42 protein-coding genes and 1 pseudogene (1 of these 43 running past the window's edge) are annotated in these 57671 nt (G+C 73.8%); 36 read left to right on the top strand and 7 right to left on the bottom strand.

The features are described from left to right. The 3 genes from OHT52_RS12795 to OHT52_RS12785 form a co-directional block, all read right to left on the bottom strand. A protein-coding gene (locus OHT52_RS12795; RefSeq protein ID WP_328720274.1) for a phytanoyl-CoA dioxygenase family protein crosses the window boundary here: on the bottom strand, positions 1-2 show a 2-nt sliver of it. The gene continues 814 nt to the left of window position 1, outside the view; a 2-nt sliver of its 816-nt coding sequence is all that appears in the window; its start codon straddles the left edge of the window (only 2 of its three bases are visible, at positions 1-2); its stop codon lies beyond the left edge, outside the window. Between the two features lie 349 nt (positions 3-351). Further along, a complete protein-coding gene (locus tag OHT52_RS12790; protein WP_328720273.1) occupies positions 352-1152 on the bottom strand; it encodes a hypothetical protein in 801 nt (266 codons plus the stop codon). Further along, positions 1142-2383, bottom strand: coding sequence for a hypothetical protein (locus tag OHT52_RS12785; RefSeq protein WP_328720271.1), 1242 nt, complete (start codon positions 2381-2383; stop codon positions 1142-1144). The genes OHT52_RS12790 and OHT52_RS12785 overlap by 11 nt, the downstream gene beginning before the upstream one ends. Before the next feature lie 486 nt (positions 2384-2869). On the opposite strand from OHT52_RS12785, the gene OHT52_RS12780 reads away from it, so the two are divergent. The 13 genes from OHT52_RS12780 to OHT52_RS12715 all read left to right on the top strand — a co-directional run bounded on the left by OHT52_RS12780 (position 2870) and on the right by OHT52_RS12715 (position 16502). Then, complete coding sequence (locus tag OHT52_RS12780; RefSeq protein ID WP_328720270.1) at positions 2870-3475, top strand: GTP cyclohydrolase II; 606 nt, start codon at positions 2870-2872, stop codon at positions 3473-3475. After that, the gene (locus OHT52_RS12775; RefSeq protein WP_328720269.1) at positions 3465-4568 is read left to right on the top strand and encodes a glycosyltransferase family 9 protein; all 1104 of its coding nucleotides are present in this window, start codon (positions 3465-3467) and stop codon (positions 4566-4568) included. Before OHT52_RS12780 ends, OHT52_RS12775 begins: the two co-directional genes overlap by 11 nt. Next, positions 4568-5431: a sugar phosphate isomerase/epimerase family protein gene (locus tag OHT52_RS12770; protein ID WP_328720268.1), complete on the top strand. Its 864-nt coding sequence runs from the start codon at positions 4568-4570 to the stop codon at positions 5429-5431. Before OHT52_RS12775 ends, OHT52_RS12770 begins: the two co-directional genes overlap by 1 nt. Then, positions 5428-6273, top strand: a complete 846-nt coding sequence (locus OHT52_RS12765; protein WP_328720267.1) for a hypothetical protein — start codon at positions 5428-5430, stop codon at positions 6271-6273. Before OHT52_RS12770 ends, OHT52_RS12765 begins: the two co-directional genes overlap by 4 nt. Before the next feature lie 72 nt (positions 6274-6345). Further along, complete coding sequence (locus OHT52_RS12760; protein ID WP_328720266.1) at positions 6346-7350, top strand: hypothetical protein; 1005 nt, start codon at positions 6346-6348, stop codon at positions 7348-7350. Continuing rightward, positions 7347-7832, top strand: coding sequence for a flavin reductase family protein (locus tag OHT52_RS12755; protein WP_328720265.1), 486 nt, complete (start codon positions 7347-7349; stop codon positions 7830-7832). Before OHT52_RS12760 ends, OHT52_RS12755 begins: the two co-directional genes overlap by 4 nt. A gap of 172 nt (positions 7833-8004) precedes the next feature. Further along, positions 8005-10044 (top strand): D-glycero-beta-D-manno-heptose 1-phosphate adenylyltransferase, encoded by a 2040-nt coding sequence (gene rfaE2 / locus OHT52_RS12745; protein WP_443046564.1) that lies wholly within the window; start codon positions 8005-8007, stop codon positions 10042-10044. A 97-nt stretch (positions 10045-10141) separates the two neighbouring features. Continuing rightward, entirely contained in the window at positions 10142-11368 is a 1227-nt protein-coding gene (locus OHT52_RS12740; protein ID WP_328720264.1) for a DegT/DnrJ/EryC1/StrS family aminotransferase, read from the top strand. Continuing rightward, positions 11365-12363: an NAD-dependent epimerase/dehydratase family protein gene (locus OHT52_RS12735; RefSeq protein WP_328720263.1), complete on the top strand. Its 999-nt coding sequence runs from the start codon at positions 11365-11367 to the stop codon at positions 12361-12363. Before OHT52_RS12740 ends, OHT52_RS12735 begins: the two co-directional genes overlap by 4 nt. Then, entirely contained in the window at positions 12360-13520 is a 1161-nt protein-coding gene (locus OHT52_RS12730) for a zinc-dependent alcohol dehydrogenase (RefSeq protein ID WP_328720262.1), read from the top strand. Before OHT52_RS12735 ends, OHT52_RS12730 begins: the two co-directional genes overlap by 4 nt. Before the next feature lie 79 nt (positions 13521-13599). Further along, positions 13600-14196 carry a hypothetical protein gene (locus tag OHT52_RS12725; protein WP_328720261.1) on the top strand — a complete coding sequence of 199 codons (597 nt, stop codon included), beginning with the start codon at positions 13600-13602 and terminating at the stop codon, positions 14194-14196. Positions 14197-14334: 138 nt separating this feature from the next. Further along, positions 14335-15363 carry a zinc-dependent alcohol dehydrogenase gene (locus OHT52_RS12720; protein ID WP_328720260.1) on the top strand — a complete coding sequence of 343 codons (1029 nt, stop codon included), beginning with the start codon at positions 14335-14337 and terminating at the stop codon, positions 15361-15363. A gap of 107 nt (positions 15364-15470) precedes the next feature. Continuing rightward, entirely contained in the window at positions 15471-16502 is a 1032-nt protein-coding gene (locus tag OHT52_RS12715; protein WP_328720259.1) for a helix-turn-helix transcriptional regulator, read from the top strand. A gap of 143 nt (positions 16503-16645) precedes the next feature. Here the strand turns inward: OHT52_RS12715 and OHT52_RS12710 are convergent, their stop codons facing one another. Beyond that, on the bottom strand, positions 16646-18367 hold the full coding sequence (locus tag OHT52_RS12710) for a helix-turn-helix transcriptional regulator (RefSeq protein ID WP_328720258.1): 1722 nt from the start codon (positions 18365-18367) through the stop codon (positions 16646-16648). A 327-nt stretch (positions 18368-18694) separates the two neighbouring features. On the opposite strand from OHT52_RS12710, the gene lanKC reads away from it, so the two are divergent. The 16 genes from lanKC to OHT52_RS12630 all read left to right on the top strand — a co-directional run bounded on the left by lanKC (position 18695) and on the right by OHT52_RS12630 (position 42513). Beyond that, the gene (gene lanKC / locus OHT52_RS12705; RefSeq protein ID WP_328720257.1) at positions 18695-21286 is read left to right on the top strand and encodes a class III lanthionine synthetase LanKC; all 2592 of its coding nucleotides are present in this window, start codon (positions 18695-18697) and stop codon (positions 21284-21286) included. Positions 21287-21343: 57 nt separating this feature from the next. After that, positions 21344-21478 carry a hypothetical protein gene (locus OHT52_RS12700; RefSeq protein ID WP_266707230.1) on the top strand — a complete coding sequence of 45 codons (135 nt, stop codon included), beginning with the start codon at positions 21344-21346 and terminating at the stop codon, positions 21476-21478. Positions 21479-21861: 383 nt separating this feature from the next. Continuing rightward, entirely contained in the window at positions 21862-24939 is a 3078-nt protein-coding gene (locus OHT52_RS12695) for a type 2 lanthipeptide synthetase LanM family protein (RefSeq protein WP_328720256.1), read from the top strand. Next, positions 24936-25115 carry a hypothetical protein gene (locus OHT52_RS12690; RefSeq protein WP_328720255.1) on the top strand — a complete coding sequence of 60 codons (180 nt, stop codon included), beginning with the start codon at positions 24936-24938 and terminating at the stop codon, positions 25113-25115. Before OHT52_RS12695 ends, OHT52_RS12690 begins: the two co-directional genes overlap by 4 nt. Positions 25116-25170: 55 nt before the next feature. After that, the gene (locus OHT52_RS12685; RefSeq protein ID WP_328720254.1) at positions 25171-28176 is read left to right on the top strand and encodes a helix-turn-helix transcriptional regulator; all 3006 of its coding nucleotides are present in this window, start codon (positions 25171-25173) and stop codon (positions 28174-28176) included. 279 nt (positions 28177-28455) lie between these two features. After that, entirely contained in the window at positions 28456-28593 is a 138-nt protein-coding gene (locus OHT52_RS12680) for a hypothetical protein (RefSeq protein WP_328720253.1), read from the top strand. 156 nt (positions 28594-28749) lie between these two features. Further along, the gene (locus OHT52_RS12675; RefSeq protein ID WP_328720252.1) at positions 28750-28887 is read left to right on the top strand and encodes a hypothetical protein; all 138 of its coding nucleotides are present in this window, start codon (positions 28750-28752) and stop codon (positions 28885-28887) included. A 186-nt stretch (positions 28888-29073) separates the two neighbouring features. Continuing rightward, positions 29074-31767, top strand: a complete 2694-nt coding sequence (locus OHT52_RS12670) for a class III lanthionine synthetase LanKC N-terminal domain-containing protein (RefSeq protein WP_328720251.1) — start codon at positions 29074-29076, stop codon at positions 31765-31767. Between the two features lie 129 nt (positions 31768-31896). Next, entirely contained in the window at positions 31897-33216 is a 1320-nt protein-coding gene (locus tag OHT52_RS12665) for an MFS transporter (protein WP_328720250.1), read from the top strand. A 327-nt stretch (positions 33217-33543) separates the two neighbouring features. Continuing rightward, on the top strand, positions 33544-35655 hold the full coding sequence (locus OHT52_RS12660) for an AfsR/SARP family transcriptional regulator (RefSeq protein ID WP_328720249.1): 2112 nt from the start codon (positions 33544-33546) through the stop codon (positions 35653-35655). Further along, entirely contained in the window at positions 35637-36722 is a 1086-nt protein-coding gene (locus OHT52_RS12655) for a radical SAM protein (RefSeq protein ID WP_328720248.1), read from the top strand. Before OHT52_RS12660 ends, OHT52_RS12655 begins: the two co-directional genes overlap by 19 nt. 71 nt (positions 36723-36793) lie before the next feature. Then, complete coding sequence (locus OHT52_RS12650; protein ID WP_443046787.1) at positions 36794-37447, top strand: iron-containing redox enzyme family protein; 654 nt, start codon at positions 36794-36796, stop codon at positions 37445-37447. Continuing rightward, a complete protein-coding gene (locus OHT52_RS12645; protein ID WP_328720246.1) occupies positions 37444-37644 on the top strand; it encodes an aroma-sacti cluster domain-containing protein in 201 nt (66 codons plus the stop codon). The genes OHT52_RS12650 and OHT52_RS12645 overlap by 4 nt, the downstream gene beginning before the upstream one ends. A gap of 74 nt (positions 37645-37718) precedes the next feature. Then, complete coding sequence (locus OHT52_RS12640; protein WP_328720245.1) at positions 37719-41078, top strand: adenylate/guanylate cyclase domain-containing protein; 3360 nt, start codon at positions 37719-37721, stop codon at positions 41076-41078. Continuing rightward, positions 41075-41932 (top strand): S8 family peptidase, encoded by an 858-nt coding sequence (locus OHT52_RS12635; RefSeq protein WP_328720244.1) that lies wholly within the window; start codon positions 41075-41077, stop codon positions 41930-41932. The genes OHT52_RS12640 and OHT52_RS12635 overlap by 4 nt, the downstream gene beginning before the upstream one ends. Further along, positions 41932-42513: a GAF domain-containing protein gene (locus tag OHT52_RS12630; RefSeq protein WP_328720243.1), complete on the top strand. Its 582-nt coding sequence runs from the start codon at positions 41932-41934 to the stop codon at positions 42511-42513. The genes OHT52_RS12635 and OHT52_RS12630 overlap by 1 nt, the downstream gene beginning before the upstream one ends. A gap of 67 nt (positions 42514-42580) precedes the next feature. Here OHT52_RS12630 and OHT52_RS12625 read toward each other — a convergent pair whose 3' ends face one another. Continuing rightward, positions 42581-45364 (bottom strand): helix-turn-helix transcriptional regulator, encoded by a 2784-nt coding sequence (locus OHT52_RS12625; protein WP_328720242.1) that lies wholly within the window; start codon positions 45362-45364, stop codon positions 42581-42583. A 215-nt stretch (positions 45365-45579) separates the two neighbouring features. Between OHT52_RS12625 and OHT52_RS12620 the strand changes: the two genes are divergently transcribed. The 3 genes from OHT52_RS12620 (at position 45580) to OHT52_RS12610 (ending at position 49185) form a co-directional block, all read left to right on the top strand. Then, a complete protein-coding gene (locus OHT52_RS12620; RefSeq protein WP_328720241.1) occupies positions 45580-46248 on the top strand; it encodes a helix-turn-helix transcriptional regulator in 669 nt (222 codons plus the stop codon). Positions 46249-46432: 184 nt separating this feature from the next. After that, entirely contained in the window at positions 46433-47128 is a 696-nt protein-coding gene (locus tag OHT52_RS12615; RefSeq protein WP_328723713.1) for a DUF4255 domain-containing protein, read from the top strand. After that, on the top strand, positions 47125-49185 hold the full coding sequence (locus OHT52_RS12610; RefSeq protein ID WP_328720240.1) for an ATP-binding protein: 2061 nt from the start codon (positions 47125-47127) through the stop codon (positions 49183-49185). Before OHT52_RS12615 ends, OHT52_RS12610 begins: the two co-directional genes overlap by 4 nt. A gap of 81 nt (positions 49186-49266) precedes the next feature. Here OHT52_RS12610 and OHT52_RS12605 read toward each other — a convergent pair. Both OHT52_RS12605 and OHT52_RS12600 read right to left on the bottom strand, forming a co-directional pair. Then, positions 49267-50711, bottom strand: a pseudogene (locus OHT52_RS12605) (COG1470 family protein). 191 nt (positions 50712-50902) lie between these two features. Further along, positions 50903-52462 (bottom strand): LamG domain-containing protein, encoded by a 1560-nt coding sequence (locus OHT52_RS12600; protein WP_328720239.1) that lies wholly within the window; start codon positions 52460-52462, stop codon positions 50903-50905. Positions 52463-52922: 460 nt separating this feature from the next. Between OHT52_RS12600 and OHT52_RS12595 the strand changes: the two genes are divergently transcribed. The 4 genes from OHT52_RS12595 (at position 52923) to OHT52_RS12580 (ending at position 55736) form a co-directional block, all read left to right on the top strand. Further along, positions 52923-54515: a phage tail sheath subtilisin-like domain-containing protein gene (locus OHT52_RS12595; RefSeq protein WP_328720238.1), complete on the top strand. Its 1593-nt coding sequence runs from the start codon at positions 52923-52925 to the stop codon at positions 54513-54515. A 113-nt stretch (positions 54516-54628) separates the two neighbouring features. Beyond that, positions 54629-55072 (top strand): phage tail protein, encoded by a 444-nt coding sequence (locus OHT52_RS12590; protein WP_266707264.1) that lies wholly within the window; start codon positions 54629-54631, stop codon positions 55070-55072. Beyond that, on the top strand, positions 55072-55581 hold the full coding sequence (locus OHT52_RS12585) for a hypothetical protein (RefSeq protein ID WP_328720237.1): 510 nt from the start codon (positions 55072-55074) through the stop codon (positions 55579-55581). Before OHT52_RS12590 ends, OHT52_RS12585 begins: the two co-directional genes overlap by 1 nt. Continuing rightward, complete coding sequence (locus tag OHT52_RS12580; RefSeq protein WP_328720236.1) at positions 55578-55736, top strand: DUF6760 family protein; 159 nt, start codon at positions 55578-55580, stop codon at positions 55734-55736. The genes OHT52_RS12585 and OHT52_RS12580 overlap by 4 nt, the downstream gene beginning before the upstream one ends. The last annotated feature ends 1935 nt before the right edge of the window (positions 55737-57671 follow it).

Here is a 57671-nt window from a genome sequence, read left to right as displayed (position 1 = left end):
ACGGTGATCCTGGTGCCTTCCCGTTGGAGGAGCCCTGTTCTGCGGCATTCGGTGACATGAGGAATGGTGAGGCCGCGGAGGGCGGCATGGGGATGCCGGAAAACAGGACGAGATAATTTCGCATCTGCTTCGGGGGTCGCCATCATCGGGCTGACATGCGGCCCAGCGCAGTGCGCCCGCAGTGCGCGGGCATATTGAGGCGGCTGGTGAATATCGTGCTAAGTCGACTTTCCAGAGTTCCACGGGAAATGCTCTTCGCCGGAGGTGGAACTGTCCATAGCCGGGGAACGTCACCATACTGCACGGCCACAAAGTGATGGCGGGACGGAACGACTGAAAGCGGGCCGCCCGTCAGGGCAGGGGAATATGCCCGTCGGCCGGCCCCGGAGGGTGCGTCAGCAGGGCGTACCGCTCCGGAAACGGCACCCGCGGACCGGGCGGAAGGCCTGCGTTCAGTTCCCGCAGCCGCCCCCACAGCGCCGCCGACCGCAGCTCCTCATAGCGCCGGTCCACCGCTTCGGGAAGCCTGTGCGGCGAGTGCGGCGACAGGAAGCCGGAAGCGTTCAGCTCCTCGACGTACCGCAGGAGGACCTCGGCTCCGTCCCCGCCGCCCGCCGACGGACCGACCGGCCCGGCGAACGTCTCGAACTGCGCGGGCAGGGTGACGGGAGCACCGGTGGGGAGAGGGCGGGCGCCGGTGTCGAGGAAGACGTCGAACCACCGCTCGGACGCGTCGAGTGCGCACAGCAGTTCCCCGGGCGCGGTGACGCCGTCGCGCGCCAGCAGACGGGCCGCGGCCGATCTGCTGCGCAGGACGGGCGGGGCCGCCGCACGCTCCCGCAGGTGGGCGAGGGCGATCAGTACGGAGAGCGGAAGGCGCTCGCAGGCCAGGCATTCCACGACGACGACGTCCTGCGCGGCGGTCGGCCACTCCCGCGGCGGACCGACGCTGATCCGGCCGAAGGGCTGGGCCCTCGCCTGGGCGAGCGCCTCGGCGGTTCCCGCGCCGCAGCCGGAACACGGGTGGGGCCGCAGGACGACCGGCGGGGGAGAGGCACGCGTGGTGAGTGCCAGGAAGCGCGCCTCGCGCACGGCCAGTCCCTCCAGGGACTCCTCGGCCGTCGGCGGGAGCGGTGCGGGATCAGCGGACACCGAGTGGCTCCCGCTCTGCCGCGTGGCCGACGCTCCGGCGGTGCGCCTGTCCGGCGGCGACGGCGGCCAGGCCGAGTTCGACGAGCAGGCCACGGATCTCCTCACGGTGGGAGGGCGGTACGGGGTTCAGGAATCCGGCGTCCGCCCAGCTGTCGATGGCACGTCGTCGTGCACGGCGTGCGACCTGGGCCGGTACGGCAGGACCGCCGGCGCCGCCCGGCGGGGCACAGGCGTCGGCACCGAGCAGGAATCCGGCGGCCCACATCTCCACCAGCGGCTCCGGCCCCAGGCCGGCCTCGGCGCCGCGCCGGGCGAGGTCCGCGCCGGAGGGGTCGCCGGACCGCAGGTGGCCGCTCAGTCCCTCCAGTACGGTCCGTGCGGCGACACCCACGGCGCCGCACGCCTGCCGCCAGGGAGCGCAGGGCTGCCGGAGCGGATGGTCGACGCTGGCGTGGATGAAGCGGATGACGCAGTGCGCGGCCCGTACGGAGACCGCGTAGCCCGGTTCGGCGGACCCGGCCGACCGCATGGGCCACGAGCGGGACGTGCCCGACACGGCCGTGCTCCACATGCCGGGAGCGGGTTCCCAGCGGGACACGAACACCGCCGAGCGGCGGACGCCATGACCGTCGTTTCCCGCCACGCTGCGACCGGCGCCGTGTTCGACCAGGTTGGGCACGGTGGCCACGACGGGGCGGTCGTGCAGCCGGCAGAAGAGGTCCACGTAGGCGTCGTCGTCGCGGAGTTCGTCCGGCAGCGTGTCGAGGAAGGCGGCGAGCGCCCGTGCCAGGCGGGCGGGCATGACCAGCCCGAGGGTGGGCACGAACTCGCCCGGTATCAGGGCGGCCCAGGGTGCCCCCGTGGCGGCGGCGTGCCGCACCGCGTACGAGTTGCTGGGTGAATCGGCGTTGACGTACAGGGCGATGACCGCGTCCGGCCGTGCCCCGACCGCCGCCCTCAGGTGCTCCCCGAAGCGGTCGCACAGCCGCACGTCGTCCTGGAGGACCAGGTGGTGGGTGGCTCCGGGGGCGATGGAGCGCCAGGCGCGTTTCGCGGTACGCAGAGGGCTGCGCACACCCCCGGGCTCCGGGTCGGCGACCACCCTCGCGGACGGGTCGCCCAGCGCGTCGATCACCCCGCGGGCCCCCGCGGCCCGGGAGGGATGGTGCATCACCACCGTACTGAGGCGTATCCCGTCGTCGGCTTCGGCATTCGGCTGGAGCTGAGCCATGGGACTCCGAATCGGTGCGTACGGCGAGGGGCGGACTTCTCGGGCTTCCCGGGCGCGCGTTCCAGCCTGCCGAGACGATTGAGCCCGCAGGCGTGGGCGACGGGGTCGTTTTCCATTGACCGTGACAAAACGCGCCTGAGCGGGCTGATGATATTGGCCGAAGCGGGCGACATGTCAAGGGTATTCGCCCACGGTCTCGGCCCGAGGACGGGGCCGGCATCGCTGCGCACATTGCTCACTTTTGTCTTGAGGTCATGTTGCGGCAGTGCAGCTTCGTGACGCTCTCGCGCTGTGGACAGAGTTGCCGTACCGGGCCAAGGATTGAATTGCAGCCAGGATGCGACCGACTAAAGAATTTCCCGGCACGCTTGCTCGGCTTGTCGGGCCAATAGCCAAGTGGCTGTTCCGGCCGTTGTGTGCACTTAGCCACCGACCGCGACGGAGACAGCGCCCCGCCGTCTGGTAGGCGCGGAGAGATGGATAAACGTGATCATTGCGGCAACGGTTCTCGAAACCGCTCACGGGAAGTTCCGAGTCTCCACCCATGGAGTCGAGGGCAGTCCCGAGCGATGTCTGACGATGTCCCAGGGCGATCTGAGTGAGCCCGGCACGGTCATCCGCCTGCACTCCTCGTGCATATTCGGCGAGGCCTTGCTGGCCTGCGACTGTGACTGCGGTCCGCAGTTGGCCACCGCCATGCAGGAGGTCAACCGCCGTGGCAGCGGGGCCATCGTGTACCTCTACCAGGAAGGGCGCGGGGCGGGCCTGGACCTGAAGATCGAGGGGATGGAGCGTCAGCGGCTCCGGGGGATCAACTCCTACCAGGCGTACGACTCCCTCGGGCTGCCCCGGGATCTGCGTGACTACAGTCTCGCGGGCGAGGCGCTCAACGATCTCGGCGTCGCCAAGGCCGTCACGGTGATGTCGAACAACCCCACGAAGCTCAAGGCGCTCGAAGAGCTCGGGTACACGATCCAGTCGCAGTTCGCGCTGAGCTACGAGGTGAGTCAGCGCGCGTACGACTATCTGCTCATGAAGCAGGTGGAAGGAGACCACAGCCTCGATTTCGGCAAGATCAACTTTGTCGGCTGACGGGGCGGGCACGCGGCGCATCCACTTCGTCGACTTCACGGGCCTGGGCAGCGCCGCTCTCGCGGTACCTGTGCTCCGGGCCATGGAGACGGCGGACCCCTCGGTCCGCTACACCTACCCGGCCAATCCTCTGCTGTCGGATCCGAGGATCCGGCGGGCGAGCGGGCTCCGGGGCCTGGTGGAGCTGACCGAGCCGGTGTGGCGGCGGTTCGACCGGAGCGACTGGGCCGCCCTCGCCGAGCACCTGGAGAGCCACCGCGTCACCGACGTGGTGAACTTCCGCAACCCCGACCTGACGGAGGACGGCAGGTACACCGACTTCCGGGCCTGGTTCGAGCAGTCGTTCCGTCCACTGCGGTGGCACGACCTCTACGGCATGGCCGACCTGGCATCACGCCACGTCCAGAGCAGGATGACGGGCCTGCTGACCGGGGCCGGCATCGGGTACGGGCCGCTGCGGCCGCAGTGGCTCGCGGTGGCCCGGGACTGGGCGGCTCCCGGGCCTCCCCGCCGGGCCGACGTGCCGAGGATCGGCTTGTTCTGCAGCGCCAGCGTGCCGTCCAAGCGCTGGCCGCACGGCTACTGGCGCACGTTGACCACCCTGCTCGCACAGCGGAGTGACGCGGAGTTCGAGGTCTTCTGCGGCACCAGCCGGGACGAGCGGGACGCGGCGCAGGCCTTCCTCGAAAACCTGCCCGAGGTGATCGGCGACCCCGGCCGCGTACGGCTGGTACGGCCCGGAACCGTCGGGGAACTGGCCGGCCGGCTCGCCGGGCTCTCGGTCCTCGTCGCCAACGACACGGGCGTGGCCCACCTCGCGGCGGCCTGCGCGGTTCCCACCGTCTCGCTCTTCCTGTCCACGGACGCGAAGGTCTGGGGGCCGGTCTCGCCGTCGGCGGTCACGCTGCAGAGCGGGACGGGTGTCCGTTGTCCGGCGCAACGCCCCTCCCAGGGCAACTGTTCGCGCCACTACGGCGACTGTGACGCGCCCTGCCAGTGGGATCTCAAGCCGGCCGATGTGGCGCGGTCGACGCTGGCCGCACTCGGCGAGGTGAGGCCGTGGGTACCGGCCCGAGCTAAGGAGTTGATGTGATGTCCGTGCCTCTGACGGTGGCAGGGCCGGAGCTGTTCGGTACCGGGCCGCTGCTGGGCAACCTGCGGCGGCTCGACACACTGCGCGAACTGGGCTTCGAGTCCCTGGAGCTGTGGTGCCCCTGGCAGATCGACGAGGGGAACGTCGACGAGGTGCACGCCGCTCTGAGCGCGGTCGGCATGTCGGTGACCTGCGTGTCGTCGCCGAGTTATCTGCACGGCGAACCCACGGGCGAGGGGCGCCGGCTGGTCGAGGCGAGCATCAGGATCGCCCGGCGGCTGGGTGCGACGCGCGTGAACACCTACTTCGGCCACGGGGGTGACGGCGTGGACAGGACCGCGGCGGCGACGTACGCCGGACTGGTGGCTCCGCTGCTGGAACAGGCCGAGGCGGCGGGCGTGACGATCGTCATGGAGAACGAGTTCGACGCCTTCGGCCACGATCCCGAACACTTCGACATATCGCGCCGTGCCGCTTCCCTCCAGTACCTGGCCACCCTCATCGACCACCCGCGGTTCCGCCTCAACTTCGACGCGGCCAACTTCGCCTGCGCGGGCGAGGACGTGACGAAGGCGGCAGCCCTGCTCGCACCGTACGTGGGGTACGTACACGTCAAGGACGTCGTCACGGTCCCGCCGGGGCACGACGGCGGAGCGGTCGGCTGGAACACCTACACCGATGGCGAGCTCAGCTATCGGACGGTGCCCCTCGGTACCGGCGAGGTTCCCTGGACCGAGGTCCTCAAGCTGCTCGGCGAGGCGCGTTACGAAGGCCCCTTCACCCTGGAGCCGCATTGCGCCGCCGACTCCCTTCCCGGGCAACTGGCCCATGCGCAGGCCTTCCTGTCCCGGATCACGTCATGAGCCCCCTCCCGCTCGACAGCACACCGGCGGCCGCGTACTTCCGCCTCCACGAGGACCTCACGCGGCACCGGGTCGACCGGCTCGACGTGCCGAGGCCGGCCGGGCCGGAGTTCTGGTCCTGGTACGCCGACAGGCTGCGTGGTCCGGGGACGGTGAAGATCCGGGTCACCGAAGGCCCGGCGGGCGGCTTTCCCGAACCCACCGGGCGACTGGCCATGTGGTCCTCCACGGGTATGGGGTCCACGCACACCCTGCGCCTGATCAGCCACCTCTCGCCCGACGTGCTGCGTTACGAGGACTTCGCCGCCGAGGTCGAACCCGTGCGCGCGGGCGCCCCCCTTCCGTTCGTGCTGGCCGTCCTCGGCGCCCATCTCGGCTACTCCTTCAGCTACCTGGGGGCGGTCCGCACCCGCGCGTGCGGGGCCCCGGACCGCTCCGGCGGCGAGGGGAACGAGGACGGGCCCGCGGGATTCGCCGAGGGCTGGAACGCGCACCACGACGACCACCGGCTGCGGCTGCCGACCGTGGACCTCACGAGGGACCGGCTGCTCGCCGCCCTCCCCGACGGCGCGGAGGCGCACCTTTCGAGCTGCGACCTGCTGCCCGGCGGCTGGTGCGGTGACTGCGCCACGTGCTTCGCGTGCTTCTACACGGCGAAGGCGGTAGGGCGGCCGCTGGGATTCACCCTCTCGGACCGGATCTTCGACGAGATCTATCTCCGCCGCTACCGGCCCTACCTGGAAGGGGAGTTCGCCTCCGACCCGAGCAACTCCCTGCAGTACCTGGTGTACCTGCAGATGACGTACGGCGTCACCTTCGACCGGGACGCCGACGTCGGCTGACCTCGGACGACGAGGTCTCCCGTCGTCCCCTCCCGACGAGCCCCACCACTTCGACGATGCGGAAGCGAACAGATGGACCGAACGTACCGAGCCGAAATGGCGATGCTGGAGGAGACCTTCGCCGCGTGGGAGCGGTGGCGGCGGGAGGCGCACTTCGACGTCCTCCGGGAGCGGATCGCCGGTCCTGTCGCGTTCGTCGCCTCCGGCGGCTCGCTGGCCGTCGCCCACCTGGGCGCCGCTCTCCACCAGCGGAGGTACGGCCACGCGGCGCTGGTCCTGACTCCGCTGGAACTCGCCTGCAACCCGCTCGCCCTCGGCGCCGTCTTCGTGATCTCCGACAGCGCGAGCCATCCGGACGCCCTGCTCGCGGTGGACGCGGCACGCCGGTCGGGCAGCGGCACGGTGGTGATCGTCTCGAACCGTCCCGAGGAGGACCTGCGCGAACGGTTCGGCACGGGGGCGGAGTACGTGTCCTGTCCACGGCCCGGCAACGACGGCTGGATCGCCACCAACTCGGTGCTCAGTCTCAGCCTCGGCATGCTGACGGTGTACGGCGCCGACTCCGGCGCGCCGTCGTTCGACGTCTGGCACGAGCGCTGGCTGAACCGGGACGGCACTCTGGCGGCAGGGCACGACAGTGACCGCGACTCGGTGCTGTGCCTGCACACACCGGGGCTGCGCAACGTCGCCGTGGACCTCGAAACCCGCACCGCCGAGGCCGGGCTGGGCAGCGTCACCGCCACGGACCTGCGCAATCTGGGGCACGGCCGTCACGTGGGCCTTCTCCGCAACCAGGCGACCACCGCGCTGGTGATCCTGGCGGAGCCGTCGTGGATGCCCCTGGTGCACCACTACGTCCCCGCCCTGCCGCCGGAGGCCGAGGTACGGATCTGGACCGGGGCGTCGGACGACTGGTCCCCGGTCGAACTCCTCCTGCCCAGCGCCGGGTTCCTGGCTTCCCGGGCCGCGGCGGCCGGTGCGGACCCGGGCAATCCCGAGGTCTCGCCCGGTGGCCTCGGGCTGTTCCGGATGCGACTGGACGAGGTCGTGCCGGACCTCCTGGGGAGAGGACTTTGAGCCGCGCCCCCGCCGTCCGGCGCGCGGAGGACCTGCTGATGACGTCGTGCGTGGTGGTGACCGCCATGACGGACGACGGCCCGATCGGCTGCCTGGTGGCGTCGGTCATGCCGGTCGGCTACCGGACGGGCACGGTGGTCGTGGCCCTGACCGAGGGGTCGCGGACCGAGAGAGGGCTTCGGGAGACCCCGGTCCTCGGGCTGACCGTGCTCTCGGCCCACGACATCGCGACCGCGCGCACCTTCACGCAACCCTGCCCGAGGCCGGCGGACCGGTTCGACGGGATCGAATGGTCCCTCGGCACCCTGGGCGTACCCGTGTTGAGCAGCGGGATCGCGACGGTCGAAGCGCGGGTGACCGACCGGTACCGCGCCGCCGGCTGCGCCCTGCTGGTGGCCGCGGTGGCCGCGCGGCACGGCGATCCGGTCGGTGACGCCGACCCGATGACGATCTCCGACGCCCGTAGGGCCGGACTTGAGTAGCCGAGGGCCGGCAGCGCCCCGCTCCCTCCCCGGCACGGGCGGCGGCCTCGGTCCGCGGACCTTCCGGCGACCACCACGGCCCCGGGCCGAACGGTTTCCCCCGGGAGCCGGCTCCGGCCGCCGCTCCCGCGACTCAACGGCCTCCCCGACCGCCACACCCTAGGGACCTTCCATGACCGACTCACCGGACAACACGCCGCGGTCCACCCAGCCGCTCGCTCATGGCCTCGGCCATGTCGGACGGCTCCAGGAGGCACTCACCACACTGGACGTCGGCACGCTCCAGGACTGGGGCCGTGAACTGGCCGCCGTGTTCCAGAACGGCGGCCGCCTCCTGGCGGCGGGCAACGGGGGCTCGGCGGCCGAGGCGCAGCACCTCACCTCGGAGCTCGTCGGGCGGCTGCGCGACGACCGCCGCCCCTTCTCGGCGATCGCCCTGCACGCCGAGAGCTCGGCCGTCACCGCCATCGGTAACGACTACGGCTACGACGAGGTGTTCGCCCGCCAGGTCAGGGCGCACGGCAGGGCGGGGGACGTTCTCGTCCTGCTGTCCACGTCCGGCCACAGCGCGAACGTCCTGCGCGCGGCGGAGGCGGCGAAGGAAGCCGGGCTCTCGGTCTGGGCGCTGACCGGCGCCACCCCCAACCCGCTGGCGGAGATCGCGGACCGGACCGTCGGCATCGACGCCCCCACGGCGACGGTCCAGGAGTGCCATCTCGTCGCCGTGCACCTCGTCTGCGCGACGGTGGACGTCGCGCTCGGCGTGTGCCCGCCCGATCCCCTGGAGAGCGCGGACCCCGCGCGGGACCCCGAGGTCAGGAGGGACGAGTTCGTGATCGTCGGCGACGCCCTCCTGGACCGGGACCTGACGGGAGTCGTGGAGCGGGTCTCGCCGGAGGCTCCCGTGGTGGCCGTCGACCAGGTCGAGGTGCGGGCCCGGCCCGGTGGTGCCGCGCTCGCCGCGGTCCTCGCGGCGCGCGGCGCGCGTCCCGTCACGCTGGTGACGGCGCTGTCCGCCGACGCCGAGGGGCGGGAACTCGGCGCTCTGCTCCGCGAGGCCGGTGTCCGCGTCGTCGATCTCGGGCTGGCCGGGCCGACCCCCGTCAAGAGCCGGGTCCGCGCCGGCGACCGGACCGTCCTCATGTACAGCCGCGCTCCGCAGCGCCCTGCCGCTCTCCGGCGCACGCTGACCGAGGGTGAACACGCCGTGGTGACGGGAGCCAGAGTGGTCCTCGTCTCCGACTACGGGCGCGGAATCGTCGAGGACACCCGGATACGCGAGGCCCTGACCACCTCCTCGGTGGCGAGACAGGTCGTGTGGGACCCGCACCCGCGCGGTGGCGCACCGGTCCCCGGGGTGCGTGTGGTCACTCCCAACAGCAAGGAGGCGGCCCTGTTCGCGCCCGGGACACCGGGCGAGGGACTGCGGCAGGACGTCGACCGGGGCCGGACCCTCGTCGAGGAGTGGGCCTCGGCCGGTGTGGTCGTGACCAGGGGAGCCGACGGTGCGGTCCTGCTGGACCTCGACTCCTCGTCGCCGCTGGTCGTGCCGGGTTCCCGGGTGACGGCGACGGACACCTGCGGAGCCGGAGACGCCTTCGCCGTCGCCGTGGCGGGCCTGCTCGCGGACGGCGCTCTCCTTTCGCAGGCGGTCACCGGCGCGGTCCGGGCCGCCGGGGAGTTCGTGGCCGCCGGCGGCGCGACGGCGGTCCTGGTCCGTCCCCGGGGGCGGACCCGCGAGGACGGACCCGCCGATGTGCTGGAGACCGTGGCCAGGACGCGGGCCGCCGGGGGCACGGTGGTGGCCACGGGTGGTTGCTTCGACCTGCTCCACGCCGGCCATGTCGGGCTGCTCGCCAACGCCCGTCTGCTGGGCGACTGCCTCGTGGTCTGCCTCAACGACGACGCCTCCGTACGGCGGCTGAAGGGGCCGCAGCGCCCTGTCGTCGCGGCTGGCGACCGGGCCTCGGTGCTGGAGTCGCTCGCCTCCGTCGACGGGGTCGTCGTCTTCGGCGAGGACACTCCGGAGGCGGTGCTGCAACGGATCAAGCCGGACATCTACGTCAAGGGCGGCGATTACCGGGTGAGTGACGTGCCGGAAGCCGCGCTGGTGGAGAGCTGGGGCGGCCGGGCCGTGATCCTTCCCTACGTGGAGGGACTGTCCACCACTTCCATGATCGACAAGATCACGGAAAGCGGCGGCATCGGATGACCGGCGCGGCGCCCCGCTGCCCGGCACGTCCGTGAATCGACTGAGAACACCTACACACGCGCGCCGGAACGACGTTTCGTTCCGAAGGGAGAATTCCATGGCCGGGCCCGGCTGGTACCTGATGGACGGGGCTGAGGAAGCCGAGGTGCTCGACACGCTCAGGGAAGGACACCTGAGCCGTTACCGGTTCGGCGACGAGACAGCGCTCTCGCGGACCATGCTGTTCGAGCAGCACATGGCGGGGGTCCTGGGAGTCCGGCACACCCTCGCCCTCAACAGTTGCACCTCCGGTCTGCTGGCGGGCCTCACCGCCCTCGGCATAGGTCCCGGCGACGAGGTGATCGTGCCCGGCTACACCTTCATCGCCTCCATCGCCGCGGTCCTGTTCACCGGTGCCCGTCCCGTCCTGGCCGAGGTCGACGAGAGCCTGACACTCGCGCCGGACGACGTCGAGGCCAAGATGTCCTCCCGGACGAAGGCGATCATGCCGGTGCACATGATCGGAGCGCCGGCGGATCTCGACCGGCTGACCGCCACGGCGCGGGCCGCCGGTTGCGCCGTGATCGAGGACTGCGCCCAGGCGCTCGGCGGCAGTTACCGCGGGCGGCGGCTCGGTTCCATCGGTGACGTCGGTGCCTTCTCGCTCAATACGGGCAAGGTGATCACCGCCGGCGACGGCGGGCTGCTGACCACCGACTCCACCGCACTCCACCGTCAGGCGTTCGCCTTCCACGACCACGGCTTCGCCCCGGACCGGGCGGGGCTGGTCGACGAAGGCCCGCGCATCGGCCTCAATCTGCGGCTCCACGAACTCGCCGCGGCCGTGGGCCTGGCCCAGGCGCGCAAACTGGACCACATCCTGGAGCGCTGCCGTGCCAACCAGGCGGCCGTCCGCAAGGAGCTCGACGGGCTGCCCGGCGTGCGGGAGCGGGTGATCCACGACGAGGGCGAATGCGGCACGGCCCAGGTGCTGATCTTCGACAGCCCTGAGGTCGCGGGCGCCGTCGCGGCGGCCCTGGGCGGGAGCCCGCTCGCCGCGTCGACGAAGCACAACTACGCGCGGATGGGCCAGCTGCACGCCGAGTTCGGCCGCAGGGACGCCGACGGGCGGACCGCGGTGGCCTGCGGGAGGCCGGGTGACCTGCCGCGCACCGACGACCTGCTCGCCCGGTCGGTGGCGCTCAGCGTCGGTGTGGTGGACGGGTACCTGGGCACCCTCGGTGACGTGACGGTGCTCGACACTCCCGAAGAGGCCGGCCGCAAGGCGGCCAGGGTGCGCGAGACCGTCGAGACCGTCACCGCGTCCCTCGGGGAGCGCGCGTGAACGCCGCGGCGCCGGGAGCGGCGGCCCCCCTCGAAGCGCTGGTCACCGGCTCCGCCGGTTTCATCGGCGGTCACACGGTCAGGGCTCTGCTGGACGCCGGCTGGGCGGTGACCGCCCTCGACGTGGCCGAGTGTCCGCCCTGGATGGCTTCCGCCGTCGGCGTGGTGCGCGCCGAGGCCGACGACCCGCGGACGCTGAACGACGTACGCGACGGCCGGTACGCGGCAGTGATCCACCAGGGGGCGATCAGCTCGACCCTGGCCGACGACTGGGACCGGCTCAGCGAGGTGAACGTACGCCAGCCGCTGGCCCTGGCGGAGGCCGCGGCCGCCGGCCGGGCGCGCTTCGTCTACGCGTCCTCGCACAGCGTGTACGGCACCATCCGGCGTCGGGTCGCGGTGACCGAGGCCCAGGCCACGGACACGTCCGTATGCACGGGGCCGCTCAATCTCTACGCGCGGTCGAAGCTGGTGCTCGACCAGGAGATGGTGCGCAGGTACGCCAAGGCCCCCCGGTGGTTCGCGCTGCGCTACACCAACGTCTTCGGCCAGGGCGAGGAGCACAAGGGCGGGATGGCCTCGATCATCTCCCAACTGCTCCGGAGTGCGGCCGAGGGCCGTCAACTGCGGGTGTTCGCCGACACGCTCAACGCCTGCCGGGACTACATTCCCGTCGAGAACGTGGCCCGGACCGTGGTCCGGTTGGCCGGGCAGGAGACCGAAGGCGGGATCTACAACCTGGGATCCGCCAGCCCCGTCAGTTTCGCCACCCTCCTGCAGTGGTGCGCCGACTTCAGCACGGCGGACGCACTCGACGTGCGGTTGGTCCAGAACCCCATTCCCGACCGGTACCAGTACTGGACCTGTGCCGACCAGAGCCGCCTGGAAGCGGCGCTGCCCGGAGCGGGGCCGGTCTCCCTCGACGAGGTGAAGGCGGCGGCTGCCCGGCTGTTCACCCACTTCCGCGCGCGGACTCTCGAAGGGGTCCACGCGTGAGCCCGGCGACCGCTCCCGGCGGCTCCCGCCAGGTGGTGCGGACCACCGGGACACCGGGGGACGCGGGCCTGCGCATCCGGCGGGGACCGGCGCCGGAACCGCCCGGCCCCGACTGGTGCCTGGTCCGGGTGACGATGGCGGGCATCTGCGGCAGCGACCTGCCGGACCCGGCCGGTGACCCTCCGGCCGGCCCGGAGGACGACGCGGCCCCTTCGGACGAACCGCTGAGTCACGCCGTGGCGGTGGGACACGAGATCGTCGGCAGGGTCGAGCACCCCGGCGCGGACAGCGGCTGGGCCGTGGGCGACCGCGTCGTCGTCCATCCCCTGGTGGCATGCGAGGCCCGCGGGGAGCCGCCCTGCCGTTCGTGCCGGGAGGGCTGGTACGGCCAGTGCCGGTCCTTCTGGGAGGGCGGCACGAAGTGGGGGAAGTCCCTGGGCTTCAGCAGGGAACTAGGCGGTGGATGGGGCGACGTCGTGGCCGTCCACCGATCCATGCTGCGGGCCGTGCCGGACACGCTGCCGGATCGGACGGCGGTGCTGGCGGAACCCCTCTCGGTCGCGCTGTCCGGCATGCGGCACCTGGCGGGTACCTCCGAAGAGGGCCCGCTGGTGATCCTGGGCGGCGGCACGATCGGCCTCCTCACGGCGGTGGCCGCGGCGGCGATGTTCCCCGATCGGCGGCGATGGCTGATCGCCCGTCATCCCTTCCAGGCCGAGGCGGCGAGATCCCTGGGCCCCGGAGTGGTGGAGCCGCTGCTCAGCGGCCCCGGCGGTGGCGCGGACCGGCTGCCGGCGAGCCCCACCGCCGTCGTCGACGCGGTGGGCAGCGGGCAGTCGCTGTCCGAGGCCCTGGCGGTGGCCGGCACCGGGGGCACCGTGCTGACGCTCGGAAACCCGGAGCGGTGCGACGACCTGCGGGCCCTGTGGCTGAAGCGGCTCACGCTGATCGGCCATCTGGAACACGGGACGCTGACCGCCCGGGACGGCCGGCGCGTGGACTCGATGGCCGAGGCCGTGAGGCTGCTGACCGCCATGCCCCGTCTGGGGGACGTCCTGACCACCCATCGGTATCCGCTGGAGGAGCTGCGTACGGCGCTGGCGGTGGCACGTCACCGAGCGGAGCACCGGGCGGTCAAGGTCGCCCTCGTCCCGTAGTCCCCGAACCCCCAAGGAGAGCCGCCGCCGCGCGAGTGAGGATCCGCTCGCGCGGCGGCGGCCCTGAACGGAGCCACACGTGATCGTCGTGTTCGACCTGATGGACACCCTGTTGTCCGATCCCTACCTCGCGGCCCACGAGAAGGCCAGCGGCATGACCTTCGCGGAGTTCGAAACGCTCCGTCCACCGGGCACGTACCACCGTCTGGAACGTGGGGAGATCACCGAGGACGTCTACTGGGATGCTCTGCGCGCGGCGGGCATCCCCTTCGATCACGCCCTGTTCCATCGGACACGGCGCGAGGGGTACCGGTGGCTGACGGGCATGGAAGAACTCGTGGCGGAGTGCGGTGCGGTGCACCGGACGGTGATCGGCTCCAACTACCCGGACTGGATCGAGGAGATCGGCCGGGAGTACCTCGCCCATCTCGACCTGAGGATCTTCGCGTCCTACCAGCTCGGCGCCCGAAAGCCGGCCGAGCGGTTCTTCCGCTGGATCTGCGAGAGCACCGGGGCGCGCCCCGACGAACTGGTGCTCGTCGACGACAAGTCCGAGAACACCGACGCGGTGAACCGCTTCGGCGGCATCGGCATCACGCACGTCTCGGCGGAACGCACCCGTCAACAGCTGGGCGAGACAGGCGTCCTGCCGTCCCCGCGACAACGAGCACAGTGAGGACGCGCGGCCGTGACGCGCGGCCGTGACGCGCGGCCGTGACGCGCGGCCGTGACGCGCGGCCGTGACGCGCGCCGAGGCGGATTCCGTGCGGCGCACGACCGGTTCACCCGAGAAGCAGAGAGACAGGAAAGACTGATGACGACTGGGACCGCCCCGCACCGGGCCTTCGTTCTCACCTCGGAGGGTGAGATCTCCCTGACCCGCCCCGACATGCCGCAGGCAGGACGGTCGCACGTCCTGGTCCGGGTCACCGCGGCCGGAGTGTGCGGGACGGATCTGACCGACTACCGGCAGCGGCTGGCGGCTCCCGGCACCCTGCCCGCCGTCCCGCTCGGGCACGAGGTGGCCGGTACGGTCGCCGACGCCGGCGAGTCCGGCTGGGCGGTGGGGACACCGGTGGTCGTCGACCCCGCCTTCTTCTGCGGCGCCTGTCATCACTGCGAGGCCGGGCGGACCAGCTACTGCACCGAACTGAAGCTGCTCGGACACAATTACGGCTCCGGCGGGCTCACCGATCACCTCGCCGTACCGGCCGACGCCCTCGTGGAGATTCCCCCGGGCATCGATCCCGTGGCCGCCGCGCTCATCGAGCCGCTCAGCTGCGCCCACCACGCCGCGCGCAAAGCGGGCGACGAGTCGAGCGAGGCGGTGATCGTCGGAGCCGGCGCCATCGGTGTGGGCATCGCTCTGGTGCTCAGGGCCCAGGGCTTCGAACGGTTGGTGCTGCTGGACCCGGTGGCCGAGCGGCGGGCGGCGGCCACTGCCCTGGGACTGGACGCGCGCGCCGAGCCCCCCTCGGCGCCCGCGGCGCTCGTGTTCGAGGCATCCGGCGTCGAGGGCGGCTTCCAGGACGCGTGCCGGCTGGTGTCACGCGGCGGTCACCTCGTGGTGGCGGCTCAGCACGCGCACCCGCTCACGCTGGATTCCTGGCTCGCGTTCGGCAAGGAACTTCGGTTGAGCTGGTCGCTCGGGGCGCTCCGGGAGGACTTCCGCGCGGTGATCGCCCTCGTACGGACCGGTCGACTGCGGCCCGAGGGGATGGCGACCGGCATCCGGCCGGAGGATTTCTCCACGCACACACTCGAAGCCATGGCCGCGGGTAAGCACCCCAAAGCGGTACTGCGCATGGGGCCGGCGACTTCCGGTGGCCCGTCGCCCCGATGACGTTCCCGCGGCAGGAATCCGGACGGGAAAACTCTTTCACCGGGGACGCCCCACGACTACCATCGGCGTGATCATCTGATGGTGCGCGAGAGTCTGCGGGGAACTCGATGCTGGCAGAAGACGAACACATGCCATTCCTGACGTCCGATGCCTGCCGCCTATATGAGTGGATTCTCGAACAGGGCGGTCTCGATATCGAGGCCGCCGGGGGAGCACTCAGACTTCCGTCCGCCTCCGTGGCAGCCGCCGTCGATCTCCTGGCCTGCTACCGGCTCGTCAAGCGCGCACCGGCCCGCGGCCAGTTCGTCGCCAACCGGCCGGACGTGGCCGCGGCCGAGCTCGCCCGGCCGCTGGAACGAGAGGTCAGCAGCGCCCAGCGGGTCGCCGAAGGGGCGCGCAACGCCTTCGAGACGCTGATCTCCGCCTACCAGTCGAGCGAACACAGCGAGCGAAGCGGGGCGAGGTTGCCCCGGTTCGTGACGGATTCCGCCCACATCAACTCCCTGCTCGACGAGTTGTCCGACCGGTGCGCCCACGAGGTGCTCATGGCCCGGCCGTCGAGCCCGCCCCTGCCCTCGTGCCTGACGGAGATCCTGCAGAGGGACCTCGCCATGCTCTCCCGAGGCGTACGTGTCCGCGGGCTCTATCAGCACGCCGCGCGCTTCGACGTCGGAATCCGCAGCTACGTCGAGGCGGTCACCAAGGCCGGAGCCGAGGTCCGTTCGGTCCGTGAACTGAGCCATGCGGTGATCATCTTCGACCGGGCCACTGCCTTTGTCTCCGCCGAGGGGGAGGAAGGCTACGGGGTGCTGATTGTCAGGGAAAGGGCAGTCGTCTCATTTCTCTGCGCAATTCTCGAACGGACCTGGACGAACGGTCTGACATTCGTGGGTGAGATCAAGTCGCAGAACGAGGAACGCGCGCTCGCCAATTCCGTGCGGGCAAGCATACTTCGGCTTCTCATTCAAGGGGTGCGAGACGAGGCGATTGCCCGGCGCATGGGAATCTCGGTCAGGACCTGCCGTCGGCACATCGCCGAGATCATGAAGATCGCGGGTGCCGAGAGCCGGTTCCAGGCCGGCTACATGGTCGCCGGACGTCAGCTCCTCGACGCCAAGGACGGGGCGGGCCGGAACTGAGCGCCGAGGGACGGCCGCCGGGGCCTGTCCGGCGGCCCGACGGCGTGGAACCGGGACCCGCGCGGGACGACCCCTGAGGAACCGCCGGCGTGCCGCCCTCCGGGCCGCCCGCGCGGGTCCGCTCCGGGCGGTGGACGCGCCGTTCAGGCCGAGATCGTGGGGACCGCCGGACCGAGGCCGTCCTCGTGGACCCGGTGGGCCAGGTCGATCTTGGTGTAGGCGGGTCGTCCGGCCAGCCGGTACTTGGACTTGACCCGGTTGAGGTAGTCCTTGGCCGTGTTCTGGGAGATGCCGGCCCGCCGGGCCGCGGCCTTGAGGGTCATGCCGGACACGTAGTCCAGCAGGACCTGGAGTTCCTTGGGGGCGATGCGGGGCCCGGGTCGGGCCGGGGGCCGGGGGCCGTTGCCGTCGAGCCTGCCGAGCCACCAGGGGAGCGCGGCGGCGGAGAAGTCGTTGCTGTAGACCGCCGGGGGCCGGCCGCAGTGGAAGACGTCGTCGCGGATGGAGCCGTGGACGCGGAAGCCGAGGCTGTTCACCAGGCCCTGGTACTCGGGGTTGGCGGTGGAGACGACCAGCTGGCCGCCGGAGGCGCGCTGGAGGAGGTGGCGCAGGAGGATGGCCCGGACGGCCGGGTCGGGGCAGTGCGCGGCTCCCAGGAAGTGGCCGCCTCCGGCCACCGTCGCGCTGTGCTGCTGGAGCAGCGGCTCCATGCCCGTGGTCGTCCGGTCGTCGATCGGTATGAGGCCGGCGATGCCGACGGCCTTGTCGTCCCGGTCGTACACGAGGTGGAAGGCGGAGATGTCGTCCCCGGCCCAGCGTTCGGTGAGCCGGTCGCAGCGGCGGGGGTCGAAGCCGCTGTGGTCGGCCCACTGGCGCATCAGCACGCCGATGTCGGAGGCGTCCGCGGCGACGGCGGAGCGTACCCGCACCGCACGGGTGTCGGCCGGGAAGAGGGTGCGGCGGACCAGGGGGCCGGCGCTGAGGAAGAGGCTTTCTTCGGCGAGTGCGGTCTGTTCGGCCTGGTCGCGGGCGCCCGCGAGCAGGGCGAGGCGGTAGTCGCGGGCGCGGATCCGGGCGCTTTCGTGCGAATCGGGCCGCCGCCACCGGTAGGCCAGTTCGAACAGGGTGCGGTACGGCTCGGTGATCCGGAGACCCAGCCCGCTCCGTTCGACGATGCTGAGCGAGGCGAGTGCGGCGAAGTGGTCGGGGCCACCGGGCAGGAGTCTCTCGTCCCCGGACCACACGGTGGCGAGCAGCCGCAGGGCGTGGCGCCACTGCCTGCCGGGGAGTTCGCGGCCGAGCCGCTCCAGGATCTCCTCGGACACCTGGTCGGCGACGGCTCCGAGGGCGTTCGGCGGAATGCCGGTGTTCAGCGCGCGGCGGGCCGCATCCGCGATCAGGGGTATTCCGCCGGCGAGTTGGACGACGACGGCGCGGCCGTCCGGATCGGCCACGGCGGCGGCCTGCGCGGTGATCCGCTCCTCGGGGGCGGGGGCCACGGTGACGGTGGCCGCGCCCGAGTGCGTCCACCGGGGGTCGGCGAGGAGCGGTCGACGGCTGACCACGACCAGGTTCGGCCACCGGTGGCCGGGGTGTTCGAGTTCGGCGTACAGGGTGTCCCGGCGGGTCCGTCCGTCGACGCTGTCCACCACCAGCGTCGGATCGGCCGGTTCACAGAGCGCCCGGCGTAACGCGGCCGGTCCGTCGGGCTGGTCGAGGTCCACCCGGGCCGCGCCCCGGAGGCCGGCCGTGAGCGCGGATTTGCCGACTCCGAGCGGGCCGGTCAGGTTGACCAGTGGATGTGCGGCCGCGGCGGCGCGCAGTTCCCGCAGAACCGCCTGCCCCGCATCCCCCGAACCCCTCACGGACACCGTCCTTCCGGGCTGCCCCAACGCCGTTGCGACGATACCGACTACGGCGTGCGGTGCACATACCTCGTACGGCATCCGCACGGCTGCGGCTGGTTCCGTACGTCCCTGGGCGCTGCGGCGTCCTGCCGACAGTGGCCGGAAACCGTCTGTCCCGTGCGACTCCCGTTCATCGGTGCCCGCTTCCGCCTCCGTATCCGCTTCCGTCGCCGCCGCCGCAAGCCCCCCGAACGGGTGGCTGCGGGTGGGCGGGACATCTGGTTAGCGTCTGCTCCCGGCGCCGGGGCCGTGTCCCCGGGGATCGGGACCGGTGGAGGAGCGACGATGCAGGCCTTCTGGTTGACGCTGGCGGACAAGGAGTTCTACCTCCCGCTGGACCGGGTCTCGGACGTGGGCGAGACCTACGCTCCGAGCGGGATTCCCGACGGATGGTCGGGGACGGTCGACGGGACGTGGACCTACTGGCGGCCGGCCGACCCGGTGCTCGTGGACGAGGGCTGGAAGGTCCATGTGTCCACCAGGCCCGAACGGTTGAGGTTCACGCTCGACACGGTGGCGGCGGTCTGCTTCGACGAGGGACTGGTCTTCAAGCACCTCTCCGCGCGGCTGTTCTACGAGGTGTTCCACCACAAGCACGTCGACCGGGCGCAGGCCGGCAAGTTCATCGCGATCTATCCGCCCGAAGTGACCACCGCCCGGCGGCTGATGGAGCGACTGGCGGCCGAGTTGAAGGGCGAGACCGGTCCGTACGTCCTCACCGACCGCCGCTACGCCGACAGCGGTGTCGTGCAGTACCGGTACGGAGCCCACCGCAGCCGCTCCCGGCTCCAACCGGACGGCACCACGCTCCAGTTGGTGCGCGACGGACAGGGCAGGGACGTACCGGACGTGCGGTCCGCCCAGTTCGTCCTGCCGGCCGGTGTCGAGGACCCGTTCGCCACTCCCGAGCCGCCCCACACCGGACCGATCCTGCTGAACGGGCGGTACGAGGTCACCGGGGTGATCCGGCACAGCAACGGCGGCGGCACCTATCGGGCCACCGACACCCGCACCGGCCGCACGGTGTTCGTCAAGGAAGCCCGCGCGCACAACGGCTTCATGGGCGACGGAACCGACTCCCGCCGCCGGCTCCGCCACGAGTGGGAGATCCTGGAGCGGGTGCACTCCCTGGCACCCGGGCTCTGTCCCGAGCCGCTGGACCGCTTCACCGAGTGGGAACACGATTTCCTGGTGACCGAGTTCGTCGAGGGAGCCGGCTTCGTCCAGTGGGTCGCCGCCCACACGGTGATGGGGCGGTTCGACGTGGACGCCGCCCGGCACGCCGAGTACCTCGCCCGGGTGGACCGCGTGCTGGCGAGCCTGCGCGCCGCCATCGACCGGCTGCACGGGATCGGGCTGCGCTTCGGCGACCTGAGCCACGGCAATGTGGTCGTCCTCGACGACCTGGACGTGCGCCTGATCGACTTCGAGACCGCCAACCCGCTCGACGAGAAGCCGAGCGCGCTCGGCACCCCGGGCTACAAACCGACTCCCGCCCAGGTGGCGGCCGGTGTGGAGGACGACGAGTACGGATTCTCCGGGCTGGCGCAGTTCGCCCTCTTCCCGCTGACCCAGCAACTGGCACGCGACCCGGTGGGCCGTACCGAGCTCTACCGCCGGGACCTCGAACACGTCGTCCCCGTCCCCGCCGAACTGTGGCGCACCGTGACCCGCTTCCACCCCGGCACCGCCGCCGGGGCTCCGGCCCCCGTGCACGACCTGCCTTCGGCGACCGCTCTGGACGCGGACCCGGAGAGGGAACTGGAGCGGCTGCGGGCCGGACTCACCGCGGGTCTGCTGGCCATGGCGAGGCCGGACGGCCGGGACTGGGTGTTCCCGCCGCCGCCGCGTGGCTATGCCGTGAACACCCACTGCCTGGAGCACGGGACGGCCGGGGTGCTCCACGCCCTGCTGCGGTCCGGCGCCGGCGTTCCGGACGAGCTGGTGGCCAGATTCCGCCGGGACGCGCTGAAGAACGCCGCCGTGCTGGCACCCGGACTCCAGAACGGTACGGCGGGGATCGCCTGGGTGCTGGCCGAACTGGGCCTCGGCGACGAGGCGGGGGAGGTGCTCGACACCGCCCCGGGCCACCCGCTCAGCCTCGCCTCGGCCGGACTGGCCCACGGTGCGGCCGGCATCGGGCTCGCCCACGTCGCGCTCCACGAGCGCCTCGGCGGTGACCGCCGGCTGGCCTTCGCCGCCGGGATCGCGGACGCCTTCGTCGCCGAGGACCCCCGTCGGCTGCTGTCCGGCGCCGGGGCTCCCGGGCTCGCGTCCGGGCTCGCCGGGACGGCCTTGTTCCTGCGGACCATCGGTGCGTACACCGGCGAGCAGCGCTACCTGAGGGGTGCGGTCGCCCTCATGCACGCCGAGCTCGACCGGGGCGCCGACGGTGGTGCGGACGGGCTGGTGTTCCGGGACACCACGCAGAGCCGGATACTGCCCTACCTGGCGGAAGGCTCCGCGGGTGTGGCGCTGGCGCTCACCCGGCTGGCCGCCACGACCGGCGACGAGCGGTGCGTGCGGACCTTGCCGCAGGTCGTGGCCATGTGCCGGCTCACCTGCACCGTCGACCCCGGCCTGCACGCGGGCCTCGCCGGCCCGGTGTACGCGCTGGCCGAGTACGCCGAGTACGCGGAACGTGCGGAGCCGGCCGGGCACGTCGGCGGGCCCAGGGAGCGGGCGACGGCGCTGCGCGTCGCCACCGGGCTCGCCAAGTACGCGATCCGGCACCCCGACGGGCTGCGGGTGCTCGGCGCCGCGGAGGAACGGTTCCACGCCGACCTGGGATCCGGCAGCGCGGGTGTGCTGCTGGCCCTCGCCCGGGTGCTCGACGGGCCCGGTGCGCCGCTGCTCCCCGAGCCGGGCACCCCCTGAGACTTCCGGCGGCCGGAACAGCCGGCCGACCGGGAACACATAGGAGGAGGAAGCACCATGAACGCGATATTGGCCCTGCAGGGACTTGAGGAGACCGCGGTGGACACCGAGGCGCTCGGATACACGAACCGGGGCAGCTGGATCAGCGTCTTCGGCAGCTGCTTCACCATCGAGATCGAGACGACTCTCTGATCACGCCGGCCGGTCCGGCTGGTCCGGCTGGTCCGGCTGGTCCGGTCGGTCACGCCCGGCCGGGCGCTCCGGTGTGAACGGCCCGGGCGGCACGCGGAATCCGTGCGAAACGGTACCCCGCGTGCCGCCCGCGGCACCGGGAGAGGACATGGGGCGCCGGGGGAGGAAGTGGTGAGCCGCGTGGCTGGGACTGGTCGCGGAAGTGGCGCCGTCCGCCCGGAGGGCGGGTCCGGTGGTGTTTGGTGCGTGCGAACGCGCGACGGAGGGTCGCGCCGGCACCGGACGCGTCGGGACGATCCCGACGGCGCGGCGAGCGTGCGTGTGGGGCGTCGCCGGACAGGCGGGGCGGCAGCCCTCGGGCGCGCCGGAACGAGCGGGTGGGCATGAGGGGCCGGGGTGTCCCCGCTGCGACCGTCCACGCCGCGGCGGTGTTCCCCGACGGCTGGTGGCTGCGGGCCGTCGCCCCCGTCGACCGGACCGCCGGTGGGCGCCCGGAGTGGGCCCGCCACGTCGAAGAGGCCGTGGCACGGGACGAGCCGCTGGTACTGCCGGACGGTGAACTGCCGGGCCTCACCGGATTTGCCGCGCTGATGGGGACGTTCGCACGGCACGCGGCACGACTGCTGCCCGAGCACGAGCGGGTCGCCGCCTCCGTACGGGCACGGTGGACCGATGACCTGGCCGGCCGGCTGGCCGGGACGGCCGCCCGCACCCTCGTCCTGGAACTGCACGCGGCAGGCGCCGACGGGCGGGCCGAAGGAGACACGCCGGGGCTCCGCTTCCGGTCGTTCCTCCGGCGATCGTCCCCGCCGAGCGCGTGGGTGGGGCTGTTCGTGCGGTATCCGGTGCTGGGCAGGCTGGTCGGGCAGGTCTGCCTGTACGCCGCCGCGGCGTTCTCCGAGCTCCTGGAGCGGTTCGCCGCCGATCGTCCGCTGATCGTGGCGGGGCTGCTGCGCGGCGTCGATCCCGGTGAACTGGTCTCCGTACGCGGCTTCTTGGGCGACGGGCACCGGCAGGGCCGGGGCGTGGCGGTACTGCGCTTCGCGACGGGCCGCCAGGTGGTCCACAAGCCGAGGCCGCTCGCGGTGGACCGGCACTGCGCCGGCCTTCTGGGCTGGTTCAACGCCCGGTCGGGGCTGCCGGATCTGCGCGTCCCCACCGTCGTCGAGCGACCCGGCCACGGCTGGGCGGAGTTCGTCGCAGCGGAGGAGTGCCGTAACCCCGCGGACGTCGAGCGCTTCTACCTGCGGCTGGGCGGGTTGCTCGCCCTGGCGCACGCGGTGGGCGCCACCGACCTCCACCACGAGAACCTCGTCGCCCGCCGGGACGAGCCCGTCCTCGTGGACGTCGAAACGCTCTTCCACCCGCCGGAGCCGTCGGCCGGCCCGAGGGACCCGGCCGAAGCGGCCCTGGAGGCCTCGGTCCACCGCACCGGACTGCTGCCCCAGCTGTGGATCGGCGACGAGGACGTCCGGGACGTCTCGGGGGTGGGCGGCGACCCCGGCGGGCAGGCGCCGTCGGACGGCGTGGGGTGGGCCGGTTCGGGCACCGACACGATGCGGCTCGTCCGTGTGAGGAGACCGCTCGCCGGGGGCGAGAACCGGCCACGCCTGGGCGCGGCGGTCGCCGATCCGGCGGAGCACCTGGAGGCGCTGCTGGCCGGATTCCGCGCCGGATACCGGACCTTGGTGGCGCACCGCGACGAACTGCTGCTCCCGGGCGGGCCGTTGGCCCGTTGCGCGGAGGACGAGGTGCGGGTCGTGGCGCGGGCCACCCAGGTGTACGCGACGCTGCTGGACGAGTCGACCCATCCCGACCTGCTGCGCGGCTGGGAGGAACGCGACCGGGTGCTGGGTGCGCTGCGCGACGGCGAGGAGTGGCCGACGGCCCGGCCGGAACTCGTCGAGGACGAGATCGCGGACCTGTGGAACGGCGACGTACCGCTGTTCACCGCGCGTCCGGGCCGCGCCGACCTGTGGACGGCGAGCGGCCGGCACGTGCCGGGCGCCCTCGGCGGGCCGGGGCTCGACGCGGTCACGGACCGGATCCGGGCGATGGGCCCGCACGACCTCGCGCGGCAGGAGTGGATCGTCCGCGCGGCCATGGCGGGACGGTCGCGTGCGGAGGCGCACGGCGGCCGGGCCCGGCCGCCCCTGCCGCGCGGGGTCCGCCGGACCGCACCGGGGCGCTGCGGTCCGCCGCACCGGCCGGGCACCTGGTCCCGGCCGGACCCCGGGCGGCTTCTCGACGCGGCCCGGACCGTCGGGGACCGGCTCCTCGTGGACGCGTACCGGGGGGCCGGGGCCGTCAACTGGCTGGGCCTGGAGCTGCTGGGCGACCGGTACTGGCGCCTCCAGCCGCTCGGCGCGGACCTGGGGAGCGGCTGGACCGGGGTGGCGCTGTTCCTCGCCCGGCTCTCCGCCCTCACCGGGCAGGACCGGTACGCCGAGGGGGCCCGGGAGGCGCTCCGGCCGCTGCCCGGTCTGCTGGCCGCGCTGGCCGGCCGCCCGGACGAGCTGGGGCACGTGGGGTCCGGCGGGTTCGCCGGGCTCGGCGGCATCGCGTACGCGGTCGCCTCGGTGGCGGAGTGCCTGGACGACACGGAGATCCGCGGGCTGGTCGAGCCGGTGGTGGCCCTCGCCCGGTGCGCCGTGGAACGCGAGGAGGAGTACGGCGTGGTGGGCGGCACGGCCGGCGGGCTGGCCGCACTGCTGGCGGTGGACCGGATGACGGGTTCGGCCGCGGCACGACGGGCCGCGGCCCTCGCCGCCGAGCGGCTGCTCGACGCGCCGCCGCCCGGCCGCGCGGGCTTCGCCGACGGCCGGGCCGGGGTCGGCTGGGCGCTGCTGCGGTACGCGCGGGCCGGCGGGGAGGCGCGGTACGGGCGGGCCGGGGCGGCGGTGTTGCGGACGGCGGCGTCGCGTACCGCGGCGGACGGTCGTGCCGGTGGCCCGACGGGCTGGTGCCGGGGTGCGCCCGGGGTGGCCCTGGCGGTGGCCGACACCGGGGCGGCCACCGCCGACACGGTGCTCGCGGCGCGGCTCGCGAGCGCGGTACGGGCCGCGCACCGCCGTGGACCGCTGCCCGCGCACGGGCTGTGCCACGGCGAACCCGGCGCACTGGAGCTGCTGTTCCACCCCGCCGCCGCCCCCACAGCGCCATGGCGGCCGACCGGTGCGCACACGGCGGCCGGGGCCGGGGCCGGGGCGCGGCGGGCCGCGGCGGTCCTGGCGGCGGTCGAGCGCGGTGCGCTCCGGTACGGGACTCCGGGCGGAACGGTCGTCCCCGGGCTGCTCCACGGGCTCGCCGGGACGGGCTACACCCTGCTGCGGCTGGGCTTCGCCGCGCGGGTTCCCTCGGTCCTGCTGCTGCGGGCACCGGATGACGGACCACCGGCCGGGGCGGGCGTCCTGCCCGCCGCACGGGCCGGAACCTTCGAAGAGGAACGGAGTACGCGATGAACGCGACGGAGAGCGCCCGCGTCCGGGAGACCACGGCGGCACGGCGGGACAGCGGCGTGGGCCACCCCGCCGACCGTGTGCGGCTCGGCGGCGGTGGCGGGCTGAGCCGCCGGGCCGACCTTCTTTCGGGCGCGGGCCCACGCAACCCCACCACCCTCACGCAGACCTGTCGTTGAGGCCCCGGACCGTTCTTCCCGGACCGTGTGCCCCCACCCGACCGGAGGTTGCGCCATGCGTGTCACGTCCCCCGTCACCGTCGGGCGGTCCGGCGAGCTGACCGTCGTCGACGAGGCCCTCGCACGACTACGGGCGTCCCGGGGCGGCACCGTGTTCGTGCTGGGCGAGGCGGGCATCGGCAAGTCCCGGCTGGCCCGGGAGGGAGCCGACCGGGCGGCCGCACTCGGTGTGCGCGTACTGCGGGGGCGCGGCAGCGCGACGGGGCTCACCGGGCCGCTCCGCCCGCTCGCGGAGGCCCTCGCCTCGTACTCCCGGGTCGGCGGGCTGCCCGCCGACCCGGAGCTGGAGCCCTACCGCCCCGCGCTCGCACGGGTGGTCCCCGAGTGGCGGCGGGCGGAGGCGGCCTACCCGGAGACCATGGTCGAGTTCGCCGAGGCGCTGCTGCGCCTGCTGGCCGTTCTCGGCAGGGAGCACGGCTGCCTGTTGGTGCTGGAGGACCTCCACGAGGCGGACCACGAGACCCTGGCGGTCGTCGACTACCTGGTCGGCAACCTGGCCGCGCTGCCGGTGCTGATCGTCGCCACCTCGCGTCCCGGGTCGGGTGCGGCGCTCGACCTCGTCGGTGAGGCGGGGCGCGGCCGGACGGCGGACGTGCTGACGCTGCGCCCGCTGGACGCCCCGGGAGTACGGGCGGTCGCCGCGGGATGCCTGGGGGTCGAGGAGGACCGGGTGCCGGCCGCCGTGGTGGACCGGCTGACCGGGGACGGCGGCGGAAACCCGTACCTGGTCGAGGAGTTGCTCGCCGCGATGGTGGAGGCGGGTGCGGTGCGGGTGGCTCCGGACGGCGTGGTGGCGGCGGGCGACCTGGCGACCGGTGTGCCGGGATCGGTCGTGCAGAGCCACGCCCAGCGGCTGGGCCGTCTCGACCCGGTGGTGGGCCACCTCCTGCTGACCGCCGCGTGTCTGGGGCCGAGGTTCTCCGTCGCCACCCTGCGCATGGCCCTCGGGGTGAGCGAACAGCATCTGTTCGCCCGCCTGCGGGCAGCCGCCCGCGCCGGTTTCGTCGTACCGGTCGGCCAAGGGGCCGACGGTTACGCCTTCCGGCACCGGCTGACGGCCGAGGCGCTGCTCGCCGTGCCGACCCCGCCCGAACACGCTGCCCTGGCCCGACGTACGGCCACCGCCCTGGAGAACGCCGATCCGCTGCTGACGGAGGACAGGTGCGGACTGGTCGCGGAGCTGTGGACCGCGGCCGGGGAGCGCGGGCGTGCCTCCGCCGCCTACGCGGAGGCGGGCCGCCGGGCCGAGGCCGGCGGGGCCTGGGCGTCCGCCGTCGCCCTGTTCGAGCGGGCGGCCGAGCTCGCTCCGGCACCGGACCGGCCGCCCGTCGTCGAGCGCCTCGCGCAGGCCCTCGCCGGGGCCGGGGAGCTGGAGCGGGCCTTCGAGCTCGCCGAGACCCTGGGCATGGCCGGTCCGGGGGCGCTGGACGCCGGCCGCCGGGCCGATCTGCACCTCCGGCTCGCCTGGGACGCCGTACTGGCCGAGCGCGGCGCGGACGCGCGCCGCCAACTGGCGGCGGCGCGGGCGCTGATGCCGCGGGCCGGTGAGCCCGGTGAGCCCGGTGAGCCCGATGACGGGATGTCCGGGCAGGGCGCGGCTCTCGCCGTGGTCGAGGGGCACCTCGCTCTGCTGCCCGGGTCCCCGGGCCACGGGACGCCGGACCCCGCCACCCGTACCGAGGAGGCCGAGCGTACGACGCGCCGGGCCGCCGAGGTCGCTGAGCGGGCATCACTGCCGGTGGTGGCGTGCCAGGCCTGGCACCTGCTCGCGCTGCTGGGCCGCGAACGCGGCTTCGACCACGCCGACGCCTGCCTGGAACGGATGCTGGCCGTCGCCGAGCGGCACTCCCTGCCGCTGTGGCGGGTCGGGGCTCTCGTCCGTCTGGGCGTCAACGCGTTCATGCGTACCGGGAGTTCGGCCCGGCTGGAGGCGGCGCGGCGGACCGCGCGGGCGCTCGGGGCGATCGTGCTGACCCAGGACACCGAGGGGATGCTCGCCATGCACGCGGTGCTGCGGGGCGAGTACGAGGAGGCCCGGGAGGCGGTGGACCGCTCGCTCGGGGCGACCGCGCGGCTGCACAACCTCTCCACCCACCGCTATCTCCTGCTGACCTCGGCGACGCTCGCCGCCCACCGGGGGAACCGCGCCGCGATGGACCAGGAACTGGAACGGTTCCACCGGGCCGGCGGGGCGGACTCCTTCCTCACCCCGGTCGCCCTCGGCCTGTGCCGGGCCTTCTGCGCGCTGATGGAGGAGGACCGTCCTGCCGCGACGGCGGAACTGGCGGCCGTCGCGGCGTGGGAGGCGGCCCAGCCCCAGGTGTTCTACCTGTCGGGCAGCCACGGGCTGGGGCCGCTCCTCGACGTGCTCGCCGACCGGACCGACCGGACCGACCGAACCGACCGGACCGACAGGGCTGGTTGGGCGGCCCTCCGGGAGCACACCGGGGCGCCCGCGGCGGAACTCGCCTGGAACCAGCAGTTCCTGCTGCTGGCCGAGGCGGTGCTGCTGGGGCGCGACGGCCGGGCGGGCGAGGCCGCGGCCGTCCTCGCGACGGTCCGGGACACCTGTTCGGCGCTCTTCCCCGCCGCCCACCACCTCGGGATGCGGCTGGTGGCCGAAGCCGCGCTGGACGACGGCTGGGGCGATCCGGTGGTGTGGCTGCGGGCCGCCGAGGAGTACTTCCACACGGCGGGCGTCACCGCGGTGGCGGGGGCCTGCCGGGCCCTGCTGCGCAGGTCGGGCGCGGGGGTGCGGCAGCGGCGGGCAGGCCGCGACCGGATTCCGGCCGCCGTACGCGAACTCGGCGTGACCCCGAGGGAGTACGAGGTCCTGGCCCTGCTGGCGTCCGGGCGCCCGAGCAACCCGGAGATCGCGCGCCGTCTCTCCATATCGCCGCGCACGGTGGAGAAACACATCGCCGGGCTGGTCCGGAAGACGGGGCGCACCGACCGGTCCGCGCTCCGTGCGCTGGCCGGGCTGCTGATCCGGGAGCCGTAGAGCGTGTTGCGAACGTCCCGTCCGTCCGGCGACGCCCGGCACGCACGCGCGCCGCTCCGGACGGGCCGAGGCCCCCGCCGGCCGGGCGACCGCACCCGTGTGCTTTCCGGGACTGCGGTGACCAGCGGGGATACCGATCGGGCACCGCGTGTAGTCCGATCCCGGACCGGCCGCTCCTAGCGTTCTGTCCATCGGCGAAGGGCTCACGCTCGGGCCGGGGCCGCCCGCGAGGGCGAGCGCACCACTCCACCGTTCCGTACATCGATCAAGGAGACGATCATGGCTGACGACATCGAGCCCACCGGTACCGACGAGACCGTTCTCCCGCTGCAGGAGCTGGCCGGCGGCGAGGAGGAAGACGTCCTGGCGCACGCCAGCTCGGTGAGCCTCGCGGCCTGCGCGATCCAGGCCAACTGATCCTTCCGGCTTCGGCCGGTACCCGGGTCTCCCGCCGTGTCCGGCTTCGGCCGGGCACGGCGGAGGGCGTGGCGGCGGATGCCTTCCGGGGCGACCGCAAGAGCGGGCCCCAGCCGCCCCGGCACGCATCCGTGGCACCCCGACGAGGAGACGATCGTGGCTGACGACATCGAGCCCACCGGTACCGACGAGACCGTTCTCCCGCTGCAGGAGCTCGGCGGCGACGAGGAGGACGACGTGCTGGCGCACGGCAGCACCACGAGCGCCGTGAGCTGCGCGTACGAGCAGATCTGAGCCGTACCCGGGTCTCCCGCCGTGGCCGGCCCGGGTCGGCCACGGCGGGGACGTACCCGGGCGGGCGAGCCCGCCGCGGGGCCGCCGCCATCCGCCCACGGCGTTTTGGGCCGTGTCCGTACCGCGGAAGCGCCCCGCCCGTACCGGGCGGAGCCGCGGGAAGAGAAGGGTAGACAAGGGGAGAGCATGCATCAGCCGCTCGCGTTCGCCGTCGCCGATCCGGAGTTCTACGCGCCGCTGGAGTCGGCGGCCGACCGGGGCGAGGTCTACCGCCCCGATCCGGTCCCGTCGCACTGGCGGAGCGTCGAGTCGGCGGTGTGGACCATGTGGTTCCGCAAGAAGCTGGAAGGCGTCGAGGACGGCTGGAAGGTCCACGTCTCCGCGAAGCCGGACCGCCTCGGGGCGGTGCTCGACACCGTCGCCGCGATCTGCTTCGAGCAGGACGTTCCGTTCAAGCACCTGTCGTGCCGGCTCTTCTACCAGTGGGCGCACCACAAGCACGCCCCCCGGCCGCAGAGCGGCAAGTTCATCGCCGCGTACCCGTCCGACGCGGCCTCGGCACGGCGGCTGATGGAGGCCCTGCGCGAGGCGCTGGCCGACGAGGACGGGCCGTTCATACTCACCGACCGGCGCTACGGCGACTCCCGGACCGTCCACTACCGCTACGGCGCCTTCGTGTCGCGCTCGCGCGTGCGGGCCGACGGCACCCACGTGCTGCTCGCCAGGGACGGTGACGGCGCCCTGGTGGAGGACATGCGGGGGACCTCGTTCCGGCCGCCGGAGGGCGTCTCGGACCCGTTCCGGGCGCCGGCGAGGACTCCGGCCGCCCCACCCGCGCAGGCCACCGGGAAGTCCCCGGCCACGACGGCCGCGGCGAGCCCCGCGAAACCGGCCGAGGGCCGCGCGACGCAGGGCAAGGGCCCCGCGAAACCGGTGACGATGCGCGGCTTCGTCTTCGAGGCGGCGGTGCGGCACAGCAACGCCGGAGGCGCGTACCGGGGTTACGAAGCGGCCACCGGGCGCCCCGTGTTCATCAAGGAGGCCCGGGCGCACACGGCCGTCGAGGACGACGGCCGCGAGTCCCGGTCGCGGCTGCGCGCCGAGTGGGAGACCCTGCGGGCGCTCCACGGGCTGGCCCCCGGGCTGGCACCCGAACCGCTGGCCCACTTCACGGCGTGGGAACACGACTTCCTGGTCACGGAGTTCATCGAGGGCAGACCGATGAACAGCTGGACGGCCGTCACCAGCCCGCTGATCCGGGCCGACGCGACCGGACAGGACGTCACCGCTTACTTCGAGCGCTGCCGCACGCTGATCGAAGGGGTCGAGCGGACCCTCGACCGGCTGCACTCCTGCGGCTACCTCTTCGTCGACATCAGCCCCGGAAACGTCCTCGTCGACGACGACGACCGGGTCCGGCTGGTCGACTTCGAGGCCGCCCAACGACCGGGCGAGGACTTCACCTTCATGGGGACACCCGGCTACGCACCCCCGGCCGCCATGGTCGCGCAGGACCCGTCGGTCTGCGACGACTACGGCGTCTGCGCACTCGCACAGCTGCTCGTGGCGCCGTTCCACCACGTGGTGGCCCGCAACCCGGAGGCGCTGGACCACCTCAGGTACGGCATCGAGCGGACCGGCCCGGTGCCGGAGGACCTGTGGCGGCGCCTCACGAAGTACCGCACGCCGAAAGGCGAGGGGCCGCTGCCCGGACCCCGGGAAGTGGCGGCCGACCCGCCGGCGCACCTGGCCGCGCTGCGCGACTCGGTGGCCGACGCGCTGGTGGCGATGGCGGACCCGGAACATCCGGATCGGGTCTTCCCCACCATCGCGGACGGGTACCGGACCAACACCCTGTGCGTGGCGTACGGCACGGCGGGCGTCGTCCACGCCCTGCACCGGGCCGGCCGGCCGCTGCCCGCAGGGGTGCTGGAGCGGCTGCGGCGAGAAGCCCTGGAGACGGCCGGCGACCTCGCCCCCGGGCTGTACGCCGGGGTGGCCGGCATCGCCGCGGTACTGGCCGGCCAAGGGCTGGTGGACGAGGCGCGGGACATCCTCGCGGTCGCGGACCGCCACCCGCTGGCGGCGGAGAGCGCGACCGTGTTCGGCGGCTCCGCCGGTCTGGCCATGGGCCACCTGGCGCTCTACGGCCACACCCGCGACGAGCACCACGTGGAGCGGGCGCTCGCGCTGGCCCGCGCCCTGCCGGACGACGGGGCGCTCACGGCCCGGCTGGGCCGGGACGAGGCGAACGGCCTGGCCCACGGGCCGTCCGGAGTCGCCCTGATGCTGCAGCAGCTGGCCTCGGTCTGCGGTGACCGGACGCTCCTGAAGCGCGGGCTGCACCTGCTGCACCTGGAGCTGGACCGGGAGACCGCCCCGGAGGAGGCGGGCATGACCTTCCCCGTCTCCGCGGTGGACCGCCGTGCCATGCCGTACCTCTACTGCGGGTCGGCGGGGATGCTGCACGTGGCCTCCCGCTACCTGGCGGTGACCGAGGACGAGCGGCTGGCCGCGGCGATGCCCCGGCTCCTGCCGGTGATGGACGTCACCTACACCGTCATGCCGGGACTCTTCCAGGGCCTGTCGGGTCTGGGGTTCGCGCTCGCCGACCACGCGGCGGTCACCGGCTCGGCCGAGAGCCGGGCGACGGCGGTGCGGACGGCGCGGAAGCTGTTCGGCTACGCCGTGCCGCACGCCACCGGGACCCGCTTCCCCGGCGACCAACTGCTGCGCCTCAGCGCGGACCTGTGGAGCGGCTCCGCCGGTGTGCTGCTCTTCCTGACCGAGCTGCTGACGCCCCGCCCGGATGCCCTGTTCACCGTCGACTCCCTTTCCGAGGCGGCACCGCCCACGGGGCGGGGGCCCGCAGCCGGGTAGTGCCGCCGCCCTCCTCCGGGCGGGGCCCCTGTCCCGGTCCGCGTCCGACGGGGACGGCCGGACACGGCTGGGCGGCCCCGCCCGGAGGGAGTGCGAAGAGATCCCCTTCTCCCCTCCTTGGAGTGCCGAATGTCAGTGCGGCGTGACGTCAACCTCTACTGGTGCGGGCAGACCGCCACGGCGTTCGGGACGGTGTTCACCGCCATCGCCCTGCCGGTCGTGGCCCTGACGGATCTCGGGGCCACCGCCGGCCAGGTCGGCCTGATCAGCGCGGCGTCGACGGTGCCGGGCATCGTGCTCGGTCTGCTCGCCGGGGTGCTGGCGGACCGGATCGTCCACCCGCGCCGGGCGATGATGCTGCTGGACCTGCTGTCGGCCGCCGCGGTCGGTGGGGTGGCCCTGGGCCTGCGGCACGGGGTGGCGTCGATCGGCTGGCTGATGGCCCTCGGGCTCGTGCAGGGATTCCTCGCGGTCCTGCTCAGCTCCCTCTACTTCGTGCATCTGCGCCAACTGGTGGGCGCGGAGGCGATCGGGCCGGCCCGGGCCCGGCTCCAGGCCGGTCAGTTCGGCGCCGCTCTGGTCGGCCGGATCCTGGCCGGCCCGGTGATCGCCCTGTTCGGCAGTGCGGCGGCGCTCGGCACGGACGCCGCGAGTTACCTCCTGAGCGCGCTGGCCCTGGTGTCCATGCGGTCGTCGGACCGGACGGACGGACAGCCCGGGACGGGGAAGCGGGGAGAGGGCCTCCGGGGCGCCGCGGCCGGGCTGCGGTTCTTCGCCGGCCACCCGTTCCACCGCGCCCTGCTGCTGTTCCTGGTGGCCCCGGCTGCCGCGCTGGCCGGGGCGGCGACCCTGACCGGTCCGTTCCTGCTGCGCACGGTGCACGTCCCGGTCGGTGTGTACGGGCTGGCGTTCGTGCTGGCGGGTGTCATGGGGCTGACCGGGTCGGCCATCGCCGGGCGGCTGCTGGGCCCGGGGCGCGACGCCCGTACGACGGTACTGGCGGGCTTCGCCGGGGCGTTGCTGACGTCGGCGCTGCTGCCGGTGGCGGCGGGGCCGCTGCCGGTCGCCGTGTTCTGCGCCGCCCTGGGGATCGGCCTGCCCGTGCTCTTCGGCGCGGTGGCCAACGTGGCCCTGGTGTCGGTGCTGGCCACGGACGTCGAGGAGTCGATGATGGGCCGCGCGATGGCGGGCCTCCAGGTCATCACCTCGTCGACGGTGCTGGTCGGTGCGCTGGCCGGAGGGTTCCTGGGCGATCTGTTCGGAGTCCGTACGGCCCTGTGGGTGCTGACCGGCACGGCGCTGCTCGTCGTCGGCCTGGTCGGACCGGCGGCGGTGCGCGCCGCCCGCGACCTGCACGAGGCGGAGGCGGACGAGGCGGCCGAGGGTGAGGCGGACGGTGCCCGCGGTGGGGCGGGCGGGGCCCCGACCGGGCCCACGGCGGCCGTCTGAGGCGAGCCGTACGAGACCTGTCCGGATGACCCGGAGCCCGGTGCGCGGTCGGCGTACCGGGCTCACCTACGTGAGGTGGGCGGCGGCGCACAAAAATGGGGGCGGCACACCGATGCGTGCCGCCGGGGGCGCGACCACGATGGCCATGGCGACGAACCCGCCGCACCGCCCTCCACCGCACCGCCGGTACCGCCCGCACCGCACTGCCCGCACCGCGCCGCCCTCCACCGCACCGCGCCGGTACCGCCCCACCGCATCGCGTCGCCCCCCCGCCCGACATCGCCCCCACCGCCCGACGCGCGCCCCCGACGCCGAAGGAATGCCCGCATGTCCGTGCCCATGCCTGTGTCCGACGTCGACTCCCCCCGTCCCGTGCTGTTCTCGCTGCTCGGCCCGCTCACCGTCACGAGCGGAGAGCGGACCCTGGCGCTCGGCCCGCTGAAGCAACGGGCGGTCCTGGCCATGCTGCTGTGCCACGCCAACACCCCCGTCTCCGTGGACTGCCTGGCCGACACCGTCTGGCCCGCCGACGCCCCCCGGACCGCCCGCAAGAACCTCCAGAAGTACGTGTGGGCGCTCCGGCGCCTGCTGTGCGAGGCCGGTCTGCCCGGCCGGCTCGACCTGGCCCCCGGCGGCTATCTGCTGCGGGTGCGGGAGGAGGAGGTCGACACCCTGAGGTTCCGGGCGCTGACCGCCGCGGGGCGCGAGGCCGCCCGCGGCGGCCGGCCGGACACCGCGGTGGAGCTGCTGCGCCGGGCGCTCGACCTGTGGCAGGGAGCGCCCCTGACGGAGCTGTCGGACTCCGAGCCGCTGACCACCGAGGCCGACCGGCTGACCGACCGCTACCTCTCCGCGTACGAGACCTGGGCCGAACTCGCCTCGGCGCAGGGCCGCGACGCCGAGGTCGCCGAGGCGGTCGCCGACGTCGTCGAGGAGCACCCGCTCCGGGAACGGCTGCGGGCCGTGCAGATGATCGCGCTGCACCGGGCCGGGCGCCAGAGCGAGGCGCTCGCCGTCTACGGGTCGCTGCGGCAGCTGCTCGCCCGCGAGCTGGGACTCGCGCCCAGCGCGGTCATGGAGGAGGCGTACCGGGCGGTGCTGGCCAAAACCCCCGGCGACTCCGTCCGCTCCGCGCCGACCGCTCCCGGCCGGGCGCCCGCACGGACCCTGCTGCCACCCGACACGTCCGACTGGACCGGACGCCGGGAGCAGCTGGCTGAGCTGCGTGACGCGGTGCGGCAGAAGAACGGCCAGGTCAACGTACTCGTGGGGCCGGTAGGTACGGGCAAGAGCGCCCTGATGGTCCATCTGGCGCACTCGCTGCGCGAGGACTTCCCCGACGGCCGGCTCCTCGTCGACCTCCGCCGGGCCGACGGCGCGAACCGCCGACTCGCCGACGTCCTCGGCGAGCTGGCCCGAGCAGCCCGGCTCGACCGTGTCACGGCGCTGCTGCCGGACCATCCGGCGCAGGCGGCGGCGGTGTGGCGGGACTGGCTGGCGGAGCACCGGGTGCTGCTGCTGCTGGAGAACGCCCCCGACGAGGCGGCCGTACGGCCGCTGCTGCCGGGCACCGGCGACGGTGCGGCCGTGATCGCCTCGCGGTCGTGGCTCGCGGGTCTGGCCGGTGCCCACCGGATCGTCGTGGAGCCGCTGACCGTCGAGGAGGCGATGGAACTGCTCGGCCGCATCGCGGGCCCGTCGCGCGTCCACGCCGACCGCGCCTCCGCCCGGCGGATCGTGGAGGCTTGCGGGCTCTCGCCGCTCGCCGTGCGGATCGGCGGTCAGCGGCTCGCCGTCCTGCGTCATCTGCCGCTGTCCGAGTACGCGGCCCGGCTGTCCGAGCCCGAGGCGGTGATGGACGAACTGTCGGTCGGGGACCTCGCCCTGCGCGACCGGCTGGCGGACGGCTGGCGGACCCTGACGGACCTCGGTAGATCCGTGCTGCTCCGCCTCGGACGGCTGCCGTTGGCCCGTCCCTTCACCCTCGACGAGGCCGCTTCGGCGCTCGACTGTCCGGATTCGGCGGCGCTGCGCGTACTGGAACAGCTCATCGGCACCGGGGCGCTGGTCTCCCCGTCGACCGAGGTCACCGCGCACGCGGCCCTGTACGAGCTGCCCCGGCTCGCGCACCTCTATCTGCGGGAGCTCGACGGCGGACGCGGTGAGTCGGCCGCCCCGTGGACGGCCGGCCCGCCGGTGACAGCGGCCCAAGCCCTCAACACGGCCCAATCCCTCAACACGGCCCGGACGCCCGACACGGCCCGGTCGCCCGACACGGCCCGGTCGCCCGCCGCCCTGGCCGTCGCCGACCCCGCCCGAGCTGCGGATATGCCAGTCGGAAACCACTGGGCAACCGGAACGGGACCGGCCGTTGCCAAGCTGCTCACGACCCCGTACGACCGAGCGGAAGGGGAGGACTCGTGGAACTGGGCGAGCTGATCGCACTGCGCCCCGTCCCGGCCGCCGGGCTCCTGCTGACGCTCACCCGTCGCTGCCCGCTGTCCTGCGCCCACTGCTCGACCTCCTCCACGGCGGCGGGCGAGCAGACCGCCGCGGACCTGCTGCGCGGCTTCGTCGCCTCCTTCACCGCGGCCAACGCCCCCCGGGTCGTGCTGCTCACCGGCGGCGAACCGTTGCTGCGCCCGGACCTCGCCGCCGGCATCGCCGAGCTGGCCCGCGCGGTGGGTACCCGTACCGCCCTGCTGAGCGGCATGTTCTTCGCCCGGGGCGGCGGGCGGGTGCCCGCGCGGATCATGCGGGCGATCACCGCGGCCGACCACTTCTCGGCCAGCCTCGACGTCCACCACGAACGCGAGGTGGCGCGCGCCGACGTGTTCGCCGCCGTACACCGCGTCCTCGACGCAGGGGTCCCCGCGAGCTTCCACCTGACCGGTACGGGACCCGACGACCCGTACCTGGTCGACGTGGTCGCCGCCGTCCGCGCCGAGTTCGCCGACCGGGTGCCGATGCTGGTGAACGACGTCCGGCCGGTCGGCCGCGCCGCGTCCTGGACCGGTGCCGCCGTCCGGCGGGACGGTACGGACGGCGGTGCGGCGGTGCCCTGTCCGATGGCGGCCTGGCCGACGGTGGCCTTCGACGGCACGGTCGTGGCCTGCTGCGGTCAGCGGACGGTGGACGCCCGTCCGGTACCCGCCCACCTGCTCCTCGGGCACCTGGCCGAGGACGACTGGGAGACGGTACGCGCCCGCTCCCTCGGCTCCCCGGTGCTGCGGATGCTCCGCGTCGTGGGCCCGGGACACCTCAGCGCCCGGTACGCGCCCGGAGCGCCCGACCTCGGACGGTGCGGTACCTGCCGGGCGCTCGCCGACCGGCCCGACGCGCTGGCGGGAGCCGCGCGGGACGGTTCCGGGCCGGTCGGCGAGCTCCTCGACCGGCACAGTGCGCACGCCCAACTCGCTTCGGGACCGGTCGAGTTCGTCCGCCGACACGGCACCCGTGCCTACGCCGGCCTGGTCTCCCCCGCTCCGGAAGGGGGCCGGCCGTGATCCTCTCCGTACCCGGCCCTGCGACCGGAGCCGAGCCCTCCGGCGCGACGGTCCCGCCCCCGGCCTCCGTCGTGCTGCGCACCCGGCTGGCGCTCGCGGAGCCCACCCTGCGGGCGGCCTGCGCGGCGCTGTGGCACCCCGACGGACTCCGGCCGCGCTACCTCCGCTACCTCGCCGCCATGCACGGGCTGATCCGGGCCTCCGTACCGCTCATGGAGTCGGCCGCCCGCCGCTGTGCGGAGACTCCCGGCGACCCGCTCGCCGAACGGCTGGGCCGCTACCTCGCCGCGCACGTCGAGGAGGAACGCGACCACGACGCCTGGCTCCTCGACGACCTGGCCGCCGCCGGCGGCGACGGGGCCGCGCTGCTGGCCGCACAGCCCCCGGCCGCCGTCGCCGAACTCGCCGGCGCCCAGTACTACTGGATCGAGCACCACCACCCGGTCGTCCTGCTCGGCTACATCCTCACCCTGGAGCACCACGCGCCCTCGCCCCTGCTGGCCCGACGGCTCGCACGGGACACCGGCCTGCCACCGGCGGCCTTCCGCACCGTGCACGAACACGCCGCACTCGACGGCGGCCACGCCGCCGACCTCGACGCCCTGCTCGACGCGCTGCCGCTGACCCCCGCGCAACTCACCGCGGTGGCCGTCGGCGCCCTCCACGCGGCGGACGGGATCACCCGTCTGTTCGTCAGGCTCACCGCACCCGGAGGCCAGCCATGACCGATCGGCAGCACGCCCTGCAACAGCTGCGGGAGGCCGGCTTCTCCCTCGACGCCTTCACCGAGGAGCAGCAGGAGGTCCTGGAGGAGCTCGGCCCGGACGAACTCTCCCTGCTCCTCGACATCAAGAGCCGGCTCGACGAGGCCGGGCCCGACGTGCAGGCCCACGCCGAGATCGCCGGCGGCGCCCTCTTCTGACCCGACCGGGAACGCGGTCGCGCCCCGCCGGGGCCGTCCCCCGCGTCCGACGATCTCGCCGAAGGTGGACCGGCATGCCCTGCACCTACTGCCGCCAGTCGCTGCCCTCCGGCGCCCGGTTCTGCCCGTCCTGCGGTACGCCGTGCGCCGAACCCCCGCAGGGCCCGGCGGACGCGCCGCAAGAGGGCCGCAAGGTGGTGACCGTGCTCTTCTGCGACATGGTCGGGTCCACCGCGCTCTCCGGCGCCCTCGACCCGGAGACCCTGCGCGGTGTGACCCTGCGCTACTTCGACCTCATGGGCCGCCAGATCGAGACCTACGGCGGCACGGTGGAGAAGTTCATCGGCGACGCCGTGATGGCCGTGTTCGGCGTACCGACGGTGCGGGAGGACGACGCGCGGCGGGCCCTGGCGGCCTCCCTGGGCATGCTGAAGGCCCTCGACGGGCTCAACGCCGACCTCGACGCCACTCTCGGGGTGCGCCTCGGTGTCCGTATCGGCATCAACACGGGCCGGGTCGTCGCGGGGGCCGACACCTCCGCGAGGCAGGCCCTCGTCTCCGGCGAGACCGTCAACATCGCCGCCCGGCTCGAACAGAACGCGGGCCCCGGCGAGGTGCTCGTCGGCCCGGACACCCTCCTCGCCGCCGGTCCCACCGTGCGGGCCGAGGAGGTCGGTCCCCTCGCGCTCAAGGGCAAGACGGACCGGGTCGTCGCCCACCGCCTGCTCGGTCTCGGTGAGGACGACCCGGAGTCGCTGCGCCGCTTCGATCTGCGCTTCGTCGGCCGGCAGCGTGAACTGGCCTCCCTGGACGAGGTGCTGGCCGACACGGCGGCGGGCGGCGGCGCCCGCCTGGTCACCGTCTCCGGCGAGGCGGGACAGGGCAAGACCCGGCTGGTCCGCGAGTGGCTGGAACACACCGCCCCCGCCCCCGCCCACGGCTACGGGCGCTGCCGGCCCTACGGCGGCCGGGGCAGCCTCGCCCCGCTCGCCGACGCCCTGGCCGACCTGCTCCCCGCGCACCACCACCCCCCGCACCCGGGCGCGCCGCCCTCCGCGACCGTCCCCGACGACACCGGTCCGCACCGCACACCCCGGGGCGGGAACCCCGACGATCCCTGCCCCTGCGCCCTGCACCGGGCGGCGGCCCCGGCACAACGCCCCGCCCTCTCCGAGGCCCTGGCCGTACTCGAAGGCGGCCTGCTCCTCGACGGCACGCCCAACCCCTCGGTGGACGAGACCTGCGGCGCCCTCCTGCGGGTGCTGACCGCACTCGCCGCCCCGCGACCGGTCGTCCTCGTCGTCGACGACTGCCAGTGGGCGGCCCCCCTGCTGCTGGAGGTCCTCGACCGGCTCGTCACCCGGCTCGGCGACGCCGCCGTACTCGTCGTCTGCCCGGCCCGCCCCGAAGCCGCCGAGACCTGGTGCGCCCCGCGGGGCACCGCGGTGACCCTCACCGGGCTGGCCCCGGAGGAGTGCGTACTCCTCGCCGCCGAACTCGTCGTCCGGGCCGACCGCCTCCCGGACGGTCCGGCCCTGCTCGAACGCACCGGCGGCAACCCGCTCCACCTGGAACACCTGCTCTCGGCCCTCGACGGGGACGGCGGCGAGGACGCCGGAAGCAGCGGGTTCGACAGCGGGGGCGGCCCGCGGGGGAGTGACGGCGACGGGCTCCGGCTGCCCGCCGAACTGCCCCCGACCGTGCAGGCGCTCCTCGGCGCCCGGGTCGACGCCCTGGGCCCCGTCGACCGCGGCGCCCTCGACCTCGCCGCCGTGCTGGGCCGCGAGTTCACCGTCCACGAGCTCACCGACCTCGCCGGCCGGGGAACGCCGGGCAGGCCCGCCCTGGACCCGCCCGCGCTCCGCCCCGCCCTGCTCGGGCTCGGTCGCCGCCGGCTGATCGAACCGAATCCGCCGCCGGCCGACCCCGCCTCGTACCGCTTCACCAGCGGGCTCGTCCAGGAGGTCGCCTACCAGTGCATGTCCAAGCGCACCCGCGCCGACCTGCACGCCGGCGCCGCCGCCCTCCCCTCGGTCCGTGCCGCCGGCCCCGCGGGCATCGGCGAACACCTCGAACTCGCCCACCGCTACCGGTGCGAACTCGGCATCACCGACGCGGAGACCGCGACGCTGCGGCGCGGCGCGGCCCGGGCGCTCGCCGAGGCGGGAGGCCGTGCCCTCGACCGCTCCGACCTCCTGCGCGCGGAGCACCTGCTCTCGCGCGCGCACGCCCTCAACCTGCCCGGGGAGCCCGCCACCGTGCCGACCGCCCGAAGGCTCGGCGAGGTCAACCTCGCCCTCGGCCGTACCGAGCGGGGCCGCGCCCTGCTCTCCACGGCGCTCGCCGCCCTCGACCACCCCGAGGAGAGCGCCTACGCGCGGCTCGCCCTCGCCGTGGACGCCGCCCCGGGCGCCGACGCCGTTCCGGACGCCGCGCGGGCGGTGCTGCCGGTCTTCGAGGCGTCCGCCGACGACCTCGGCCAGGCCCGCGCGTGCCTGCGGCTCGCCCAGCACTACCAGGGGCGAGGCCGCCACGGTGAGGCCGACCGGCTGCTGCTCCGCGCGCTCGGCCGGGCCGTCGGGGCCGACGCCGAACCCGAACGGGCCGCCGCCCTGGGCGCGATCGGCGTCTCCCTCTGGCGGGGTCCCGAGCCGGTGGAGTCCGCCGTGGGCCGGTGCCGTGCCCTCCTCGCCGAACACGGCCGGGGCCGGCGCACCGTACAGGTCACGCTCAACCTTCCGCTGGCCGTCCTCCTCGCCCTGCGGGACGAGCACGACGCGGCCCGCGAACACCTCGCGCTCGCCGGCCGGCTCGCCCACGAACTCGGCTTCGCCGAGGCCGGTGTCTTCCTCCCGCTCTTCGGCGCGGCGGTGCACTCGGCCGCCCGCGAGCACTCCGCCGCCCTCGGACTGCTCGGCGAGGCGGACCGGGCCGCCCGGGCCCTGGGGGCCCCGTCGCCGTTGCGCACCATCACCCTGGAGTCCGCACGGCTCCACCTGGACACCGGTGACGCCGAGGAGGCCCGCCGCGTCCTCGACGGCGACGCCGGGCAGGTGGTCGCGGCCGGTGGCCTCGACGCCGAGACCGCCGACCACGACGGGCTGCGGGCGCGCCTCGCGGCGGGCCGGGGCGACGCCGACCGCGCCCTGCGGCTCGCCGCGCGGTCCGCCCGGGCCGCGGACCGGACGGACTCCCCGCTCGTACGGGCCCAGGCCGCGCTGGACGAGGCCCACACGCTGCGGCTGCTCGGCCTCGGCCCGGAATCGGCGGCGGCCGCCGGCCGCGCGGGACGGTGGTTCGGTACGAAGGGGCACGCGCCCGGGGTCCGTTGGGCCGCCGCCCTGCTGCCGGCCGGCAGCACCGTACCCGGCGGCCCCCCGGCGCCCGGAACCGTACCGGAGCCGGACGTGAGCAGAAGGGAAGTCACCACATGACCGCCACCGCTCCCACGGCCGCCACCAGGCGCGGCGGGCTCACCTGGAGCCTGCGCGACAAGAGCCCCGAGGACATCGCCGTCACCGCGGACGGAGTGCTCGCGGGCCATCGGCAGGAGCCCCGCCAGGGCACCGGGCGCGGGGTCCGGGTGTGCGTGGTGGATTCCGGTGTCGAACCCGGCCATCCGATGATCGGCCCGCTCGGCGGCTCCTGGGTCGCCGTCCAGGGCGAGGACGGCATCGAGGTGCGGGCCACCGACACCGGCGACACCTGCGGCCACGGCACCGCCTGTGCCGGAATCATCCGCCGTACCGCACCCGACTGCGAGATCCACAGCGTCCGGGTGCTCGGCGAACGCTTCTCCGGAACCGGCGGCATCCTCCTCGCGGGTCTCCGGTGGGCCGTGGAACAGAACTTCGACGTGATCAACCTCAGCCTCTCGACCACGAAGGCCCGCTTCGCCGAGGAACTGCACGCGCTCGCGGACGCCGCCTACTTCGACCGCACCGTGATCGTCGCCTCCGCGCACAACTCGCCCGTGGAGAGCTTCCCCTGGCGGTTCGCCTCGGTGATCTCCGTCGGCAGCCACCAGGAGGACGACCCCGGACTGCACCTCTACAACCCCGACCCGCCCGTGGAGTTCTTCGCCCCGGGCCAGAACGTGGAGGTGCCCTGGCTCGGCGGCACCTCCATCCGCAGCACCGGCAACAGCTTCGCCACGCCCTACATCGCCGGGCTCTGCGCCCGGTTCCTCTCCGCGAACCCCCGCATGACGACCTTCCAGTTGAAGAACGCCCTCTACCTCTCCGCAGCCAACGTCCGTGTACCCGACCGCAGCCCCGAAGGTGCCTGATGTCCTCTGCCGCCGAGCCCGCCGCGCACTCCGCCCAGCCCGTCGCCCTCGAACTGCTCCAGTCGGTCGTCGACGTCGCGAGAGCCATCTTCGGCGCCCAGGCCAGCTCCGTCTTCCTCCTCGACGAGGAGACCAACGAGCTGGTGTTCCAGGCCGTCTCCGGCCAGGGTGAGGAGTTCCTCGTCGGACGCCGGTTCCCCGCCGACCGGGGGATCGCCGGATGGGTCGTCGTCTCCGGCGAGCCGATGATCGTCGACCGGCTCTCGCAGAACGCCGCGTTCGACCGTGACTTCGCCCGGTCGACCGCGTACGTGCCCGACGCGCTGATGGCCGTCCCCCTGCTGCGCGACCATCAGGTGCTGGGCGTCCTCGAAGTGCTCGACCCGTCCCCGCAGGCCCGGTCCAGCCTGGGCGAGCTCGACCTGCTGATGATGTTCGCCCGGCAGGCCGCGACGGCCCTGCGCCTGGTCACCCACCACCGGCCGGCCGCCGCCCTCGCGCTCGCCCCCGACGACCGCGCCACGGCGAACCGCCTTCTCAGCCAGCTCCACGAACTCCTCGGCCCGCCCGGTACGCCCTGACCACTGCCGGGGAGAGACGGCCTCCCGCGGTCGGTGCCGCCGCACGCCCGTCTCCCGTACCGGCGGCTCAGTCCGAGCCCAGGGACGTGACGAGCTCCACGCGCCGGCGTATCCCCAACTTCCGGTAGGTGTTGGTGAGGTGGGTCTCGACCGTGCGCCGGGCCAGGTGCAGCAGCCCGGCGATCTCGGTGTTCGTGTGGCCGTCGGCGGCCAGCCGGGCGATGCGGCGCTCGCTGACGGTGAGGGAGTGCGCGCCGGTACGGGCCGTGACGCCGGGGCGGGCGCCGCCCTCGCGCAGGTACTGCTCCGCCAGAGTGCGCAGCCGCGTGGCGCCGAGCCGCTCGGCGCGCTCGCACGCCTCGCGCAGGCATCTGCGGGCGTGGGAGCGCTCCCCCGCCGCGGTCAGGGCTCTGCCCTGCGCGGTCAGCGCGCTGACCAGTTCCGTCTCGACCGCGGCCGGCGCCCCCCTGAGCAGCCGTACGGCCTCCTCGCCCATCAGCAGACCGCGGCGGCCGCCGGTGACCGTGCCGAGGACGCGCAGCGCGCGGCCCACCGTGCGCGGGGTGCCCCAGACACGGGCCAGGCGCAGTTCCTCCTCGGCCAGCGCGAGCGCCTGTCCGGGGCTGTCGAGGACGAGGCAGCACAGGGCGGCCGACGAGCGCCACGGGGTGACGACCGGGCTGACCACCTGACGTTCGGTCTGGCGGCGCCCGCACTCCAGGAAGTCGTGCAGCGCACCCGCCGGGTCTCCCCCCGCGGCGCGCTGGAGCCCTCGCGCGTGGAGGAGCCGGTTGCGGCCCCAGGAGTCCGGGGCCTCCCGCAGGTCGAAGGCGTCCGCGAGCCGCCGGGCCTCGGCCGTGCGGCCGGCCTCCACGAGCCCGGTCAGCACGTGGGCGTGCAGGGGGGTGGGCCCGGTGGCCCCGACGGTGGACGATCCGGCCGGCAGCCGCGTGTAGTCGCCCCGGGAGGCGGCGATGTCGGCGCGTACGTGGAGCAGCGCCATGTGCATGGGGTGCGACAGGTGGGGAAGCCGGCCGGCCAGCTCCTCGGCCTCGTCGAGCTCGTCGGCCCACTGGGCGACGGTGGCCGCCGCGCTCAGCAGGAACGGTTCGGCGAGTGGGTCGGACGGTTCGGCGAGCAGGACCCGTACCTTCCTCATGGCCTCGTCCGCCGAGATCAGCCCGGCGGTGGCCGCGTACCGTACGAGCAGGGCCTGGGCGGCCGGACTGACCAGCTCCGGAGTGCGTTCCGTGGTGTCGCGCAGCCACTGGTAGACCTCCCGGCGGACCGTCTTGTCCTGGTCGGACAGGAACACGGTGGCACCCTGCAGAGTGCTCGCCAGACCGGGGTGACCGGCGAGCTGGCCGTCCGCCGAGCGCAGCACCTCCAGGGCGGCGCGGGTGCTGCCCCGGCCGGCGAGCGCGGTGCCCAGGGCGACGGCCGCGCTGACCCGGTCACGCGGCGTGCCCGCCAGTGCGAGCGCCTCGGTGAACCGCGGTATCGCGGCCGACGTCTGGGAGCCCGCGTACTCCAGGGAGCCCAGTTCGGTCAGCAACCGCTGCCGGTGCCGGTCGGAGAGCGGTTCCTCCAGGGCGCGGCGCAGGTACGCGACGGCGTCGCGGCTCCGTCCGGCGCCCAGCGCCAGTGTGGAGGCGGCGTGCAGCGCGACCGGCGCCCAGGTCTCGCCCACCGGACCGGAGAGCAGCAGGTGCCCGGCGACCGTCTCGGCGGGGCCGCCCCGGCGCAGGGTCGCTTCGGCCGCCGCCCGGTGTATCGCGTACCGCCTGGTCGCGGGCACGCGGGCGAGGACCGCGTCCCGCAGCAACGGGTGGGAGTAGCGGGGCCGTCCGTCTTCGTCGCACAGTAAGCCCAGCCGGGTCATCGCGGTGAGCCAGCCCGCCACCCGGGCCGGATCGGCGCCCGACAGTTCGGCGAGCAGCCGGCCCGGGTGCTCCGCGGGCCGCTCCCCGCCACCGGGGCCGGGGCGCCCGGGTCGTTCCCCGGCCGGCTCCTCGTCCAGGGCCGCCAGGACGCCCGCCACCTCGGCGGTGCCCGCCCCGGCGTTCTCCAGCCACCACGAGACCGCCGCCGCGTACGCGCCCGGGTAGAGGGCGGCGGCACTCTCGGGTACGGCCGGGAGGCTCCCGGAGGCTTCCAGGTCGTCGAGGAGGGCGCGCAGCAACAGCGGGCTCGCGGCACCGGCCCGCGTACACGCCTCGATCCACGACCCGGTGGCGGAGGGGAACCGTGCGCGCACCAGGCCCGCCGCCGCGTCGGCGGTGGGCGGGGCGAGGGTGTGGGTGCGGACGAGGGAGGGGGAGAGGCCGTGGGCGAAGCCCGGCGCCGGCGGGCCCACGTCGTACTGGCCGCGTTCGGTGACGGCCAGCAGCACCGGCAGCCGGAGCCGGTCCACGTGCCGGGCGGTCTCCACCAGCCACCGGTACGAGGGCGCGTCGGCGAGGTGCACGTCGTCCACGGCCACGACGAGCGAGGACTCCCCGGCACGGGCGAGCAGCGACTGCCGCAGACGGTCGCCGTGTTCGCGCTCGTCGTCGGTGCCCCCACAGGTGAGGGCCGGCGCCCCGGACCCTGCCCCGGAGCGCAGGAGTTGGAGGACGGCGCCGAAGGGGACGGAGGCGTCGGCGGCGGAGCAGCGGGCCCGCAGCACGCGCATGCCCTGCCCCGCGGCGGCCTCGACGGCGTTCTCCAGGACGGTCGTCCGGCCGGTGCCGGTCGCCCCGCGCAGCAGCACCAGACCGCCCTTCCCCGCACGGGCGCGTGCGGCACCGGTCGCGAGAAGTTCGGTCGCACCCCTGTGCTCGCGCGGTTGCTCACTGTATGGTCCGGACATTCTGTCCCCTCCTTGCGACGGTGGAGTACGCGGTGACGTGCCCGCGACGGCCCCCGTGAGGAGTGCCGTCGCGGCCCGCGGCGACCGCCGGTCTCGTGGTGCCGCTCGTGGTGTTCCACGATTGCCGTGCCCCCTGCCGTTCCACGAGTGTGAAGAACGCGGACCCGCCACCTGCCGGACCCGGGTGCCACACACGCGTACATGGGGGAACCACGTTGCTGAGCGCCACGCGCACCACACAGCCCGGCCCGGCCGAGTCCGCGGACCGGATACGGGTCGTGGTGCACGCCAGGGACCCGATCTCGATCGAGGGAGTGCACAGCCAGCTGCGCCGGTACCCGGAGATCGACCTCCGGGACGAGAGCGAATCCGGCCCCGGCACCGTCCTGTTGCTCGTCGAGGACTCCCTCGACGAGGCGGTGCTCACCCGGCTGCGCCGACTGGCACGCGGTGAGGGCGCGCGGGCGGCGCTCGTCGTGGGCGCGCTGCGGGAGGCCGAACTGCTCGACGTGATCGAGTGCGGCGTCGGCGCCATCGTGTGGCGCCACGAGGCCACCGCCGGGCGGCTCGTGCAGGCGATCCGCGCGGCGGACCGCGGCGAGGGCGACCTGCCGTCGGACCTGCTCGGACGACTCATCACCCAGGTGGGTACGCTGCACCGCCACGCGGCCGGCCGGCCCGGCCTCCCCGCCTCGGGGCTGACACCGCGTGAGGTCGACGTGCTGAGGCTGGTGGCCGAGGGGTTCGACACCGGAGAGATCGCCAAGAAGCTGTCCTACTCCGAACGCACGGTCAAGAACGTCCTGCACGGGTTGACCACCCGACTGCACCTCCGCAACCGGGCGCACGCCGTGGCTCAGGCCTTGAGGGAAGGCTACATCTGACCGGAAGGGCAACATGAGCCGCCCCTCGGGGCGGCACGGTCTGCCCGTTCGTCGTCCCGGTGCGACTGCGGGGACGGGCGGTGGCGGAGGCAGGATCGTCTGCGGCGGCCGGGGCGACCACGGTGGCGGGCACGACGGCATGGACGACACGCGGGGCCGGGAACGGCAGGGCGGGAGCACGACGGTGATCCACGAAGTGGACGAGGTCCTCAAGAACCTGCTCAGCGCAGGGGCGTTGAGCGGGTCGGGCATCGACATCGCCTTCGACGCACCGACCCGGGACTGGGCCGCCCGCCGCAACGCGCCCACCATCAACGCCTATCTGTACGACATCCGCGAGGACGTCAACCGCCGCCAGCGGGGACAGGCCCCCGTGTTCGACGAGCGCGACGTCGTCGTCAAGCGTCGCCAACCGCCGCGCTGGTTCCGGCTTTCGTACCTGGTGACCGCCTGGACCAAGCAGCCACAGGACGAACACCGTCTGCTCTCCGCCGCGTTGGCCACGCTCATTCCGCGCGAACTCATCGCGCCGTCCGAACTGCCGGGCTCCCTCGGCGAACTGGGCATGACCGTGCCGCTGTCGGTGGCGGGAATCCAGACAGAGGCCCGCTCGCTCGCGGAGATCTGGTCGGCGCTCGGCGGCGAACTCAAGCCCTCTCTCGACCTGGTGATCACCGCACCCTTCCCGGCCTACCCCGAGTACGACGCCGGGCCGCCCGTCACCGAGGGCGCCGCCGTCCGCGTGGGCTCTCTGGACGGCACCATGGGTGGCGCCCCCGCCGAAGCGCCGGAACGCGCCCACCGGGAACGTCAGGTGGCGGCCGTCCGCGAGGCCAGGAAGACGGCCCGGCGCAACCGGACCACGGGCGGGCGGACATGACCCCACGAGTCCAGCGACCCCACGCGACGGGCGATCCCGTCCACGCCGAGCCGCTCCTCGCCCGCCTCGCCGAACTGCGGGAGCGCGTGGCGCTGCTGGTCGACCACCGCTCCGCCGACGACCCCACCGCGTCCGACCCGGTGCGCGGCCTGTACATCCCGGAGGCGGCGGTACGGCACCTGCTGCGCCCCCAGGAGCCCGCACGGCTCGACGCCGCCGGCCCGGCCGACTCGTACGACGACCGTCTGACCGACCTCGCCGTCCGGCTCGGCCTGACCGGACTCGACGTCCTCATCCTGCTCGCCGCGCTCGCCCCCGACCTGGACCGGAGCTTCGAGCAGCTGTACGGCTACCTCAACGACGACGTCGGCCGCCGCCGGGCCACCGTCGCGCTCGCTCTCGACCTGTGCGGCATCCCCGTGCACCTGGCGTCGGCGCGGGCCCGGCTGCACCCGGCCGCGCCGCTGTGCGCGCTGGGGCTCCTCGTCGTGGAGGAGACCGAACGCCCCTTCCTGAGCCGTTCGTTGTGCGTACCCGACCGGGTGGTGGCCCATCTGCTCGGCGACGACTCCCCGGACGCGGCCCTCGCCGGACACCTCCATGCGCTGGACGCGGGCGCCGGGGCGGACGACGGGCACGGAACGCGCGACGAGCACGGGGCGAACGGAGCGCACGAGCCGTTCCCGGACGACGGGCCCGGCGGCTTCACGCACCGCCTCGCCGCCAGGATCGCCGCCGGACCGCCGGTCACCGCCTACGTCCGCGAGCGGCGTGAGGGCGACGGCCTGTCCTCCGTCGCCGCCGCCCTGCGCGCCGCGGGCCGCCGGGCCCTGCGCTTCACCGGGCCCGAGAGCAGCGTGCCGGGCCTGCTGCGCGAGGCCCGGCTGACCGGCCACGCGGTGGTCGTCCAGGGCCTTGCGGACAAACCGGAATCCCTGATACGGCAGTTGGCCGAGGCCGCGGACGTCACCGCGCTGATCACCGGACCGCGCCCGTACGACCCCCAGTGGTGCGACACGGACCCGCTCGTCCTGGAGGCGCCACAGCGCGGCGCCGGCGCGGTCGGCGCCTGGTCGGCGGCGCTCGGCGACGAGCCCGGCTTCGACCTGGCCGCGACCGTCGCCCCGTACCACCTCGCCGGTGAGCACATCGTCCGTGCCGCCCGCGCCGCCCGGGGCCTCGCCACCTTCGAGGGGGTCCCGCTGGCCCCCGCCCACGTGAGGCTCGCCGCACGCCAGCAGTCCGCCTCCGGCCTCGAACAGCACGCCCGCCGCATCCGCCCCGACGTCGACTGGCGGGATCTGGTACTGCCCCCCGGCCCGCTCACCCAACTGCGCGAACTCGCCCTGCGCGCCCGGCACCGCGACCGGGTCCTCGGCGAGTGGCGGCTGAGCGCGGGCGGCGGCCGGGGCCGGGGCGTCCTCGGACTGTTCGCGGGCGCCTCGGGCACCGGCAAGACCCTGGCGGCGGAGGTCGTCGCGGCCGAACTCGGCCTCGACCTCTACACGGTCCAGCTGTCGTCCGTGGTCGACAAGTACGTCGGCGAGACCGAGAAGAACCTCGAACGCATCTTCACCGAGGCGGACCGCACCGACGCCGTGCTCCTCTTCGACGAGGCCGACGCCGTCTTCGGCAAGCGCTCCGAGGTGAAGGACGCCCACGACCGGTACGCCAACATGGAGAGCTCCTACCTCCTCCAGCGCCTGGAGTCCTTCGACGGCATCGCGCTGCTCACCACCAACCTGCGCGCCAACATCGACGAGGCGTTCACCCGGCGCCTGGACCTGGTCGTGGACTTCCCGTTCCCCGACGTCGACCAGCGCCTCGCCCTGTGGCGGCACAGCCTGTCCCACGTGCCCTGCGAGGACGACATCGACGCGAAGCAGGTCGCGGTGGTCTTCGAGCTGGCGGGCGGTTCGATCCGCAGCGCCGTGATGACCGCCGCCTACCTCGCGGCAGGCCGGGACGCCACGGTGACCGCCGCCGACCTGCTGGAGGGCGCCCGGCGCGAGTACCGCAAGGCCGGGCGCCTGGTGCCGGGCGAGGGGACCTGGTAGGTCGCTCCGGCGCCCGGCACCGGTGTCACCCGGCGCTCGTTCGGCGGTCACTCGGCGGTCACTCGGCGACCCCCACGGCGGTCACTCGGCGGCGGGAGGCACCGTGAAGAGGACCGCTTCGAGCGCGCGGCCGTTGTCGACCGTGCCACCGAAGTTGTAGGCGTTGCGCGGCCCCCGGCACGTGGGGGCCTTGTCCCACTCCGAGCCGGTGAAACGGATGTTCTGGCAGATCTGCCCGCTGCCGACGTTGATGGCGAACCCGGACATCACTTCGGCCTCCGGGTCGGTGCCGCCGATGTAGTTGTCCTTGCCGTCGGCGACGACGGCCGTCCACTGAGACGGTTGCCACGCGCCCTGCCCGTTGGTCGAGGCGGGGTCGTGGAGGAACGCGTTGGCCGAGGAGCCGCCGACGCCGTACACCGCGAAGTTCAGCGAGACGATCGGCACGCTCCGGGTGTTGCCGGCCATGGTGCCGTCGCAGACCGGGGGCTGCCAGCCCTCCCCCTTCACGAAGGCGCGATAGCAGATGTGCCGGCCCGAAGGGTCGTCCTTCGCCAGCCGGTTCACCACGGTCGCCGCCGTGTCCTCCGGTGGCTTCGGGGTGGCGGACTTCTCGCTGCCCGATCCGCCGGATCCGCCGGATCCGTTGTCGGAGTCGGTTGCCTCGGTGGGTTGGGCGGGTGTGGTGGGTGCGGTGGTGGCGGGGGTGGGGCGAGGGTGGCTTGGGGGGTGGGGGTGGGTGCGAGGGTGGCGCCGGCTTCGACGAGTTTTTCGTGGGTGCCGGTGGCGACGGCGGGTTTGTGGCCGAACCAGAGGGCGATGAAGGTGATGGTGAGGGCGAGGAGGACGCCGAGGAAGGTGGCGAGCCAGCGGGGGAGGAAGCCTTTTTGGGCGAAGGTTCCGTCGATGGGGAGGGGTGTGGTTCCGGAGCGTTGGACGGTGAGGGTGTAGGGGCGTTGTTCTTTGCCGCCGAACCAGATGATGGTGCGGGGTTTGAGGGTGGTGGTGATGAAGGCGGCGTGGCCGGGTTCTATCTGGATGTTGCTGGGTCTGAGGTCGTAGGTGAGTTGGTCGCCGTTGTCGGTGCCGCTGAGTGAGGCGGTGAGTTTGGTGTTGCCGAGGTTGTCGACGGCGAGGCGGGGGCGTCCGCGGAATCGGCCTTTGACGGTGGGGGGTACGAGTTCGGCGCGGAGTTCGGTGAAGGGGGTGATGGTGAGGTTGCCCTCGGGGACGGTGGTTGCTTCGGGGTGTTCGGTGGGGGTGATGCGGATGGCGTAGGGGTTGGGTCCGGCGGTGGCGTCGGGGGTGCGTGGGGGTGCGAACTTCAGCTCGACCGTGCCGGTGGTTCCGGGGAAGAGGCGCAGGGTGGGTGGTTCGACGGTGGTCCAGGGGGCGATGTCGCCGACCGCTTCGAAGCGGTACTCGTCCACTACGTCGCCGGTGTTGCGCAGGCGCAGGCGCACGGTGGTGGCGCTGCCGGGATCGACCGTGGCCGACGCGGGTTCCAGGGAGGTCCAAAGGCTCACCCGGCCACGTTAGAACAGCGGCAGGCGTTCCCCATGTGCCCTTTGGAAACGCGGTGTTGGCCGCGCCGGCGACTGTGCCCGTCCAGCCGTCAGGCTGGTCCCGCCGGGCAGTCCGGCTGCCCCCGGGTGGTGCCCCGCAGGCCCCTTCCCTCCCTGGGGCCCACGGCGCGCCGCCACAGCCGGGCCGGGGCTCAGCCGATCTCCCCGATCTGCTCGCGGGTGAGCGCCTGGTCCCAGACCGCGACCTCGTTGATCCTGCCGTCGAACTGGTCGGCGTTGGCATCGGCGTATCTGGCCCGGCCGATGATGAAGGCGCCGGTCGTCGTGAACGGGTAGGGGTCCTGCACGGAGCCCTGGGGTGCGCCGTCGACGTAGAGCGTCTGGTTGCCGGTGACCCCGTCGTAGACGCCGACCAGGTGGGTCCAGGTGTGCAGGACCGACGGGGCCAGGGAGAGGGCGCGGTAGCCCGTGGCGGCGTACGTACCACCGTCCGAGCGTGTCCGGGCGAACGACCAGCGCTTCTCCCCCGGGGAGAACTGGAGATAGAAGGCGCTGTTGTGCTGCCCGCTCTGGCTGACCGCGGTGGAGAAGTCCGCGGTGCTGTTCAGGTACACCCACGCCGAGACCGTGAAGCTGCTGCCGGGCCCCGTGGGCACCACCGAGCTCGTCGAGATCATCTGGCTGCTCGAACCGTTGAAGGCGCCGGCGCCGCCGTGCCCATCGGTGCCGGTCACGTCGGTCACGTTGAGCGGGTGAGCACCGGTTTCGTCCTTGCCCAGCGCGCCGGGCCTGATCAGCCACTGACCGATCGGATCAGGTACTTCGGGGCGCTTCGGACCGGAATCCCCGCCGCCGGATCCGCCGGATCCGTTGTCGGAGTCGGTTGCCTCGGTGGGTTGGGCGGGTGTGGTGGGTGCGGTGGTGGCGGGGGGTGGGGCGAGGGTGGCTTGGGGGGTGGGGGTGGGTGCGAGGGTGGCGCCGGCTTCGACGAGTTTTTCGTGGGTGCCGGTGGCGACGGCGGGTTTGTGGCCGAACCAGAGGGCGATGAAGGTGATGGTGAGGGCGAGGAGGACGCCGAGGAAGGTGGCGAGCCAGCGGGGGAGGAAGCCTTTTTGGGCGAAGGTTCCGTCGATGGGGAGGGGTGTGGTTCCGGAGCGTTGGACGGTGAGGGTGTAGGGGCGTTGTTCTTTGCCGCCGAACCAGATGATGGTGCGGGGTTTGAGGGTGGTGGTGATGAAGGCGGCGTGGCCGGGTTCTATCTGGATGTTGCTGGGTCTGAGGTCGTAGGTGAGTTGGTCGCCGTTGTCGGTGCCGCTGAGTGAGGCGGTGAGTTTGGTGTTGCCGAGGTTGTCGACGGCGAGGCGGGGGCGTCCGCGGAATCGGCCTTTGACGGTGGGGGGTACGAGTTCGGCGCGGAGTTCGGTGAAGGGGGTGATGGTGAGGTTGCCCTCGGGGACGGTGGTTGCTTCGGGGTGTTCGGTGGGGGTGATGCGGATGGCGTAGGGGTTGGGTCCGGCGGTGGCGTCGGGGGTGCGTGGGGGTGCGAACTTCAGCTCGACCGTGCCGGTGGTTCCGGGGAAGAGGCGCAGGGTGGGTGGTTCGACGGTGGTCCAGGGGGCGATGTCGCCGACCGCTTCGAAGCGGTACTCGTCCACTACGTCGCCGGTGTTGCGCAGGCGCAGGCGCACGGTGGTGGCGCTGCCGGGATCGACCGTGGCCGACGCGGGTTCCAGGGAGGTCCAAAGGCTCACCCGGCCACGTTAGGCCGCGAGGACGACCAGGTCAGGTGGCGCAGGGGCAGTCGGAGCCGTCCGCGCGGGTGGAGGTGCCTGCCCGATCGGCCACCGGGTCCTCGCGGGGCATCCCGGGTCGCCCCCGGGGCTGCCCGAAAGGGCCTTACCCGGCGGAGCGCGGAGTGGTAATTCTGACGGATCGAAGTCCCGGCCCGCCGTACTCCCCGAAGCGCCCGGCTCTCCGCCCCGCTGCCGGGGACGGCGGACGGGCCCCGGACCAGGAGATCGAGGACGGGCCCCGGACGCGCGCCCGGCGGCCGGTCGCCCCCTTGCGCCGCGACGTGCCAACGCCGGTGCACCGCCTGCCCTTGAGGGCAGAAACGATGCCCCCGAGCAGGACCCTGGGGACGTTTCGGCGGTGTTCCCGCGCGGGTGAGAGTAAGGCGGTTCCTGTCTCGTACCCCGAGGAGAGCAGAACATGCCGTCCTATCTGTCGCCCGGCGTCTACGTCGAGGAGGTGGCCAGCGGCTCGCGTCCCATCGAGGGAGTGGGCACGTCGGTCGCCGCCTTCGTGGGGCTCGCGCCGAGCGGTCCGCTGAACGAGCCGACCCTGGTCACCAACTGGAGCCAGTACGTGGCCGCGTTCGGTGAGTTCACCGACGGGTACTACCTGGCCCACTCCGTCTACGGCTTCTTCAACAACGGTGGCTCCGCGGCCTACGTGGTGCGCGTGGGCGGCTCCGTCGAGGGCGCCCCCGCCGACGGTGCGGCCGCCCCCGGCCGTGCCGCCGTGAAGGGCTCCGCCGCCCCGGCCGCGCTGGAGGCCGGAGAGTTCCGGCCGCTCGGCGGGTTCTCGGTCGCGGCCATCGCCCCCGGCACCAACGGCGCGCTCAGCGTCGAGGTGACGCTGCCGGAGGACGACGGACCGGCCGACCGGTTCAAGCTGACGGTCAAGGACGGCGACAAGGCCGTCGAGACCTTCGACGTGTCCGCCAAGAAGGGCGGCCGTACCTACGTCGTCACGCAGGTGAAGGAGCGCTCCAAGCTCATCACCGTCGCCGAGGCCGCGCCCGCCGGACAGCTGGTCCGGCCGGACGCCCAGACGGTGGCACTCGTGGCTCCCGCGCCGGCCGCCCCCGACGCGCCGGCCGAGGGGTCCTACCCCGGCCCGGCCCGCTACCTGGGCGACTCCGCGGACCGCACCGGGTTCGGTGGCCTGGAGGCCATCGACGAGATCTCCATGGTCGCGGTGCCCGACCTGATGGCCGCCTACCAGCGCGGCGCGATCGACCTGGAGGCCGTCAAGGCGGTCCAGTTGGGCATGATCGCGCACTGTGAACTCATGGGCGACCGTGTCGCGGTCATCGACCCGCCGCCGGGACTGAATGCCCGTCAGGTCCGGGTGTGGCGCCAGGAGACGGCCGGTTACGACTCCAAGTACGCGGCTCTGTACTACCCGTGGATCAAGTCCTTCGACCCGTCCGCCGGGCAGTCGGTGCTGATCCCGCCGAGCGGCCACGTCGCCGGCATCTGGGCCCGCAACGACGCCGAGCGCGGTGTGCACAAGGCGCCCGCCAACGAGGTCGTGCGCGGCGCGGTGGACCTGGAGACCCAGATCACCCGCGGCGAGCAGGACCTGCTCAACCCGATCGGCGTCAACTGCATCCGCGCCTTCCCCGGCCGCGGCATCCGCGTCTGGGGAGCCCGTACGGTCTCCTCGGACCCGGCCTGGCGCTACCTGAACATCCGCCGGTACTTCAACTACCTGGAGGAGTCCATCCTCCTCGGTACCCAGTGGGTGGTGTTCGAGCCGAACGACCACGCCCTGTGGGCGCGTATCCGGCGCAACATCTCGGCGTTCCTGGTCAACGAGTGGCGCAGTGGCGCCCTCTTCGGCCAGCGCCCCGAGGAGGCCTTCTACGTCAAGTGCGACGAGGAGACCAACCCGCCGGAGTCGGTCGACGTCGGCCGGGTGGTGTGCGAGATCGGCATCGCGCCGGTCAAGCCCGCCGAGTTCGTGATCTTCCGACTGGCTCAGTTCTCCAGCGGCAGCGGAGAGCTGGAGGAGTAGCCGGTCTTCCGGGGGGTGTCCGGCGGACCGCCGGACACCCCCCGGGCCCCCGTCCGCCTCCACCGCCGTAACGCCGCCACCCCTCAGATCTCCTTCACAAGGACAGCGAACACATGAGTCTCCAGCCGGGTGACGCCCTTACCTCACACAATTTCGGCCTGCAGATCGACGGTGTCATGGTCGAGTACCTCGCCGAGGTCAGTGGCATGAGCATCGAGCAGGACGTCATCACCTACCAGCAGAACACCCCGAACGGCCAGAACGTGGTCAAGAACATGCCGGGTGTGAAGAAGAACGGGACCTGCACGGTCATCCGCGGTATGACGCAGTCGGCTTCGTTCACCCAGTGGATCAACGAGTCGATCGCCGGCCAGATGACCACGGCCCGCAAGAACGCCTCCATCATCATGATGGACTTCCAGAACAACCCGGTGAAGCGCTACCACCTGCGCAACGCCTGGTGCAGCAAGATCGACGCGAGCACGGTGAAGGCGGGCGAGGCTTCCGCGCTCACCGAGACGGTGACCATCGTGTTCGAAGAACTGGTCATCGAGTAATGCGCCGTTCGGCCGCCAGGGCCGGCGACTTCGCCCAGGGTCCCGGTGCGGAGACGGAGCAGCCCGCTCCCGTCGTCGCACCGGACGCACAGGTCGTACCGGCAGCACCGGCACCGCCCGTGCAGCAGCAACGGTACGAACTGCGCACCGAGTTCGCGTTCCAGTTGCCGCGTGGCTACGTGGACGACGCGGGTACCGTCCACCGGGACGGGGTGATGCGGCTGTCGACGGCGCGCGACGAGCTCGTCCCGCTGCGCGACGTACGCGTCCAGGAGAACCCGGCGTTCCTCTCGGTGGTGCTGCTGGGCCGGGTGATCACCCGGCTCGGCACGCTCCCGATGATGCACGACGGCATCGTGGAGAACATGTTCGCCTCCGACCTGGCCTTCCTGCAGGACTTCTACCGTCAGATCAACGCGGAGGGCCACACCCGCGCTTCGGTGGAATGCCCGCACTGTTCCGAGCCCTTCGAGGTCGAACTCGGCGGGAGCCGCCTGGGGGAATCGTGACGTACGCGAACGACCGGTTGCACGAGGAGATCGCGTACGTCGCCTACCACTTCCACTGGAGCCTGGAGCAGATCCTGGACCTGGAACACCAGGACCGTCGTCGATACACCGAGCAGATCGCGTCCTTCGTGACGCGTGCCGGCGCGGAGGGCTGAGCGGTGGGGTTCCTGGAGCGGTTCCGGAGCGGTCGAACGGGCGCCACGGGGACGAGCGCGGCGGCCGTTCCCCCCGGGGAGGCGGCGGACACCTCGCGAGGCGGGGCCGACACCGGCCGGGCGGCCGAATCCGCGGGCGTCCGCGCTCCGGTCGTCGCCGCCTGGGCCGGACTGCCGCCGATCCAGCGCGCCGTGGCGGACGGACCGGCGGGAGTCGCGGACTCCGCTTTCGGCGGCCGACTGCCGACCTGGCAGAACCCGTCGTTCATGGGTACCGCGTCCCACGCGGTACTGGACGGCCGGGCCACCTCGGTACTCGGCGGAGCGTCCAACCCCGTGTCGGCCCGGCCCGTACCGGGTCTCGAACGCCGTTCGGGGGCACTGCCCTTGGCGGGCAACGACGCCACGGTGCAGCGCGCCCCGGCGGTACCGCTGCGGGCGCTTCCGGCGAGTTTCCCGGCGGCCCCCGGCGTGTCCGCAGGACCCGCGTCCGCGCGGGTCTCCGGCTCCCCGCAGGCGCGGGTGGCCCGGCCGGTGACGGCGGCGGGTCCGGTGCCCCCGGCTCCGGCGGTGCAGCGGAGTGCGCAGGCGGCCCCTGGTGGGGGTACGGCGGTACGGAGCACGCCGACGCGGAGCACGGAGGTACGGAGCACGGAGGTACGGAGCACGGCGGCGGCCGGTCCGGCCGGCGTGCCCGGTGCCGGTTCCGGCGCCGGTGCTGCCGCTGGTGGTGGCCGTGCCGGTTCGAGTCCGGCTCCGATAGCGGTGCTGCGGTCCGAGGCTCCTGCCGTTCCCGTCGTTCCGTCGGCCGCGCGCGCGGGCCTGCGGGTGACGCCGCTTCCGGCGGGCCCGTCCCCCTTGCGGACGGCTCTGACCCGGGCGCAGCCCGGGGCGGAGGTGCAGCGGCGGGTGCTGCCCACCGCGCGGCGGAGTGCCGCCCCCGCGAGCGCGGCAGCCCGTACGCCCGCCGGTGTCCCTTCCGGCGCCGGAACGCCGCCGGCCCCGGTGCGGCGAGCGGCTGCCCCGCGTGAAGGCGGGACGGCTCGGGAGGTGTCGTCGGACGGAGAGTCCGGATCCACGGGTGCCGGCCCGGTCAGTGCCGTTCCGGCTGGTGTCGTTCCGGTGGCTTCCGTGCCGGTGGCTTCGGGTCCGGTGGCCTCCGGTCCGGTCGTGCAGCGTGCCGCCGTGCAGCCCTCGGCCGTGGTGCGGCGTGCCGCCGCGGGGCAGGGCCCGTCCGCGGGCAGCCCTTCCAGGAGCGGGAGTACCGCCCACCGCGGCGGCGTTGAAGAAGCTCCGGCCGGTGGGGACGCGGTCCCGGCCCGTACCCCGGCAACGCCGGGCCCTGCCACGGGCGATGGAGCCGGGGCGGTACGCGGTGACACTCCGGTGCGGCGCGCGGTGGCCGGTGACGTTCCGGCGGTACGGGCCGGGGCCGACGACCGGCCCACGCCTTCCCCGCAGTCGCCCGGGGCCGCTCCCGGACCGGCTCTGCCCTCGGCTTCCCCGGTGGTGCCCGTCGCGGGTACCGCAGGGCCGGCCCCCGTCGTCCAGCGGCGGGCCGCGCCCGACTCCACCCCCCAGCGGCCCACGCACTCCGCTCCCGGCCGACCGCAGGGCGGCGCGCCCGCGCGGCCGACGCGTTCCGGCGGCGACGGTACGACGTCACCCCGGCCGGGTCCCGCGCCGTCCGGCGTGGCCTCCGGCCCGGTGCCGGCGGCTTCGCCGGTTCCGGGGACCGCCGCACAACGAGCCTCCGCCCGGCCGAAAACCCCGGCACCCGCCGCCACCCCCGCCCCGGCCACCCACGTCGGTCCAGCGGAGGAGCCCCCCGCCACGGGTCCGTCCGCGGCGTCGGCGCCCGCCCTCCCGCCCCACCCCGGCAACCCCGTCCAGCGGGCGGCGGCGCGCTCCGGTGACGCTCCGGCAGGGCCGACC

This window comes from Streptomyces sp. NBC_00247, assembly GCF_036188265.1.
Classification (GTDB): domain Bacteria; phylum Actinomycetota; class Actinomycetes; order Streptomycetales; family Streptomycetaceae; genus Streptomyces.
The sequence above is the reverse complement of the archived record's forward strand: the minus strand, read 5'-3'. Positions and strand labels throughout refer to the sequence as shown.

Bases quoted from the DNA above. Each gene is read 5' to 3' on its own strand.
- OHT52_RS12690 (WP_328720255.1), top strand. From the start codon at position 24,936: ATGAACGCGACGGAGAGCGCCCGCGTCCGGGAGACCACGGCGGCACGG.
- OHT52_RS12585 (WP_328720237.1), top strand. From the start codon at position 55,072: ATGCGCCGTTCGGCCGCCAGGGCCGGCGACTTCGCCCAGGGTCCCGGT.
- OHT52_RS12715 (WP_328720259.1), top strand. From the start codon at position 15,471: ATGCTGGCAGAAGACGAACACATGCCATTCCTGACGTCCGATGCCTGC.
- OHT52_RS12720 (WP_328720260.1), top strand. From the start codon at position 14,335: ATGACGACTGGGACCGCCCCGCACCGGGCCTTCGTTCTCACCTCGGAG.
- OHT52_RS12610 (WP_328720240.1), top strand. From the start codon at position 47,125: ATGACCCCACGAGTCCAGCGACCCCACGCGACGGGCGATCCCGTCCAC.
- OHT52_RS12630 (WP_328720243.1), top strand. From the start codon at position 41,932: ATGTCCTCTGCCGCCGAGCCCGCCGCGCACTCCGCCCAGCCCGTCGCC.
- OHT52_RS12685 (WP_328720254.1), top strand. From the start codon at position 25,171: ATGCGTGTCACGTCCCCCGTCACCGTCGGGCGGTCCGGCGAGCTGACC.
- OHT52_RS12665 (WP_328720250.1), top strand. From the start codon at position 31,897: ATGTCAGTGCGGCGTGACGTCAACCTCTACTGGTGCGGGCAGACCGCC.
- OHT52_RS12680 (WP_328720253.1), top strand. From the start codon at position 28,456: ATGGCTGACGACATCGAGCCCACCGGTACCGACGAGACCGTTCTCCCG.
- OHT52_RS12590 (WP_266707264.1), top strand. From the start codon at position 54,629: ATGAGTCTCCAGCCGGGTGACGCCCTTACCTCACACAATTTCGGCCTG.
- OHT52_RS12785 (WP_328720271.1), bottom strand. From the start codon at position 2,383: ATGGCTCAGCTCCAGCCGAATGCCGAAGCCGACGACGGGATACGCCTC.
- OHT52_RS12770 (WP_328720268.1), top strand. From the start codon at position 4,568: ATGTCCGTGCCTCTGACGGTGGCAGGGCCGGAGCTGTTCGGTACCGGG.
- OHT52_RS12640 (WP_328720245.1), top strand. From the start codon at position 37,719: ATGCCCTGCACCTACTGCCGCCAGTCGCTGCCCTCCGGCGCCCGGTTC.
- OHT52_RS12670 (WP_328720251.1), top strand. From the start codon at position 29,074: ATGCATCAGCCGCTCGCGTTCGCCGTCGCCGATCCGGAGTTCTACGCG.
- OHT52_RS12645 (WP_328720246.1), top strand. From the start codon at position 37,444: ATGACCGATCGGCAGCACGCCCTGCAACAGCTGCGGGAGGCCGGCTTC.
- OHT52_RS12625 (WP_328720242.1), bottom strand. From the start codon at position 45,364: ATGTCCGGACCATACAGTGAGCAACCGCGCGAGCACAGGGGTGCGACC.
- OHT52_RS12695 (WP_328720256.1), top strand. From the start codon at position 21,862: ATGAGGGGCCGGGGTGTCCCCGCTGCGACCGTCCACGCCGCGGCGGTG.
- OHT52_RS12635 (WP_328720244.1), top strand. From the start codon at position 41,075: ATGACCGCCACCGCTCCCACGGCCGCCACCAGGCGCGGCGGGCTCACC.
- OHT52_RS12700 (WP_266707230.1), top strand. From the start codon at position 21,344: ATGAACGCGATATTGGCCCTGCAGGGACTTGAGGAGACCGCGGTGGAC.
- OHT52_RS12740 (WP_328720264.1), top strand. From the start codon at position 10,142: ATGGCCGGGCCCGGCTGGTACCTGATGGACGGGGCTGAGGAAGCCGAG.
- OHT52_RS12595 (WP_328720238.1), top strand. From the start codon at position 52,923: ATGCCGTCCTATCTGTCGCCCGGCGTCTACGTCGAGGAGGTGGCCAGC.
- OHT52_RS12760 (WP_328720266.1), top strand. From the start codon at position 6,346: ATGGACCGAACGTACCGAGCCGAAATGGCGATGCTGGAGGAGACCTTC.
- OHT52_RS12660 (WP_328720249.1), top strand. From the start codon at position 33,544: ATGTCCGTGCCCATGCCTGTGTCCGACGTCGACTCCCCCCGTCCCGTG.
- rfaE2 (WP_443046564.1), top strand. From the start codon at position 8,005: ATGACCGACTCACCGGACAACACGCCGCGGTCCACCCAGCCGCTCGCT.
- lanKC (WP_328720257.1), top strand. From the start codon at position 18,695: ATGCAGGCCTTCTGGTTGACGCTGGCGGACAAGGAGTTCTACCTCCCG.
- OHT52_RS12765 (WP_328720267.1), top strand. From the start codon at position 5,428: ATGAGCCCCCTCCCGCTCGACAGCACACCGGCGGCCGCGTACTTCCGC.